Below are 57,671 nucleotides of genomic sequence, written 5' to 3' on the forward strand. Positions count from 1 at the left end.
GTAACCATCTTACTTGGCGTGGTTATGGCTTCATCCTTTGTCTACGGTATCTATACCGGAATTAACGCCTCCTAACGGGGGCTTTTTTATATCTGGGTTCAGTATGAAATCGATAATTAATACCTTTGTTGCCCTGCTCTTTTTGATGGTTTCATGCCTGGTTTTTATGGCTCAATCCTACGCGGTTGATTGCCCTACAGGTCAAGTTGACCAAGGCGGCGTCTGCGTTTCTTCGTGTATGGTTCTTAAAGATTTGAATCGAACGGTCAGGTGGGACGCGTACGTTTATGGGGATAACCCCAATCGGTATTGTCGCGGTTCTACTGAGGGTCAAGTGGCGTGTGAATTGATTCTAACGGGCGCCGTTCAAGTCGATGCACCGAATAACGACCAATACTGGACGGGCGTATTTAAACATACAGGTGCTACATGTGCTTGGTCAGAACGGGGACGCTTCTTTGGTGATGAGCCCTTACCTTTTCCTTACGAAAATGACATCAACCACAACGGCATTGATGACGCTGAGGAAGATTTTGATGGTGACGGTATCCCTAACGGCATCGACCCAAATCCAAGTGAGGCCGATGGAGGCGTAACCGACAGAAACGGCGATAACATCCCTGATGAACTTGAACAATATGTCGATGAGTTAACCCCTAACACTTCTGTTATTTCAAAGGTTTATTGTGGCACTGGTAACTGTGAAGACATTAACACCATAGCCCGTACTACTTCTGATTTGTCTTCCGCTAACCATGAACTGGCTAAGTCGGTAAAGCTTCTCGCTATGTCCAGTCTTGACCGGGCTGATTTACATATCCTCAATCAAGGGGTAACGAGTACGGTTAGAAGCATTAAAGGTTCAGTGAGTGATATGTCCAATAACTTACAGAATATTTTCGGGCGTTCTAATCAAGCGGTGATTGATGCCGTGAACGGAATTGAAGTCAGTGGAGGCGGCTTGACGACGGCTCAAAACAGTTGGCTATTAGATAGTGTTCGCAACTCGGTGACCAACAAACAAAAGAACGACCAAATCATTGCAACTCAAAATACGCAATCCTCTCGCTTGAACCAAATCGAAATGAACCTGGCGAACAAAATTGAAGATATCTCTATCACTGGCGGCGTTGGCCTGACTCCTACCCAAGCAACCCAACTCAAGAACGCGGCCAACCGCTCTAATGGGGCAAAGAAAAATACCGACACCATCAAAAACCAAATGAGTGAAGCTCTGGATGTACTCAACCGAAATTATCGTAACTCTGACAAGCTAGACGCACTGGCCGAAGACGTTCGCATCGCTAAAAACAATTCTTCCCTTGCTTACGCGGTTTCCGATGACACGTTCTACGAGGTACAGGATCTTAATGAAAGTCTGTCTGCTCAAATCGACGGGTTAGCCACTAAGCTCGACGGCCTTGCTTCTGGTGGTGCTCCAACGGATGGTAATGGTTCCCAAGCCATCGCGGATTCTCTCAGCGGCATTTCTGACTCTATCGATAAGCTCGGCCAAGGGACTTTCACCAAACCGACACCAAGCGACACCTTTCAATCAGACTTTCTCTTTAGTGAAAGCGCATTCACTGAAATCAACACCGATATTGAAACACTCAAAACCGAATACGCCGCCCAGCTCGATGAGTTCAAGTCCCTACTCTCTATTGATGTTAGCGAGTTTGAACAAGGTTCCTACGTGGAACACCGTTTGGATTTAACGCTAAACGGTGGCAGCCACTCTTTCAAATCTGGAGTGCTTGATGCGCTCTTGGACAATAGCGAACTTATCTATGCGGTCATTATCTTTATTTGCGTGATTGCGGGTCTTCGTATGTTGGGGAATAACTAATGGAAGCTCTCACCACCTTTCTCAATTGGAGCGCTGAACAGTTCCAGTTCTTCTCGGATTTCCTTGTCGGTATTCCACAAATGATGATGGATCTCTTTTCGTATGTTCAGTTGTTCTTTTTGAAGCTCACCATCATGGCTCAAATCGAGTTCATGAAGCTGTCTTACAACTCCGCTCGAATCCTGCTCCAAGAAATTGGCTTTAACGATGCGCTTAAAACCGCGTTCAATATGCTGCCGGATGAAATCCGTTTCTACGCGTTCAAGTTTGGTATCCCTCAAGGACTGTCCATTCTTGCCAACTTCTTTACCACTGGCTTTGTTATGAGGATGACACGCTAATGGCCATCACTATTCGTACTGGGGCAAACGGCTCCTATAAATCCGCCTACACTGCCTACTTTGTTATCTATGAAGCGCTCAAGGCTGGCCGTGTTGTCGTGACCAACATTGAGGGCATGGAAACCGTTGCTTCCATCGAGAAACGCTTTGATTGTAAATTCCCCTCCACCACTAAATTGCTACGTATCTCATCAAGGGATGAAGCTGGCGTGTTTCTGTGGACGCATTTCTTTTGTTGGTGCCCGATTGGGGCGCTGATTGTGATAGATGAATGCCAAGATATCTACTCCAAGAACATCGGCTTTGATATGAAGAAAGTGAAGTATCAGCCTCTCGATACGTTCATCACTAAAGACCAGGGCAAAGACGGCCTACTGCCTGAATCTTATGTCGATTTCTTTAACTCTCGCTATATCCCTGCCGACATGAACGAACTCGAAGAATCGGAAACGGATGATAGAGGCGTTGCTCAATACGATGAGAACGGCCGCATTATCTATCCTCACACGTTCAACGAGGGGTTCATGCGTCACCGAAAATATAACTGGGATATCGAGCTGCTTTCACCGGACTGGAAACAAATCGATTCAGGCATCAAGGCTTGTGGTGAGCAGAACTTCTTTCATAAAGGCCGTGACCAGTTTTTTTGGTGCAAACGAAAGCCCCTGATTTGGAAACATGACAAGTCGGTCACTACACCCGTCATCCCCAAAAAGCTCGATGTAAACACGTTTAAAAAGAAAATCCCTCTTGATGCGTTCCTACTGTATAAATCAACAGGTACAGGGTTAGCGAAACAAGCCGGAGCTATGAACACTCTATTTCGTAGCCCCAAAGCCATTGCAGCTTTGTTGCTGTCCATCTTTTGCTTAGGTTACTTAATGTATGAAATATCCAATCGCCTTATTGATTCTTCTGAGGAAGATACGCAACCGCAAACGTCGCAATCTTCGTCTTCCGTTCTTGGCCAAAGCGACTCATCGAGTAAAACAACTGGTCAAAGTGATTCTGATGTATCTACTGGTGGGGATAGCAATCAAGCTAATCATGGGGATGTTGTTAAGAGTGTTTATATAGGAAAGATTCTACCTTTCGAGGGTATTCAGAAAGCGTTCGTGACGTCAGTGACGTTCGCCATTAAGGATAACAAGATTAACCGATACGTGAATTTAGAGGCCATCACTGCTGATGGTGTCTATAGCTTGAGCGAGGCTTTTCTTGATAACTACGACATTAGTTATCGAGTGATTGACCAATGTCTTTTAGAGCTAACACGAAACGGCCAAAGAAAGATGATCACATGCAAGCCGTTAGAGCAACGCGCTCAACGGCCTGAAACGATGAATGCAAAAGTCAGTTTGTTTTGAGGTGTCTATGGGTAACGTAATTCAGATAAGTGAAAGTGATTTTGTAGCCTTTTTAGAGGCGTTCTTTATGGCGGAGTTCTTGGCGGTTATCGCTGCGCTGATAACCTATGATGCAGCCTGTTATATGCTCGGTAAGCTTTTCGCCCCGCAGGGAAAAGAGAGTGCGGAGCGCGAACGAAGCACCAAGCCGCCCACTGAAGTTGAATAATTAGTTGCACTGAATCGGCGCGGTCAGTTACTCAGCACCTTGAGGCTGTGGCACTGCCCGTTCCTGCCAGAATCGCTCTTTAAGAAGCCTTGCCAGTTCGCAAGGCTTTTTTATGTTCGCCTGCTTTTAAGATCATTTGAGTGTCGAAAAGGATCTCTAGCGGTGCTGACCTGACAACGAGTGATGACGACGAAGACTGAGGAGGAAGAATGAGGCGGAGGGTCAAACCCCCGTGGTGTATCACGGGGGTAAATTCGACGTATTTTAAAGGTTCAGGCTCAAGTCTTTAATTGGGAAAGAGATACAACTCATTTAGTTAGCGGTATAATCTTCAAACTTTTGAATGATATCGACAACAACTAAACTTTCTTATATTTGACGGGATATAGTTAATCAAGAAAGTCCCATTTCAATAAGGGTATTCGACTTTATATGCCAACAGCAATTATCCATCCCGAGTCAACAGATAGCTTCGATTGGTCTATTGTAAATAATGACGTAATCGCTACTGGAAAAAGCCACCTCCTAGAAAAGCACTTGAGAAACAATCTAAAAGAGCAGCATAAGCTGATTTTAGAAACCATTATTGAGATATCATCAGCCAGAGGGGATTACAATGAAAGAAACTACCCACTAAGCTTACCGTATAACAGAAAAAAACTGTTAGACAGTGTGGACGAGATATACCTTTCCAATCTTCGCCTATTTTTGGACCATATAACAGAACCAATCTTGTTAGGTCGTATTTACGAAATTCTTTGGTTAAAGAGTAAGAAGAAATCAAAACTTGATGCTGAAAATGCTATCGATCAATACATTCAGGTAAAAATAAATCCTCAAAATTTTTTCTTAGCTACCAAGTATTGTCTGGCTAGAGCTTTCATATACATAAAAATGTTTAAGAGAGAACAGTCCTTAACTCTCCTTGAAGACAAACTGAAAGCATTGATGTCACTTCATAAATCCGATTTGGAGTTCTACCTTCACTTACTCAAATTTTGTCACGAGTTCTCTATTTTTCGTTCTGACGACCAGTCAACAGCAAAGTTATGCCGAAATATCTTTGAAGATTGTATGAAGGAAAAACGGTTTGATTTAGCGAAAAGGTATATTGGCTTAGCTGAAGATAAGTTTCGTCTCCTTAACGACAGTAAGTCAAAATCCAAAATGTTAGAGCTAAGTGGGGATGCTTGGTTAGAAGAAGCTAAAAGCAGGTCTTCTGACACAAAGTTCGTACTGAGTAGCCTTTTCAGTAACGCAATACAAACTTATTTAAAAATCCCAAAATCTCATAGAACCAGCCTAATCAACGACAAAATAGAAGAATGTAAAAAGCTTAGACAAGATACGAGCGAAACTACATTTGACGAGATGCCTGTTTTCTCCCATGAACAAGATGTGAGTGACCTTGCACTAGACGCACGCGATCGGGTATCAGGAAAGGACACACCACAAGTGGCGATTGGTTCACTATGTAGTTTTCCGATAGCATTAAATGTTCATCAACTTATAGAGTTAGTTGAACAATCAAGAGCCAATTTTCCTTTATCAAGCCTGATGAGTAATGTTTACCTTTCTTCAGATGGCAGAGTTGTTGGCCATAGCTCAGCTATAGCATTAGACGAATCAGTTACATCAGAAAATATAACTAACTTCGCCAACTTCAATTTAATAGCCAGTAGTAATATTGGAGTTATGGTTCAAGGGATGATACTCCCAGCCGTAAGACAAATCACCGAAGAATTCCTAATTGATCAGTCTCTGATGCTTGAACTATGTGAGCAGGCACCGCTAGTCGAGTCAGGTCGATACCAAATCATTTCAAAAGCATTACTAGCTGGGTTTAACCTAGAGTTTGATGTGGCAGTTCACCTTTTGATACCACAGATCGAACACTTTGTAAGAAGCTCACTTCGAGAAAACGATAAGCTGGTACATACAAGTGAACCTGACCACACAGCTGAAGTTTCAAGCCTAAATTTTCTACTTCATGAGCCAATGGCTAAGGAAGTGTTTGATGAGTCTTTGTTATTCGAGCTAAAAGTATTGTTTGCAAACGAAACTAGCTTTAATTTTAGGAACAGACTTGCCCATGGGTTATGTGACGATAGTGATAGCTACTCTTCGGAATCTATCTATATTTGGTGGAGATATTTACGTTTGGTATTAGGCTCACTTGCCTTAAGTACCCCCCCTAGCGACTAGCTAGCTTTTATTGAGGGTGGCAAGCACCCTCATAACTAAGTTCATTTTGATTTTATACGTTCAATCGCTCTAGCTAACTTAATAAGGCGCGTAGAAGTTCTTAGTTCAAGTTCTGATTGGATCTCTAATAGGGCGATGCCGGCTAACAACTCTTGAGGAGTTACTAACTGGCCAGTCGGTAACTTCATACGATTATTCTGCATCTTGAAAAGTTGCCATTCCTTCTCGTCACTTAATTCCCTACCCTTAACCATTCTCATAAGCCTTTTACACTCAGGGGGAATGGGTTTACCTTTATCCCATTCAGTGACAGTTATCACAGATTTAAAACATAGCGCGGCAACTTGCTGTTTGGTCATCATGCATTCCAATTCGCGAAATATATAGTTTTTAGTCATATCGCGGTACTTCATTGGTAAAACCTCTAAATAAAAGAGGCTTTATATATTTATGAAATGAATTGATATTCAACATAATTCTAGATAATACGCACTGAGAGGTTTGATTTACATATAGGGCCAATGCACCACAAGCCATTGAAATACTTGATAAACCATGCCCATTAAACTTTTTTGCGATGCTGCTCCACAGTGTCTGTGCTTCGTGCGTTTTGGACTTATCTAAAGCAAGCCCAACTAAGGCTTTTTCTTTATCTTCACCAACGGCATCCGCCATCATAAGTATCTGATTCTCTTTTAGATATGAGTGTCCTTTACTAACGTCGGTAAGCATTTATGGGCTTACACCTAAATCTACTGCGAGCCGTTTATATTCCACATGCTAATTCTAAGAGTATTTATTCGAGTTAGCCGATTAATCTAGACAATGCTAAAGATGCTGGCTTTCTTAACTACGTTATGTCTTTAATGCTTTTCATAAGCACCTTGTTTCGACTGTTTTTCGTAATGCTTGTCTAAGCCTTTGGCTTTGAGCTTTTTTAAGCCTCGATTAAATGCTGAAAGTAACTCGTCTGAGCGCTTAGACTTTTTAGTAATTATAAGTGAGTATGACTTTTCGACTAGTGGTGTTGGATGCATCGATATTTGGTCTTGTACTCCAAGGCGCTCGATAAAACTTTCACCAACTTCTGGAAACTCAAATAAAATATCCAACCGGCCAGCCAGTAACTTTCGATAGTTACCCATTTGATTCTCAATTCTATCTATCACTATCGTCTTATCATGTTCAAACTTAGATACCCCGTAATCGTAACCAAGCACACCACCAATTTTTAAACCTTGAAGATCGTTGACATCGTTCCAGTTGAAATTCAAATTTGAACGATAAAATATAGCAATTGGTACAGATAGTATTTCATCAGAAAAAAGTACTACCTTCTGTCGACTTGGAGTTTTTGAATACACAAACGTACCATCAATATCACCACTAGACACCTTTTGGAAACCCCTCGCCCAAGGTAAATAGATAAGCTCTACTTCATAACCTTCTAACTCGTAAGCTTCCACGACGATTTGAGCGACATAACCGCCGTTACGAAGGCTCTGGGATAAATAAGGATACCATTCCCCTGACGCCAGACGAACTTTTCCCGCAGACCAGCAGTCCACAGACCAGAGCAATAACAATATGAATAAGTATGGCTTCTTCATTTATGTTCGATCGTTTGCAACTAACACTCTAATTCTAGCTCAATACAACTCATACAGAGTGACCACGTAACTAGTTTCGATATTCAAAATATTTCAATTTCCTTTTACCAGCCATCAAAGCTTATTTATTACAAACCAGCCCTGGCGTCACTATTTTTGACACCAATTGGCGAACTTGTAACACTTTCCTTTCTAGCTGTAAGTAAATTACAGATATTATTACAAAACTATACTGAGTTAATACACTAAGACTGTAACTCCTTGATTATATTTAATTTTATCGGTTCGATTAGATCAATTGATTAGGGTTGTGAGATTTGAGATTTATAATGTGTCGAGGTATACCATTTAGTTATAGTGCTCTATAAAGTAAAAGGCAGTGTTACCTGCCCTATTTTTCACTCACTTCTTTTCTGATTTGTTCTGCAACAATTTTGATGGCTTCAGCAGTGCTGATCCCCTGAGTCATTAATTCTTGAATTCGTTCAACGGCTTTTTGCTGTTCTTCATGGGATAGTGTTGGTAGGTCATTTAGCATGGTCGACTCCTTATATTTTAGGAGCCGACTATATAAGGAGTCTTAGTAGCTAGCAAGGAAATTTATTGAAGCGCCCATTGAGTTTTCATTTGTATAGTTTGCGCTTAGATCCAACTCAAACAGATTTAGTGGAGACAGACCGATACCTGCGGTGATCGTCCCTTCAGAGTCTGAGTATGCTAAGTTTTGATAATAGCCTGCTCTAACTTGGAGTTGTCGAAGAAGGTCGACCTCCCCCCCTACTCGTATCATTTGAACATTGTCATTGAACGTAGAAAATTTAGTTGCTTCATTTAAATCGTAGTCAACACTCAATGTAAAGTAATCAGCAACAATACCTGCACCCACCGTATATACAGCTTCAACTTCGTATTTATACTTTGCGTTTACTGTCCTGGACTCATCTCTAGCAGTGTTGTAAATTTCCTGCGTTAAATCTACTGTATTGATTGAGCGTGGTACCATATTTTTCGCGGAAATGCCTGCACGGAACGGGCCGTAAAACCATACAGCACCAGCGTCAACATTTAGTATTGTCTTACCAGTGTCATTTTCTCGTAAATCTGCGGTGTCATAATTACTCGCAGAGGCAATGTAGTTATACGTATAAATACGTTGTAATTTAGGTGAGACGCCGAACGCAATATGTTGACCCATAAAGGTTTGATATTTTGCTAATGCGATACCGAGTTCAGTCACCGCTACAGTTACACCTTTAATAGCTGTTAATTCCGCATTATCAACAGCATCAACCTCGCTAGTCCACACATCTGGCGTAATATAACTTTCGGTGTAAGCTTTAGCAAAAACATTTGCTGCCAAAAACTGATTCGGTATACCAAAAGCAACAGCCCCACCAAGTTCAAACTGCAACTCATCCCCCTGCATTGCTGCTAGTGTCGTATTAATTGTTGCGATGTCACCATCTGTCGCGGCTGCAGCTAAGGTGTCGATTTCATCAACGAGATCGTCCTCATTATTATATGTAAGACCAAAACTCGGTAGTAGCATCCCAGCGTCATCGTTGCGTCGATAGATTGCAGTTAATGCTGGATTATAGAAAGGCGCGGTAAGATAACTTGCGGAAACTACACCAACTCCACCCATCGCGTCCCCTCGGGCTTCAATAGAATAGTTTCCCCCAGCAAACGCCGGTAACGCTGCCAGTGACAATGATGTTGCGATTATTTTAGTATAATTCTTCATGCTGATTATTCTTTGTTATATCCCTAACTAAGTTAACGGCATAAGTGTAATTTACTTTAATTCCTCTTCGCTAGAAATATCATACGTTTTACTTATCGTTTGCGTTTGTTCGATTACTATATCGCCTTGCCAACGCGCATGATTCATCGAAACGGCTAAAACATACCTATCATTCGAGAACTTGTTGTTTTCTAGCGTCTTTGGATAGTCCGATTCAAAGGTCTTTCCCCACACTTGTTCATACTGTCCTTCTACATAATCGTACAACCCAACATCCAATGTTGGTAATGGGCAATATGGGTTGAGCAGCTCTTTTTTGTCAATAATCCAGGAGTCTTTAGAAGACCACCTTACTTGTTGTCGAATAGAAAATTCACCAAGAACGATCCACGTACTCCAAGAGCGGTTAGAATCACCCGAGACTGTTAGCCTATATAAGCCTGATTCCAAAGAATTGCCAAGGTTATAACGCTTCTTATATACGTCATTCGCCCCATCTATAGATTTACTTTGGTTAAAGTCACTATCGGTAGAGATAGTCTTATCCACCCATTTGGTTAGATCAATCTCAGAGACTCTATTTTTTGACTCTACTTCAACGACTAACCTATAAGTATCTCTGCCAGGGCTTTGAATGGCATGTCGCCTAACAGTAACTGCATTTAACCATTCAGGAATCGAAGGTTTAGTCAGGCTTTTTCCACAGTCTTTATTTAATGATTGCGCAAACAATTCATTTAGATGCTGTCTGTGCTGTTTAGACTCACTGCTTTGCCAGACTTCAACTAACGAGCTGAACATAGTCGGTAAGTCGTTGTCCAAAATATGTTTATGGACTTGTGTTAGAGAATTACTTTCTTTAAACCAGTCGTTAGCCTGTGCAGGGTTGCACAAGCTAAACAGTAAACCTAACGTGATCGTTCTTTTAAGCATTACGCCTTCATCTTGTAACCAACACCACGCAGAGTTTCAATCTCTAGCCCCGGCAGTTTTTGTCTTAGCTGGAGAACGTGTGTATCAACAGTACGGGTTGTTGGGAAATGGTTATATCCCCACACATGGTCTAGTAGTTCATCACGGGTGAATACACGCCCTAGATTACTGGCTAAAAACAGCAGTAAGTCAAATTCGGTGCGTGTCAACGTAATTGCTTCTCCATTAAACAGCACCTCACGAGTCGCCTTATCGATCACTAAGTTTTCGGTTGTAACCTTTGAAGTGTCTTGTTCTTCTGAATCTGGTAGTCGCAACTGTGCACGAATACGTGCAAATAGCTCGGCTTCAGCGAATGGTTTCGTTAAATAATCATTCGCACCGGAATCTAACCCTGCCACTTTATCCTTAACGGTAACTAAAGCAGTAAGTAGAATGACAGGCACATCTTTCTTTTTCTTCCAAGATGCTAAGTGTTCAACTGAATCTCCGTCCGGAAGCTGACGATCTAGAACAACTAGATCGGCTTGTTCCCAGTAAGCTTCAACTTCAGAGATTCTTTCAGCATGTAAACAGTCATAACCAGCTTGCTCCAAGCTCACTAATAGACCGTCTGCTAGGTTTTTATCGTCTTCAACTAGAAGCAATGTCTGTTTCACAAGGTATCTCCAAAATAAATGTAGTCGGTGGACCAATCAGGGTCATTTTTCCCCCCATTTTTCCAACCATTGATTCAACAATTGTTAGGCCTAATCCTAATCCACTTTTACTCACAAATGGCTTTCGTAATTCAGCCCAATTTTTGCGAGACAAGTCTCCATTATCTATTACTTTAAATGTCAGGCCTTTGTCAGATGTATCAAGCTGTAAAGTAACAGGCGCAACACCATATTTCACAGCGTTTCGTATTAAGTTATCTATGCATGTCCCTAACCAATAGACGTTTACTTTTGCAGCAATATCTTGGTTAATAACGAGCTGGATTCCAGGTTCAAATTCTTCTTCAATTTTGTACTCTAGCCAATCTCTTACGCTTGGGATCCATTCTGTTGCAAGGGGTTGATTATCTGATTGAAGATAATCTTTACTGGCTTCAGCCAACTGTCGTAAACGGCGCGTATCTTCACATAACCGTCTGAATTCATCGTATACCGATTCAGGTAAATGCTCAAACTCCCTTCTAAAGCCTTCAACGGTTAAAGACAGGCTAGCTATCGGAGTTCTTAATTCATGCGTTAGGATTTGTAAGACTAACATCCGGCTTTTTAGTTCTTGTTTTTTGCTGTTCCAGCGATAAAGGGCCCAACCAATCACAAGCAAAATATTGGCAATCACCAACACGATCATACTGATGCGTAATACTTGTGAGTGATCTTCAACATCCCAACAAATATTGCCACGCTGTACAAAACAACTACTGTCTTCAGACGACAACTTAAAAGTCAGCCCTACTTCTTCAGCATTAGTTTTCCAAACGCTGTCATCATACAAATAGTATTGATCGCCTCTTCGAATCCACATTTTGTCTTGTTCGACAAACATGCTTGCACCGGAGATCAATGCAGTGATCGCTTCGCTATCCATATGCTTCAAGCGATCGAGTAACCCATCACCTTCAAGGTTATTACGCTCTTGAATATGCATGAACTTCTTCAGGGTTTCGAATTTGTCTGGATACTTTTCAACGTAACGTGCAGCGTATGTTCCACCACCAGGGTGGATTAACCCGCTACGGCTAAACCAACGAGTTCCGAGTTTGGTACCTTTGCACAGTGCTCGTGTAAAAACTAAAGGCTCTGTGATCAAAGGACTAAGTGGAAGTTTTCCGCTACAAGTTTTAGAAAGTTGATATAAACGTTGGATATCTTTCAATGGATACTTGGCGGTCTGAGGAAGCATTGAAGATGGAGTCAGCAACTTGGTTGGGTAATCAGCTTGTAAGATCCTGATATCGTAAGACTCTACCGCATTATGAAGTTCAAACTTTTTACTGAAGTTATCGATACGTTCAGGTAACGAATCTGCAAACGCCTTCGCAGAGAGCAAAAGTAATAAAGGTGTCAGTATTTTGATTCGTTTTATCGTCACTATTATTATAGAACCAATTCATTCAATTAAATCAAATATATACTATATGCGTTCAAAGATAAAATGGTTGTACTGACTGCTACGGTTACAAAACACGACTTAATCTATTTATTTGTTTCCAGGAACTTAAACAAAGAAAAGCCAGCACGAAGGCTGGCTTTGTATTCAACTACAAAATTAAAGTGCGCGAGAAATCGCATCCACACTCTCTTTTGCATCACCAAAGAGCATTTGAGTGTTGTCTTTAAAGAATAGCGGGTTTTGAACACCGGCATAACCCGTATTCATTGAGCGCTTAAACACAACGACGTTTTGTGCATCCCAAACTTCTAGTACAGGCATTCCGGCAATAGGACTATTTGGATCTTCCAGTGCAGCTGGGTTCACCGTGTCGTTTGCGCCAATTACCAATACTGTGTCTGTGTCGCTAAAGTCTTCATTGATTTCATCCATTTCTAGAACGACATCATATGGCACTTTCGCTTCTGCAAGCAGAACATTCATATGACCTGGTAGTCGGCCAGCGACAGGGTGAATACCAAATCGAACGTTAATACCTTGGGCGCGAAGCTTTTCAGTAATTTCATGCACTGGGTACTGAGCCTGTGCTACCGCCATGCCATATCCCGGTGTGATGATGACGTTTTTCGAGTTTTTAAGCATTTCCGCTACTTCTTCAGCAGAAGCCTCACGATGCTCACCTTGATCTTCTACTTCAGAAGAAGTCGACACTTCTTGGCCAAATCCACCAGCAATGACACTGATAAAAGAACGGTTCATTGCTTTACACATTATGTATGAAAGAATTGCACCTGATGAACCGACTAACGCACCAGTTACAATTAACAGGTCGTTCGCTAGCATGAAACCAGCTGCTGCTGCAGCCCAGCCAGAGTATGAGTTCAACATAGAAACAACAACTGGCATATCAGCACCGCCGATAGACGCCACCAAGTGATAACCGAATGCAAACGCAATCAATGTCATGACGATAAGCGCGAACATACTTCCATCTGCTTCGACGAAACGAGTTAGTAAGAACGCCGATACAACAATCGCTGCTAAGTTCCATTTATGCTTGTGCGGAATGTTAAGCGCAGAAGAAGAAATAATGCCTCGAAGCTTACCAAATGCCACAATTGAACCAGTGAAAGTCACAGCACCGATAAATACACCTAAGAATACTTCAACAAGGTGAATCACATGCTCAGCGTGGCTCGCCGCTTCTGGTGCATCAATATAACTATTGAAACCTACCAATACCGCTGCCATACCAACAAAGCTGTGCAAAATAGCAACGAGCTCTGGCATTTCAGTCATTTCAACTTTCTTTGCGTAATGAATACCAATACCGCCACCGATCACCATCGCAATAATGATCCAAACTACACCTTCGGAATGTGGTCCGAAGATCGTCGCTAACAACGCAATAGCCATACCTGTGATGCCATAGTAGTTACCTGCGCGAGCAGATTCCTGTTTTGACAACCCAGCTAGGCTCATAATAAAGAATACAGCAGCAACAATATAAGCTGCTTGTACTAATCCTGCAGACATGTGTTACTCCTTTTAGTCTTTACGGAACATTTCAAGCATACGTTTGGTAACGGTAAAGCCGCCAAATATGTTTATGCTTGCAATGAGAACTGCGATGAACGCTAAGAAAGTTACAACGCCACTTCCTTGGCCTATTTGTAGCAATGCACCAACCACAATGATGCCCGAAATAGCATTGGTTACCGACATAAGTGGCGTATGCAATGCATGTGTCACATTCCAAACTACGTAGTAACCCACCACACATGCCAAAACAAATACAGTAAAGTGAGCTAAGAAAGCAGGAGGAGCTACAGATGCGATCCAAGCAAAAGCCCCTACGCCGATAGCGATCGCCGCGATCTTCTTAACTGGAGAGACAGGCTCTTCTACTTTAGGCTCTGGCTTTTTCGGTGCTTCAACTTTTGCTTGAGGCTGAGCGGAAACTTGAATTGGTGGGGCTGGCCACGTGATTTCCCCCTCCTTAATGACGGTAACACCACGTAATACAACATCTTCAAAATCTATGTTGATATTGCCATCTTTTTCTTTACATAACAGCTTAACAAGGTTGACGAGGTTTGTAGCATAAAGCTGAGAGGACTGCGTAGGCAAACGGCCGACCATGTCTGTGTAACCAACCACTTTAACGCCGTTATCCGTCATGATCACTTGGTCAGCGACTGTATACTCACAGTTACCACCATTTGCAGCAGCTAGGTCAACGATCACGCTACCCGCTTTCATGCTATCTACCATTTCTTTTGTGATCAGTTTTGGAGCTGGTCGACCAGGAATTAACGCAGTCGTAATAATGATATCTACGTCTTTAGCTTGTTCTGCATAAAGCTCTTCCGCTTTTTTATTGAAAGCATCAGACATTTCTTTTGCGTAGCCATCACCAGCGCCAGTATCTTCTTGGAAATCAACCTCCAGGAATTCCGCGCCCATTGATTCAACTTGCTCTTTCACTTCAGGGCGAACATCAAATGAACGTACGATCGCCCCTAAGCTGCCTGCCGCTCCAATTGCCGCCAAGCCTGCAACACCAGCCCCAGCCACTAAAACTTTTGCCGGTGGAACTTTACCTGCAGCCGTAATTTGACCAGTAAAGAATCGACCAAACTCATGAGCCGCTTCAACAACTGCTCGGTAACCTGCAATATTCGCCATCGAGCTCAAAGCGTCTAACGCCTGCGCTCTGGAAATACGTGGCACAGAATCCATGGCAAGCACGTTGATATTCTTGCTTGAAAGCTTCTTCATTAATTCAGGATTTTGAGCAGGCCAAATAAAGCTAACTAAGCTTGCGCCTTCGTTAAGCTGCTCAATTTCATTGATACCGTTAGCTTCATCTACTAATGGTGCATTTACTTTAAAGATAATATCTGAATCCCAAGCTTCTTCTTTAGACACAATTGTCGCGCCTGAAGCTTCATAAGCAGCATCTTCAAAGCTCGCTAAGGCTCCTGCCTGAGATTCAACACAGACTTCAAAACCTAACTTTAATAGCTGTTCGACCGATTTAGGTGAAGCAGCAACTCGCGTTTCGCCCGCGAGGGCTTCTCTTGGTACACCAATTTGCACTTTGTACTCCTTGTGAATTATATCTGTGTATACGTGAGGTAGCGTTCACGATTGAATCGATTTACTAGCAGGATTTAATCGTTTGTACCCTTGCATGCAATTTAGGCATCTAATGACATTACTCGAAGATAGACTAAAGTGGTACTGTTCAGATCAAGTTTTCATTAAATGAAATCGATACTTCATATAACTAAAATTCACTGATTAGTTAATAAGTTACGATTAAAGCCAATTTGTTGTGGTATGACCTTTGAGCTAAATTAAACTCGTATAGCAATCGTCACTTTAATGTTTAAAACGTGACAACGTATCGCTCGATTAGCTCAAATACAGGGTGGCTATCATGATTTGAAACAAGGTAGAGGTTGACGAGTATGTTTGGTAACACCCATAAAAAAGAGCTATTCGCATGAAGCGGGTAGCCCTAGATTAGTTCGGTGAATTGATTGATTTCGTTTAGCTAAAAATGCCATCACCCATTTGATCGATAAACATCTGTGATTTTTTAAGCATCAGCTCATTAGCATCGTCTTTATTTGACACAACATCAGAGCGGATGAATCTGTGACTTTTGGTTTCCCCATCAATTTCTTTTTCAATTCGACCAGCGACTCGATATTGCCCCGAGTCTGGCATCGCTTCTTGGTAGATAAAGAAGCCTTTATATTCGACTGGCTCGACTGACTCTTTCTGTTCAGCTTCATTTGTTTTGCCGCCAAACAGCATTGAAAATAGTCCCACTCAATTCTCCTTTGGATTAACTACTACTGACGATGACTTAACAGTGGCTTCTCGAACCACTCTAGTTCGACATCATCATCAAAACTTGGGTGTGTGAAGATAATAGGAATATCATCAGAACGGTTTTTCCGTCTATCGTCAAGGATCATTGACTCTGCATTCTTGATCGCTATCTCACTATTCTTTTTATAGAGGACCAATTTCTCTTCAGGTAGCGCCGATAAGAAGTCTATATCAAATCGTATGTAGATTGGTCGAAGCTGACACAACGCCAAACAGGCCAAATCAGCCAATTGTTCGTTGTCGTATTTGTTAACGTATTCATCCTTGGCCAATACATGACCGACTAGCGTTTCCATATAGTTATGTACATCGACACTAATTTGCATTTTTTGACCTCTCGTCCGTAACTACCTAACACATTTATACTATTTAGCCTCATTAAAGTGTAATAGCAAATAGAAACTTATATGAATAAAGTTGATGCTTTTTTAAACGTGAGCCATATTTTTATTTAGAATTACGGCAAAAAGCTTGGAAATTTTGAATTTGACCGTATGCTACGTAAGCTTTTTGCAAAATTATAAGATTATCAGTTGAGTTAGGCGCTGCATTTAAATGACATCTTCTTTTGTTACATCGAGCTTATTTCGATTTTTCTTCCCGATTCTATTGTTAGGAATGATTCTGGGAGGGATGAACAATGTCATCTTAGTAACAGATGCAAACATCGGTATTGCAAGTAATCTTCCTTATATTCTGCTCATTGTGGGAGTTATTCTGTGCCACAGTTTTAAGCAAGGCAGAATGGCAATGGTTTCTATGGCGATGTTAGTTGCCTATAGCGTTATTCAGGCCCGCTTGCAAAGCCCATTAAGTAGCGGAACAACGCTGTTGGAGCTATCGTTACTAGCAGTATTATTACCTGTTGCCTGCCTCCTTGTGTATGCATTTACTGATACAGGGGTCAATTCAAAAGGCGTGGCAATTTACACCACCATTTTGATCCTATTTTTATTTTGGTCACACCTAACACTCACTCACTTTAATGACGGCGGCTTTAAAGAATGGAGTAGCAATGTTCTATTTACCATTCCCGCGGTCTCTAAAATTCCCTTTATACTTGTTCTTTATGGATTAGGCTTAACCGGACTGACTTCGATTTTGGTGTTAATGCAAAATCGTCCGATAGACGTCGTGGTTTACAGCTCTATCCTACTGGCTTCTACAACATTCATTTTCTTTGATATCCAATATATCTCTAGCACTATGTTCTCTCTTGCTGGCGTATTGATCATCGTTTACGTAATGTCAGCAAGCCACGCTATGGCCTTTAACGACCAACTAACAAATATTCCTGGCCGCCACGCTTTAGAGGTGGATATAAAGCACCTAGGCGGCAAATACGCTATTGCTATGCTAGATATCGACCACTTTAAGAAATTTAATGATACTTATGGCCATGACACTGGTGATGATGTATTGAAGTTAGTTGCTAGCCGTCTCAAACTCACGTCCGGTGGTGCGAAGGTTTATCGTTACGGTGGTGAAGAGTTCACTATCATTTTTAAACGTAAGTATTCTCATCAAGTTCAGAAGCATTTAGAAGCCCTAATTCGCGATATTGAAGGCTATGATATGGTTATTCGCAATTCACGCTCACGCCCTGAAAACGATGAAGCCGGTATTAAAAAGCGCGGTAAACTTGAGGCAAACACTGAGACAGTAAGAGTGACAGTGAGTATCGGTCTTTCAGACAGCCGTAGTACAAAAGTACCGGAAGAAGTCATCAAGCTAGCAGACAACGCTTTGTATGGTGCGAAAGACGCAGGACGAAACCAGCTTGTGACGCATCAATCTTGATTGAAGAACATCACTAAGCTCCCACCTTTCAATGAACTACCGTAGTTAATTGTTAAACCTATCCCGATATTGTCCACCCATTCACTTTTAAACCAGGGCGTTATCAACCAGCCTAAGCTTGTTTCATAATAGTGTTGGGTGCCAAATGGTTCTGATGTATCTCCACCTAAATCGACTCTACGAATACTGGTGTACATAGAAGATATTGATTTCCCCCACCGCGTAACGTTGTAGAAAAGTTTTGCTTCATTAGCTAAATACCATCCTTCAGGACGACCAACATCGCCATGGTTAGCCTCTCCCCAACCTACTCCATTGAAATAATGCCAGCTTGTAGAGATTTTCCATCTGCCCCAATCTCTTGGTTGCTCGAACCCTAGTTCAATACTCGGTTCAACAATGTAGGCCCAAGCATAAGTATTAACATAAACTCCATCTAATTGGTCTCGAATAGGCGTTAAGACATTACTTCGATAATCAAATTGACTGTTGTAGTACGATAAATGGTTTCCAAGTGTACTTTTAACACTCCAGTTCTCATCTAATCTGTGGATATGACTGATATCGAAATAACCACTGACGACCACTTCTTTGTGATTGTCGGAAACCGTTGCATTACCAATGCGTACTTCTTGATCAGTTTGCAGCGCTGAGAATCGAAAAGTCATTTCTTGTCGATTCTCATCCGTGACTTCACCAAATTCAAACGTATAAGGAAGGGTTGTCGCTGCGATCTGTTTACGTCGACTCAAGGATTCATTCGATCCTATGTTTTCCTGATCTAAGTTGAACCATGCATTAGGATCAAAGTCATGAAAACCAAAAGTAAACACATCGCTGTCACTTAAAATCACCGACGTCGCGAAAGAGCGCTCCAACTCTTTTTGAAATGGAGTCGCAGCCACTGCACCAAACGATGCAGTGGCAATAAGACTAGAACTTAAAAAAGAGGCAACATAAATGCGCCTCTTTCGTTTGTTATTACCAACCACGTTTTATCTCGAACAATAACTTTAAATGGCTACGTAAGTGTTACGCCCATTCTGCTTAGCCTGATACAAAGCTGAATCTACAATCTCATAAACACTGTTCGTAAGCTCATTTCCTGTAGGTACAAAGCAATACACTCCTTGAGATACGGTTATAACATCAGATACCTTCGAGTATTCATGTTTACAATCAATACTATGCACGATTTTCTTGATCCTTTGGGCTTGCTTGTGAGCCGACTCAGTATCCATATCACTCAGGATTATCGCAAACTCTTCACCGCCATATCGACCCACATACTCTCCAGCACGGCTAAAGCTTTCGGTTAAAGCACCAGCAAGCAATTGTAGGCACTTGTCGCCCTCAATATGACCGTAGTTGTCGTTGTATGGCTTAAAGAAATCAACGTCGAGCAAAATCAGCGTCAAAGGTGCTTTTCGACGACCATGCCAGCCAATCATTTCTTCTAGTTTCTGATCCATATAGCGACGATTATAAACTTTGGTCAGGCCATCTTCATTAGCCTGATGTTGGAGTAAAGCGTTTAGCTCTTCCAATTTAGATGATGTTTGTTTTAGCTCACGACGCATGTAAGCAATACGTTGCATCGCGATTAACTTGGAATTAAGAACTAACTTATTTACCGGTTTTATCAGATAGTCATCGCCACCAGCATCTATCGCTTTGGCGATCATTTCGGGCTCTTCGTGGCTACTTAAGAAAATAATAGGGATCCAGTCAGGGAAAAGTCGGCGAATTTCATTGGACACCTCAAATCCATCCATTTCAGGCATACTAATATCCAGCAGCACCAATTCAGGATCAAAAGAGGAATACAGTTCGAGCGCTTCCTTACCACTCGAAACAGCTTCAACATTGTGTCCAAGTTGCTTTAAACGAATGGCTAGCTGCATTCTGTCTAGCTGAACATCATCAACCAGCAAAATACGCATTGAAGATCCCTTTACTGTCATATTCGCCTCACTTAAAAAATCACCTAGTAACAACAAGATATATTAATTCTTAGAATTATTCCCGCGCTATTTCTCATATTTTATTGACTTTTCTCCAGAACTTTTTAGCATTGTTTCTTTTTGAAGAGAAATACTATGTCAGACGCGACAAATAACGAACAACAAGTAGTCGATTTAACCACTATCTCACCAGAACTTCGTCAAGTAATCGAATTCGATGAAGTACCTGAAGCGATGCACCATATGGTTACATCTATCCATGAAGTGTCTGAAGAAGCTGTACGTGAAGCATGGGACAGCCTTCCTGCAAGTGCACAGAATGTACTTGATAACTTTGAGCAATTTCACGCTTTAATTACTGTAAGCCAAGGTTTTGCAGGTGTAAACGTGATGGAAGAGTTCCCTACTCTTAATCTTCCTGAAGGCATGACTGACGAAGAGAAAGAAGAGTACCGTGCTCAACTTCTAGATCAAGTACTACACAACTGTGTAAAAGACATGGTTAAGCAAATTAAGAAAGCACGCCGCGACGCTATTCTTAAGCGTGACTTTAAAGAAGTATTTACTAAGTAATTTCAATCTTGATTTTACAAAAATGCCGCTAATTAATTAGCGGCATTTTTTTATGCCTATTAGCTATTTAATGGCTAACTGCGATATCTCTTTGAGTCACACTCACGCCTTTGACTTGAGCGTACACTTGGCTCCCTACCTGTAAACCGAGTTCTTCTAGCGCCCAAACAGTGATGGTCGCGGCGAGCACACAATCATCAGCCAATTGAAGCTCAATCGTTGCACTTTGCTTATCATCAGTTTGATGCTGCGTTTCAATGTGCCGTATACGGGCAGCTAGAATATTACGAATAGATGTATGTTGTGGTTTATCCAACGTAATCGATACATCATTTGCGCGCACTTGTAAACGCATTGGCGTGCCAATATCACTATCAACCTTCTGCACCCATAGTGATACTCCCTCAGTGAGCTTGAGCTTTGAGAGAGCGTAATTATCGTTATGCTCCTCAACACTGGCTTCAAAAAGTGAACTTCTTTCAGAAAACGATTGCCAAGGTCTCATAGCTTGAGAAGACCACACCTCTTCAATAGGGCCAGAATTAATCACGCTTCCGCGGTCGATAATAACTAAATGATTCGCCAGCCTTAAAATTTCGTTCAGGCTATGGGTCACGTACAAAATAGGAATTTCAACCTTTTCCGCGAGCTCCTCTAGGAAAGGCATGACTTCACGCTTACGAGGAAGATCAAGTGACGCTAAAGGCTCATCCATTAACAAAAGTTGAGGCTTAGATAGTAACGCGCGCCCTATTGCAACTCGCTGCTTTTCTCCCCCCGACAATGCAGAAGGATATCGATCGAGAAGATGCTCTAACGCAAGCAGTTGAGTTACTCGTTCAAAATGCTCGTTATCAGTTTTTTTTACGCCATAGTTTAAATTGGTGCGTACACTAAAGTGAGGAAACAGGCGAGATTCTTGGAACACATAGCCAACATCTCTCTTATGGGTAGGCAAATTGATATTACTTCGGCTATCAAACAGTACATTACCGTCTATATCCACAGTGCCCGATTTTGGAGTGGTTAACCCGGCAATCACGTTAATTAAAGATGTTTTCCCAGCTCCGGATCTTCCAAAGATCGCAGTGATCCCTTTATTAGGTAATACCACATCAATATTAAATTGAGTCTCTCCGAGTCGCTGCTCGTATTGAATGACTAGTTTATCTCTCAACTTGACGCCCCCAACCTAGCCGATGATTTTTTCGTAAGCCACTCAGAAAATATTAATGATGCTAATGCAATAACAATCGAAATCGCACATAAACGAGCAGCTTCTAATTCAGAGCCGGGGGTTTCAATAAAGGTATACATAGCAAGCGGTATCGTTTGAGTTTCACCGGGAATATTTGATACAAAGCTTATTGTCGCGCCAAACTCACCTAAGCTGCGAGCGAATGACAACATAGTGCCTGTGATAATCCCTGGCAACATAAGCGGTAAAGTGATGGTGAAAAATACACGTATTGGAGATGCGCCCAATGTCGCAGCAGCTTGTTCTAATTTACTGTCAATACTGTCTAAGCTAAGTTTAATTGAACGAACCATTAACGGCAGTGCCACCACTACACAAGCAAGGGCTGCACCTTTCCAACTAAAACTAAAAACAATACCGAAAGTATCGTCCAGCCATCGTCCAATTAAGCCTTGTTTGCCCATCGTTACGAGTAGCAAATAACCGATCACCACTGGTGGCAGTACCAAGGGTAAATGAATAATGCTTTCTAGAATGCTCTTCCCAACAAATTGTTTTTTAGCCAGCAGCCACGCAAGAAAAATACCTAGCGGTATCAACCAAATCATCGCATAAGCCGCAACCTTAAGGCTAAGCAATAGGGCTTGAATTTCGTAGTCAGATAAATACAACATTATGCTCGTTTAGATCCAAATCGTAATAACTCCATTTACGCGTTTCATTTCTACTTGGAGAGTTCTGGCCAAAGTAGTTCAAGCTTCAAATACTTCTCAACTGCGTCAGCGATGCGATTGATCCCTTCTTCTTTGAGCGCTTCATGATCAAGCTCAGCGATATCACTAGCCCCTGCCCATTCACATATGAGCTTCATACTTTCAGAACTATCAAAGATACCATGGAGGTAGCTTCCCATGACTTGATTACAATCACTTACCGCTCCATCAAACTTACCATTTTCAAGTTGAACAGGAGAGTTTTCACTTAGCTCTGTTTCACCAACATGGATCTCATAACCTTTCACTGGCACCGTACGCCCGTTTAACGTCAGCTGCCCTTTGCTATTTGTAAGCGTTTTTTCTTTTGTAAGTACAGTGCGAGCACTTAGTAATCCTAACCCATGGCTTTGACCTGCAGGACCTTCCACCCCATTAGGATCATCAATGATTTCACCTAACATTTGGTAACCCCCACAAATACCCATGACTTTGCCACCAAGTCTAATATGGCGAAGGATGTCTTTATCCCAGCCTTGTGAACGTAGGTAATCTAAGTCTGCCCGTACTGATTTACTTCCTGGAAGGATGATTAAATCGGCATTGGTCAGCGACTCGCCCTTACCGACGTATCGCAAATTAATATCCGGGTTTAAACGTAACGCATCAAAATCGGTATGATTGCTAATTCGCGTCAATACAGGAACGACAACATTCAGCTTAACGTCGTCGCCAGACACCTGAGCGCAAGTAATGGCATCTTCAGCTTCTAGATTAAAGCCATGTAGATATGGCAATACGCCAATAACAGGCTTACCGGTTTTTTCTTCTAGCCAGTCTAAGCCAGATTCGAGTAAAGAAATGTCACCACGGAATCGGTTAATAACAAACCCCTTCACTCTGGCTTGCTCTGATTCAGACAGCAAAGCGAGCGTGCCATACAAATGTGCAAATACGCCACCACGGTCAATATCGGCAATGATTATTACCGGCACATCAGCCTCTTCAGCAAACCCCATGTTAGCGATGTCATTTGCTCGCAGGTTAATCTCTGCAGGGCTGCCTGCACCTTCAATCATGACACTTTGGTACACAGCGGTGAGCTTGTCGAAAGAATCCAAAACCGTATCCATCGCGACTTTCTTATAGTCGTGGTAGCCCGTCGCATCCATATTCGTTATTGCTTTACCTTGCAGAATAACCTGGGCGCCGGTATCAGAATTTGGCTTTAATAAAACAGGGTTCATGTGAACACTAGGCTCTAGATTACACGCTTGGGCCTGAACAGCCTGTGCTCGTCCAATCTCTCCACCATCTTTCGTCACAGCGCTGTTAAGCGCCATATTCTGTGGCTTAAAAGGGGCAACGGAAATCCCTTTTCTTGCCAGCACGCGGCATAAGCCTGCCACCAATACACTTTTGCCTGCGTCTGAAGTTGTGCCTTGTACCATCAAAGCTTGGAGTGGAGTTTTCATTTTGGTCTTTTTGAATCCGAGCGAACATTAGCTCTATATTAACCAGTTTAACAGTTAGATGCCTATAAAAATGAATGGAAAATGAATGCGTTACTCACTCTGCATTCAATCGCTATGTTGTTTAATAGCCTTGTCGATTACGAATAGGATTACAAAAGAGGAAAACATTATGAAAAACACAATTATCGCTGCAGCCGCTACCCTTATTCTTGCGCCAACTCTTGCGTTAGCTGGCAACAACGATCACAAAGGCAAAGATCAATACGTGCAGTACACCGGGCCTGTAGAATCGGTATCGGTGGCTTCACTTCTTGCTGAAAGCAGCATGTTTACTGAGAAAGATGCCGTTGTTGATGGAAAAATCGTAAAGCAGATTAATAAAGACACGTTTGTCTTTTCTGATGGCGAAAGCGAAATTCAAATCGAACTCGATGACGACATCAAGCTTAACCAGCCTCTAACTGCCGATACATCAATCCGTATATTCGGTGAATTTGAAGGTGGAAACACGCCGGAAATAGAAGTTGAACATATCCAATTACTATAATTTATAGATTCAGTGACTTGGAAACCAATAATCCAGAAAATGGCCTGCATATTGCAGGCTTTATTGTATTATACTGCAAATAGTACATATCTTTTCTGGAGTTCTCATGTTTGGTATTGCAAACAATAGGTTACTTATTGGCTTAGCCGCATTATTTTCAGTTTCAGCGCAAGCGAATAACTTTAATTACAATGCCTTGGAAATTCGCATGGGCTCTAGCCCGAGTACTTTTGGTGGCGAGTTCACTACTTATTTTACCGAAAACACTCACTTTATCGGTCGATTCGATAGCGGATTTTCTGGTGATTGGGATGCTGCAGGTGGTATCGGCTTTAATGGCCCTGCTGGTCAGTTTGCTGATATTTATGGCCAAATGCTGCTGCATAACATCAAATACGAATCTGGCGATGACGATTTCCGTACAGAAATTAACTTAGGTGCTCGTGCTTGGTTAATGGAAGGTATCGAAGTTAACATCCGCGTTGGTCAAATTATGGATAACGATAAAACGAACTCAATTTTTGGTGTCGGTGGCCGCTTCCACTCTACAGAACAACTTTCTCTAGGCGTCGACATTCGTAACAACGGAACATACGGTCATCAAGTGTTGATGTCCGCTCGCTTCGGTTTCTAATTTATCCATATAGCAGACAAGAAAAAGGCCTTCAGTGAAGGCCTTTTTAATATCTAAAACTTGATTACTTAGTAATTTTGTCTTGTACGTACTTCTGACCTACATCGACTACCGCAACATCTCTAAAGAAACTACGACCAAGTAACAATGGGTAAGTTAAGTGCGTTCTGTCCGCTAAAGTAAACTCAGTTTTCTCTTTCAAATCACCAATTTGGATCCAAGCAACGATCACTGCTCGTCTCTGCGCTTCTTCAGCACTTGATTGTTTGATCCTAACCCACCGTTCAACAGGAAGACTCAATTCTTTGCTGTTTACGCCATCGTGCTCTATTTTGAACTTAACCCAATCTTTACCGTCTCGTTCAAAAGAAACAATATCTACCGCACTGATTGAAGACGTGGTAGCCCCCGTATCTACACGCGCTTTAAACGTCTCTTTCAAACCCGGAACAAATACCCACTCTTCTTCACCAAGGATTAACTTGCCATCAGCGGTCTTTTTCACATCTTCAACCGCTGGCGGCTTTGGATCAACTTCAGGTTCAACAGGCTTTTCCGCTTCTGGCTCTGTTGGCTTTTCAACAGCCACTTCTGTTGAACCATCTGGATTTGTATTTTGTTCCGTGTCTGTTACCGGAGCTGTGGTGGAACATGCCATTAGTCCACCACTCATCAATAATGCAATCAGCGCTTTTCTTTTATTCATACATTCACCATCTATTTGGATACATTGGCAATAGCGTTAGCAACATAAGGAATATGAGTTTCCGAAAGACCCGCAATGTTGATTCGGCCATCACCCACACCATAAATTCCGTACTCTTCACGAAGTTGTGTCATTTGAGACTCCGAGAAGCCAAGTACTGTAAACATACCTTTATGACTTTCAATAAAGTCGAATTGTGCAGTACTGTGATTATTTCTCAACTCGCTACATAAGCTTTGTCGTAGATTTAACAAACGCTGCTGCATTTCACTTAATTCTTGCTTCCAAATCGTTGTTAACTCTTGATTTTGCAAAATAGTTTTAACTAGAGCTGCACCATGATCTGGTGGCATAGTGTACGTTGAACGCGCTAAGGTCAGTAGTTTACCTTTCGCATTTGCGACACTTTCACTATTTTTACCTATAACAATCGCGGCACCCGTACGTTCACGGTACAAGCCAAAGTTCTTAGAACAAGAAGTCGTGATCAGCATCTCCTCAACATTGTTAGCCATATGCTGAAGACCTTTTGCGTCTTCTTCTAGCCCATCACCGAAGCCTTGATAAGCAATATCAACAAAAGGGATGAACCCATTCTTTTGCGAAAGTTTCGTAATTTCCTGCCATGCAGCAAAATCGATATCAGCACCTGTTGGGTTATGACAGCAACCATGCAACAGAACCACATCTTTTGGACCAGCTTGAGCAAGGTCGTCCATCATACGAGCAATATCCACTTGCTTCGTCTCAGGGCTAAAGTAAGAGTAGTACTTAACTTTTAGGCCTGCCGCTTCCATAACGGGTTTGTGGTTTACATAGCTAGGATTTGAGATCCAAATCGTTGTGTCCGGCTGAGCAACTTTCATTAAGTCGCCTAGCATACGCAATGCTCCGCTCGCACCTGGTGTTTGGATCGCTGCCACACGATCCATTGCAGAGGTGCCTTTAAGCAAAAGATCAACCATGCTTTGGTTGAATTCTTCACAGCCTGCCAGCCCTACATACGCTTTAGTTTTTTGAGACTCGACGACTTTATCTTGTGCCATCGATACGGCTTTCATGATCGGTGTTTCACCTTGATTATTTCGGTAAACACCAATACCCAAATCGACTTTGTCGGCACGAGTATCGCCACGATAAGCAACAGAGAGAGAAAGAATAGGATCTAATGTTGGTTTTGGTAGATGTGAAAACATGAAAGTCACAACCCTTTGAAATTCAAGTAATGAGTTTCACGTTAACATTATCGTAGCAAAATCAGAAACATTTTTTATTAGAAGAGCTTAGTTACCATAAGTAATCAGAGATCTGTCATTTAACGCGAGAAAATAGCGTAAATATCGACCTAAACTGCACTGTACAATCAGCTGCAACAAATTTTCACGGAGCACTCTGTTTAAATTTCCTCGGCGTCATCCCAGACCAAGCCTTAAAGCGAGTGCTAAAGTTAGCGGCATTAGGATAACCCACAATCTCGCCAATATGCTGAATAGACCAATCGCTGGATCTGAGCAAGCGTGCGGCATATTCCATTCGCATCCGCATAATATGAGTCATAGGACTATGAGAATAATAACGCTGACATAAGCGATGAAAATGCGGCTCCGAACATGGAAACAGGCTCGCTAATTCGTGAACATTCCACTCTTTATGTAGCTGTTTTTGTACATTATCAAACACCCGCCTTAGCCGAATTAAATTACGCGATTGCTCCTGAGGAACTGGCGCGTTAATCATTGCCTCTATTTGAGCCACACTATGGATAGCGATTTTTCCACCTAAATCTATAGGCAAAGCAATGCTTCTTAATAGTGTATGGATACATGATGATATGACTTCTGCGGCTGGAGAAAGCGTATAGCTTATCCGTTCACTCACGATATTCGCCCAGTACTTTTCCGGCGAAAGAAATATCCAAGCTATTTGCCAAGTTTCTTCCTCAATACCAAAACCGTTTTCTATTCCTGCAGGCACCGTAATACAAGATCCAGGTTCTAGAATGTAGCGACATCCTTCACTCTCCAGCCAACCTTTTCCTCGTACAGTAAATAGCAGCATATGCTTTTGCTGATGCTTTCGGTACACCGAGAAAAAATCGCGGCACGACGCAGTGCCACATTGAACAATCCCTAATTCTTCAAATGCCAGTACGTGGCTTTGATCGACAAACTCTTGGTGTGTCTTCTCAGATATCTCGTAGCTTTCTTGTTTTTCATTTAATTGGCTAACTTTGGTCATAAAGATAGTTTGGCAAAAGTTTGTGATTACTCGAAACAATACAGACAAATCAAATGCCGATAAACTTCTCGCATATTAACGACTAGGGAAATGCGATGCTCTCGACATATCGTCATTTAGACAAAGATTTTTGGCAAAAACTGATTCACATAGGTTTACCTGTATCACTGCAAACAATGCTGTTTTCGTTACTGGGCGTAGTTGATATCTTCATGGTCAATCAGCTTGGGGATGCCGCAACAGCCGCCGTAGGCGTGGGAAATCGTATTTTTTTCTTTAATTTAATCATGGTTTCAGGTGTAAGTGGTGCGGTTAGCGTGCTAGCTTCACAATATTTTGGTGCTGGCGACTTCAACGGGATTCGACGCACCCTAGCTCAATCTTGGGCATTATCCGTTCTTGCCATTACCCCGTTCGTGTTCATTTATATATTGGTTCCTGAATCAGTCGTGTCTGCAGTGGCCTCAGACCCTGATTACATCCGATTGGCAACGGATTACCTTTGGATAACAGGGGCCAGCCTTATTGGTACCGCTGTGGTTGTCCCGCTAGAAAGCGCGCTGAGATCTGTGGGCGAAGCCAAGCTGCCAACAAAGATCAGTATTTGGGCAATCATTGTTAACGCCATTCTCAATGCACTACTGATCTTTGGATTGTTTGGCTTCCCTGAGCTTGGCGTGATTGGCGCTGCAATCGGTACTACCATTTCTCGCTTTGTACAGACTATTGCCCTATTGGTTATGGCTAAAAGACATTACGCGCATTTGTTCCCAACACTAAGTAATTGGCGCGACGCTATCTTGCCCAAGCACAGAAAAAAATATCTGACTGTTGCGATACCCATGTTAGTTCATGATACAGCTTGGGCTGGTGGCCTTCTTGTTTACAACGTTATCGTCGGTCAAATGGGGGTTGGAGAGCTCGCCATTATCTCGCTACTCTCTCCAGTAGAAAGTATTCTGATCTCTGCATTTATGGGGTTTGCTGTAGCGGCTTCGATCATTTTAGGTAACGAAATTGGAGCTAAGAATTACCAACGTGTAGAAAACACGGCTTGGGGTTATGTCATCGTTAGTTGCTTACTTGCGGCTCTGTTAGCATTGCTGTGTTTCGTCGCCAAGCCAGCCATAGTCTACTTGATCGACTTTACTCAACTAGAACTCAAAGATACTGCGGTAAATGTCGCCCTAGTGATGGCCTTAGGCATGATACTTAGAGTATTCAATATGGTGGGGATTGGTGGTGTTTTAAAAAGTGGTGGAGATATCAACTACAGCATTTTTATCGACTTGTTTGGCCAATGGGTAATCGGTATTCCGCTCGCCTACTTCACCGCTATTGTATTAGGTTGGCCGCTAGAATTGGTTCTAATGATCGTACTGCTCGAAGAACTCGCCAAAATTGCACTGACCAGCCAACGCATCCAATCAAAAAAATGGATTAACAATCTCATTGAAGAAAAAGGAGCTGTCACCGCTTAGTGCTCAGTGTATGTGAAAACTAACCAGAACTCACACCAAAGGGCTTTATCCAAAGCATAACGCTAACGATAAAGCCCTTTTTTCATAGAGCAATTAATCTACATTAATGAACATGTATCACCGATGTTCAGATCAGTATGATGAAGCACGATCGTTTAGGCGTTATAGATCGGTAAATCGATGGATGATCTGGTTAGCGCTGCCCCGCCACTTCAAACTTGGATCAGCTTGATCTTGTACAAACTTTCCATCAATAAGCGTATCCACCAGCTCGACTACTTCACGCTGTTCTGCAGTAAGTTCACTCAGTGTATAGCCAGTCCACACCCAAATGTCTTTATTCGGGCATTCATTCCGAACACGTTTTACTAGAGCCAAGACTTCGCTCACATTCGCAGGATGAAGCGGATCGCCCCCTGAAAGTGACAAGCCTCTACGCTTAATACGCGTATCATTTAAATCTGCAACGATGTGGTCTTGAAGTTCCTTAGTGAATAAATGGCCTGAGTCCAACCGCTGAGTCGACTGATTGTAACAACCACGACACTGGTGAACGCAGCCAGAAACAAACAGCGTACACCTCGTTCCTGGCCCGTTAACTACGTCAATCGGATGATATTGGTGATAATTCATAAAGATCCGAATCCGAGTTACAAATGCTTAACGCGGCGCTTAACTTCTTCTTGCTTACCAAAGTTAAACGGTCTTGCATCAGGGCTTCCTAGGTAACCGCAGACACGTCGCGTCACAGATACTTTGGTAGAGTCATGGTTGCCACATTTAGGGCAAGTAAAACCTTTGCTTGTACAATCAAACTCACCGTTGTAACCACATTCATAGCATTCATCAATCGGTGTGTTCGTGCCGTAATAAGGTACACGCGTGTAGCTGTAGTCCCACACATTTTCCAACGCTTCAATATTGTTCTGCATATTCGGAAATTCGCCATAACAAATGAAACCACCACTCGAAATTTCTGGGTATGGCATTTCGAAATCGATCTTATCGTATGGGTTTACTTTCTTTTGTACATCTAGGTGGAAACTGTTGGTGTAGTACCCGCGATCAGTCACACCTTCGATCACGCCAAACTCTTTCGTATCAATACGACAGAAACGACTACATAGGTTTTCACTCGGTGTCCCATATAAGCTAAACGCATAGCCCGTTTCTTCTCTCCATTCTTGAACCGTCTTTTTCATATGTTCGACGAGCTCCAACGCTTTGGTGCGCATTTCGCTATCGTCGTACAAGTGCGGATCACAGCCAAACAGTGCTGTCATTGCTTCATGGATACCGATATAGCCAAGTGAAATAGACGCGCGACCATTTTTGAAAATATCGGCAATAGAATCGTCAGCTTTTAAACGAACACCGCATGCCCCTTCCATATATAAGATTGGTGCCACGCGTGCTTTTACATTTTCTAAACGTGAAATACGTGTTTCTAACGCTCGACGAGCCAACTTCAGTTTATCGTCTAATAGTTCATAGAATTCCGCCATATCGCCATTCGCTTTAATAGCAATACGGGGTAAGTTTAAGCTCACAACACCTAAGTTGTTACGACCTTCATGGATTAACTCACCATTTTCTTCATATGTATTCAAGAAGCTACGGCAGCCCATTGGAGTTTTGAATGACCCTGTCACTTCTACAACTTTGTCGTAGTTAAGAATATCTGGATACATACGCTTAGATGCACACTCAAGAGCTAATTGTTTAATATCGTAGTTTGGATCGTCTTGTTTGTGATTAAGGCCGTCTTGAATCGCGAATACTAGTTTAGGGAATACCGCAGTCTTGCGATTCTTACCTAGCCCAGCAATACGATTTTTAAGAATTGATTGCTGGATCAGCTTGCTTCCCCAACTCGTACCTAGCCCAAAACCAAAGGTTACAAATGGCGTTTGACCGTTAGCAGTGTGTAACGTATTAACTTCGTACTCTAGTGATTGAAACGCGTCATAACACTCTTTCTCGGTTCGAGATTTCGCGAATGCTTCTGGGTTGTGAATATCCCAATCTTTAGCTAATTGAAGGTGCTTTTCATAACTCGCCAAAACGTAGGGTTCTAGAACTTCATCTATACGATTGATGGTAGTGCCGCCATAAATGTGGCTTGCAACCTGAGCAATAATTTGTGCAGTAACTGCTGTTGCGGTCGAGATCGACTTCGGAGTGTCGATTTCAGCGTTACCCATTTTAAAGCCGTGCGTTAACATACCTTTAAGGTCGATAAGCATGCAGTTAAACATTGGAAAAAATGGTGCGTAGTCCAAGTCGTGGTAGTGAATATCACCGTCTTCATGCGCTTTGACAATATCACGTGGCAAAATGTGAGTTTTTGCATAATGTTTAGCCACAATACCAGCAAGCAAATCGCGCTGTGTTGGAATTACCTTACCGTCCTTGTTCGCGTTTTCATTGATCAGGTCTACATTACTTTCTTCAATTAGCCCTTCAATTTCACGCGTAAGTGCACTCTGCTTCTCGCGAGCGATGTCGCGGTCATGACGGTATTCGATGTAAGAACGAGCAAGCGACTTGTATGGCCCTTGCATCAATTCATTCTCAACCATGGTCTGAATTTCAGAGATATGAACTTCTTCGTATTCTTTCAGTTTTAACTCAACAGCTAATGCCACATTTAGTGCATAAATTGCGATTTCTTTACCTGCTTGTTCCGATGCTGCTTCCACTGCGGCTTGAATGCGATCTCTGCTAAACGGAGCTCTTGAGCCATCACGTTTGATTACGATTGGTTTCACCACTTCTCCTTACCCTAAGCGTATTCACAGACTTATCCACAAACACACTATATAGAGCGATTTATAATTCAAATAACACAAGATGTTGTGGCGTATTTAACGAAAAGCACTAAAGAGACGTATTGATATAGATCAATAAAAATTGGCTGTAGAACAAGATCAAATCGATCTGTTTGCACAAGCTCCCATTCAAAAAAGAAACAATGAAAATTGTATTTATGACGTATTTTTTGCTTGAAATTCTATGACTGCTGATACGATAACGGCTAGAGATAACCTTATGAGTTTATGTTAATGAAAACCAAACCTATTACACGAATATTCAGTGCAATATTCTCTATATTGATCGCGCATTCTAGTTTCGCTCAACCGCTTAATATTTCTACATGGAACATTGAATGGCTCACAAGCACCCCAGACCATAACATCAAACAGAGTCAGCGTAATGAACAAGACTTTGAAAAACTTAGCCACTATTTTCAATCGTTAGATAGCGACGTACTGGCGTTTCAAGAAATCGACAGTGCTGAGGCGATCCAAACGATCATAGGTAACGACTACACCGTTGTTATGTCTGAACGCGCCGATAAAGACAACGCTAAGCACCAGTTCAAAGATATTAATCAATTTACAGGGTTCGCTATTCGCGACCACGTGACGTTTACGAACATGGATGATTTGCAGCTCTCAGGAGGGGCTACCAGCAAGTTAAGGTTCGCCAGTTATATTAAGGTGAACCGCGGACAGGAAAGCGAACTACATATTCTTAATGTCCACCTAAAAGCTGGCTGTTCTGGGGCGTATCGGAATAACCGTAATTGCAACATTCTCAAATCACAAGGCAAAAGCCTTCAATCTTGGATTCAGGATAGAGAGCGACAGTCTCAAAGCTACGTCATTTTAGGGGATTTTAACCATAATATGGGCTATCCCAATGATTGGTTTTGGACGCAATTATCAAACAACGCGGATGCTAGATTAATCACTCAACATACAAAAGCGCAATGTAAAGTTCGCTCACGCAAGAATCCAACCAAGACACACCAATTTCGTAACCTCATCGACCATATTATCGTCAGTGATGACCTAACGACACAAAGCACAGAGCAGCAGGTATTCGAATCGAATGATGTCCTTAATTACCAATTAAGTGACCATTGCCCTGTTTCAACGCAAATAAATAAGTAAATTTTCTTTAGTAGACAATTGGCTCAGTAAATACGATTAAACCTAGAGAATATGAATAACAAGGGCGGCATGATTTGCGGCCCTTTATATAGATTGTACTAATTAGGACGACTTTTGCTCTTGGTACAATACCGAAGGTTCGGAATCTAACTTGGTTATTACCCCTCTCGCTACCAGCATTCCAACTAACATCGCTAACGTAAACATCACGATCACATGAGAGCCAGAACCAAGGCTTGATATTGCAGGACCAGGGCAAATACCAGCAATCCCCCACCCGATGCCAAATACCACGGAACCTACGATCAACCGTTTATCTACCGTCTGTGTTTTAGGCTGCGCGATCGTTTCTCCATTAACGGCATTGGCGCGAGGCTTTATTAGAAAGTGATAGAAAGGTATAAAAACCACAAGCGCTCCCCCCATCACAAACGCTAAGCTCGGATTCCAATCACCTGTAATGTCCAAAAATCCAATCACATTCTGTGGATCAGCCATACCAGAGATAATCATACCCGCACCAAATAATATCCCTGACAATAAGCTGCTTACGATACCTATCAAGTTCATGGTTTTCATTACATAATCCCTAGCTGGCGTTTTAACCAGACGACAGCAATTGCTGTGAACATAAAGGTCACCGTTGCGTAAATTGAACGTTTTGATAATCGCCCCATACCTACGATGCCATGACCACTCGTGCAGCCGTTCCCTAGCCTAGTACCAAATCCAACTAGTAAACCCGCCAGAATAACAATCAAAATATTTGGGCTTTCAATTTGTGGAAGAGAAAAACCAAATGGCCTGACAAAAATAAATGCAGATACCATCCCAGTAATAAAAGTAAGACGCCACATCATGTCACCTTTAAGCGGAGATAACATACCACTCACCACTCCGCTAATACCGGCAACTTTTCCTGAATAGAGCATCAACACTCCTGCTGATAACCCCAATAACGCCCCGCCGAATAGCGCATGCCAAGGAACTGAAAACTCCATCATCACCTCTCTTTACGATCTGAGCAAAAAATTGAATGCAAACAAGTAATCAGGCTTTCAGCTTTTTTATCTGCGAGAGAGTAGAAAACCTGTTGCGACTCTTTCCTCGCCCGAATAATTCCGTGTTTACGGAGTACCGTTAAATGCTGAGAAAACGCTGATTGAGTTAATGACGATACTTTTTGGAGTTCACCAACGCCGACTTCACCTTGAGTTAATTGGCATAACACCAGTAGTCGCTCTTGATGAGACATTATTTTTAAAAGTTCAGCCGCCTCACTAACTGCCCCTTGCATTTCATCAATGCTAATTTCTTGCTGCGTCATGAGCCTTACCTTATCACTTCAATCTTTAATTTAGAGCTTACTAATAAATATAAATAAGTCAATGCTAATTTAGCAACTATGAAATTAGATAGGTTAACATTAGACTTTTCTAATTAAAGATTCTAGTATGGCTCAACTCTTATAAAAGACTACTGATTAATAGCTGGAGAAATACATGACTAAAATATTGATTGTTGGCGGCGTTGCTGGTGGCGCATCGGCTGCAGCACGTGCACGTCGACTGAGCGAAGAAGCCGAAATTATCATGTTTGAGCGTGGTCCATTTGTGTCATTCGCTAACTGCGGTCTCCCGTATCACATCAGCGGCAACATCAAAGAAAGAAGTAAACTTCTTCTCCAAACTCCCGATAGTTTTCTAGCGCGCTTTAATGTTGACGTTCGTGTAATGAATGAAGTCATCCAAATTGACCGCACTAACAAGAAAGTGGTCGTAAAGAACCTATCTGACGGAAACTCTTACACTGAAAATTACGATTTTCTGTTACTCAGCCCAGGCGCAGGCCCAGTAGTCCCACCCATTAGCGGTATAGACAATCCATTAACACACTCATTAAGAAATATCCCAGATATGGATAAAATCTTAGCGACCCTACAAAACAATAAGCCAAAGCACGCAACCGTTGTGGGTGGCGGGTTTATCGGATTAGAAATGGTCGAAGCATTCCATCAGTTAGGGATAGACACTTCTCTTATTGAAATGGGTAATCAAGTCATGACGTCCGTTGATAGAGAGATGGCTGGATTTGTACACAGTGAAATCCGCAGCAAAGGGATTGATCTACAACTAGGCGCGGCACTTGAAGCTATTCAATATAATCCTGATGAACGTAACCTGTGCCTAACTCTGAACAATGGCAATACCCTTGAGACTGAAATATTGATCATGGCCATTGGTGTTAAACCCGAAACAAGATTAGCGGTAGATGTAGGCTTAGAGATCGGCGATCTTGGCGGGATCAAGGCTACCCCTTCAATGCAGACTAGTGATCCATTTATTTACGCGGTCGGTGATGCAATTGAAGACCAAGATTTCGTTACCGGTGAAAATTCATTAGTACCGTTGGCCGGGCCTGCCAATCGTCAAGGTCGTATGGCCGCAGACAACATGCTAGGACGTCAAGAAACCTATCAAGGTACACAAGCAACGGCTATTTGTAAGGTATTTGACCTCGCCGTTGCGTCGACAGGTCAAAACGAAAAGCAGCTTAAGCGTAATGCCACCAATTATGAAAAAGTTTACGTCCATACCGCGAGCCACGCGAGCTACTATCCTGGCGCAGAAATCGTTTCACTCAAAATGTTATTCGATCCTGAAAACGGTAAGATTCTCGGCGCTCAAGCGGTTGGCAAAGATGGCGTAGACAAACGTATTGATGTCATGGCCGTTGCCCAGCGCGCTGGTATGACAGTAGAACAACTGCAGCACTTGGAACTGACTTATGCACCACCTTACGGCAGCGCTAAAGATGTGATCAACCAAGCCGCCTTTGTTGCCACGAACATTATGAAAGGTGACGCAACGCCTATCCACTATGACGAAATTGATAATCTAAACGACAATCAACTGCTGTTGGATGTACGCAACCCTAGTGAATTAACGAATGTCGGTTATTTACCGGGAGCTATCAACATTCCCGTAGATCAGTTGCGAAATAGAATGGATGAGCTACCAAAAGACAAAGAAATCGTGATTTACTGTCAAGTTGGGTTACGCGGTAACGTGGCATATCGACAGCTAGTCAATTCCGGTTTTAAAGCTCGTAATTTGATTGGTGGTTATCGTACCTATAAGTTCGCGCAAGCCTAACTGTGCCTGGTCCTAAACTACGTTGATCGCAAAAAGGCCTACCATTAATGGTAGGCCTTTCAATCATGCAGCATCTTAACAAGTCATGATTTAACTATGCTTGTTTTTCTCGGCAATCCACTGTGACATGTACTTGGTGCTCGTCATCGTATGGTGTTTCAACATTGAACCAGTAAAGTTAAGCAGCCTGTGCTCCGCTAAGTTCGATTCCATTACCGAAATTCTTTCTATTAGCACCCGACCTAACTCTTCAGCGTTATAACGTTGCTTTAACAGGCCATGGCAGCCGCTCTGTGCTTGGCTCCATTTCTCTTGGTCTTGATACAAATCTACTGCGGCTTGAACAAAAGTATCTAACTCGTCTTCTACTGCGCCCGGCCAAACGTCTTCGTCACTAGGAAGCATACCCTCAGCGCCAATTGAGCTCGTAATACTTGGGGTTTGTACTTTCATTGCATCGAGCAGCTTGCCCTTGATACCAGCGCCAAAACGAAGTGGCGCGATACAAATACGTGCTTGCTCGACGACTTCCTGCGCATCCTTTGCCCAACCTTTAACATGGAAGCCTGTTTTAGGATTATGCAGTGCTGTCGCTTTTGGTGGCGGATAAGAACCATAGATATGAAGCTCGGCATCTGGAAGTTGCTTACGAATCTTTGGCCATATTTGTTGAAGTTGTAATACAGCGTCCCAGTTAGGTGCATGACGGAAGTTACCGATCGTCATGAAGTGCTGACGCTCTTCAAACCCTAACGTTGAATCAGTTAACGTATCCAAATCCACCATAAACGGAAGGTGATGAATCAAAGACGCGTCGACTTTAAACTCATTCACCAACAAGTCCATTTCAAAACTGGAAATGATCAACGAAAGATCGCAACGTAAGATAGCTGCGATCTCTCGCTTTGCTAAATCACCGAATAGATCTTGTTTGGTCATTTCACGATCCGCTTTAACAGCTTGATGCCTCGCATTACGCAGACACTGTAAATCTTCGGTATCGAGTATTTTTAGCGCATTAGGACAACATTTTTCAACTCGCCAACCAAATTGTTCTTCCATCATAAAACGATCGAACATGACAATATCTGGCTGTAATTCTGAAATGTACTCATCAAAACTATCGCAATTTAACTGAATGTTTTTACTAGAAATACCTTCACTACCGAGATCGGTCATATGTTCCGTTTCTTGAGCTGGCGTTGCAAACTCAACAGCCCACCCTTGATTCTTAAACAATCTAAGAATAGACATCATATGGCTACCCGCCGCTGATGAATTTGGTTCTGGCCACACGTAACCGATCGCTAATACTTTTTTCACTAATTTTTTCCGTTATTCCAAAAAGAAAGGGACTGAATCATTCCAGTCCCCTTTTCATTCTTTCGATTGCTCTGAGATTAGAACAATCAATATATCACTTACAAACGTTGTTTCAGTTGAGCTGCTGGAACATAACCGCCAACTTGATGGCCGTCCATTGTAAAGATTGCCGGAGTGCCCGTCACGCCTAACGTTTTGCCAAGCTCGTAGTATTTGGCAACCGTTGCTTCACACGCTTGTAACTCATCAGCGCTTAATCCTGCTTTTCTTTCAGGCGTCGAGTTCGATACTTTTGTCTGATGCAGTGCGGCCTTTCTGTCTTCGGCACAATACGTGTTAACCAGCATCTCATAGCCAGGACCTTGAGTACCTGAACGTGGGAACGGCAAATAATGGATATTTATCATTTGCTCTTGGTATTGATCCATTTCCCCATGTAACTTTCGGCAGTAGCCACAAGTTGGGTCAGAGAAAACAATCACGGTATCTGCGTTCTTTGCATCTTTTACGTCGTATGAAATTACGTCTTTTTCATCAATCGATGCTAGCAACGGAGCTGCGAACAAAGCATCAAAATCTTGAGTAATATAAGAACCTGATTTTAAGTCTAGAATGCTGCCGTTTTGGTGAATTAGTAATGACTCAATATCTTTCATGTAAGTCATGGTGTAACTACCATTACCATCACTCAATTTGAACATGTAGTTATCAGAGTCGCTAAGCTGAACCAAACCGTTAATAGAGATCCCGTCAGAAGGCAAGTTGAACGCCTCTGTCATTTGTTTCTTAAGCGATGCAGTGATTTCTTTCAATTCAGACTGCTCTGGTGCTTTTAACTCGACAGCAGCATTGGCCGTTAGGCTTAAACCAGCCAGCATTGATATTACAAATTTCTTCATTAGACACTCCGAAAAGTAGCGAAGTTAACCGCTACTTTTTAATCCTTTTACACGTTATTAGGGTTATTCTTGCAGTGCTCTATCGCGTTAGCTAAAAGCTCCAATGCTGTCTTATCAGTTTCAGGGAGAACGGCATCAGACGCACCCAACGGCGTTACGCGGTCACCCCACTTGATGTGACCTGCACCCCATGTGAGGCCAGCGCCAAAAGCAGCAGTTAGAATGTTGCTATTTGGTTTGATAAAGCCTTGCTCTACCGCTTCACATAAAGCAATTGGAACGGTCGCAGCAGATGTATTACCGTATTGTTGAATATTTACAAAGGCTTTCTCACGCTCAATGCCTGCCATATCACATAAAGTCTGGATAATGCGGATATTTGCCTGGTGTGGAATTACAACGTCGATATCATCTGTCGACAGGCCCGTGCGGCTTAGTACAGAGTGCGCAGCGGCGCCCATACCTTTCACAGCACGCTTGAATATTTCTTTACCAACAAAGTTAAAATCCCAATGCCCATTATCAGCAGCAAATCGGTCCATCGACGTACCAAACTTTGGAATCGCTAGGATATCGCGGCCTTCTGCATCACAGCCGATCTGAGCTTTTTGTAAACCTAACTGTTTTTCAGTACGGCTTACCACTACGGCACCCGCGCCATCGCCGAACAAAACAGCAGTGTCGCGCTTAGTCCAATCAATATAAAAAGACAGACGCTCAGCACCAACAATGATCGCATTACGGTAATTGCCAGCTTGAATTAAACGAGTCGCAGTTTCCAGGCCGTAAACAAAACCTGTACATGCCGCGTTTAAATCAAATGCTGCCGCTCCTTGAATACCAAGTTCACGTTGCACTTTCGATGCAATATTCGGCAGTAATGAATCTGCTGAGCAGCTAGCAATAATAATTAAGTCGATATCTTCTGCAGTCACGCCTGCACAAGCCATCGCTTGCTTCGCCGCTACAGTAGCTAAATCAGAGGTGTTTACGTGGCTAATTCTGCGATTTTCGATACCGGTGCGAGTCTTAATCCACTCGTCTGAAGTTTCAATGAAAGTACTTAAATCATCATTAGAGAGCGTTGCTGGTGGTAGGCACTTTCCCCAGCCAGTAATTTCGGCGTAAAAATTTGTCATCATTAACCTATTTATTGTTTGTTTTTATTTGCGTATCTTAAGGTACATTTCAAACAGTATAAGCGCTCAGGGCCACTCACGTAAATCGTGACAGCCTAAGAGTGACAATAAAAAGAGAAAGTTATGTCAACATTCAACACTCGTTGCCCATCTTGTAATGGCGTTAATCGTGTTCCTTCTGATCGTATTTCTGAAAGCCCAACATGTGGCAAGTGCAAAAGCGCGCTTCTCGATGGTGCTCCTATCGAAGGTACTTCCCTAAACTTCCAAGAATTGATGAACAGTGATCAGCCTGTTGTTGTCGATTTTTGGGCAACATGGTGTAACCCATGCGTCGGTTTTGCACCGGTTTTCAGTGACGTAGCAAAAGAACGCGCTGGTGATGTTCGCTTTGTGAAAATTGATACCGAGGCTCAACAGCAACTCGCCGCGCAATTCCAAATTCGCAGTATTCCAACCATCATGGTGTTCAAAAATGGTCAGCGTGTCGATACCATCAACGGTGCGCTACCTAAATCTCAATTTGATCAATGGCTTAACCAAGCAATCACCAAGTAACCCATCTCCAACTTTTGAATTTGTTCCGCTTTAAAAGCCGCTCTAAATTCGATTCGTGACGACAACTTTCTTTTGTCGTCACGAGCAATATTTCTCGTTTTACCCTTTCGCATATTTAATCCATAGTCGCGCCAATTACTTCATTCCACTCTGTATTTGGAGCTTACGACATTGGAAAACACTCTACCGAACACCCGCATAGCAGTTCCTGTTATTGCCCTATCATTGTATGCCATCGCATCAGGCTACTTAATGAGCTCAATCCCGCTCATGCTGCCTGGCTACGGCTTAGATAGTGCGCTTGCGAGTTGGTTAGCGAGTGCGTTCTATGCAGGCCTACTGATGGGAACAATAGTGATTGAGCGATTTGTTTCTTATTACGGTCACAAGCAGGCTTTCTGTATTTGTTTAAGCGTGTTCATTGCATCGATTTTGATCCTGCCAGTACTGCCGCTCAAAGAAGTGTGGTTACTCGCACGTTTTATTGCAGGCGTTTCTGTAGCCGGAATTTTTGTCATCGTTGAGTCATGGTTGCTTTGCGGTGATGAATCACAACGTGCAAAGCGTTTAGGCATTTACATGTGTTCACTTTATGGTGGTACTGCGTTTGGGCAACTAGGGATTGGTTACCTCGGTATTGTTGGAGGTGTCCCATTTATCGCAATGTTCACTTTGTTGTTCGGCGCTTTGCTCGTATTGATCTTTGGCAATGCTCAGTCACCTCAGTTGCAACATTCTGAATCATTGTCGTTTAAACAGATTTCAAAGCTAAACCACAGTGCTTTAATTGGCTGCATTGTTTCTGGGCTAACGCTAGGTGCTATGTATGGGTTAATGCCTGTCGAGCTTGTGAACCGCCAAGTAAAAGCAGAAGACGTAGGTGGTCTTATGGCGTTAGTGGTACTGGGAGGAATGTTAGTGCAACCCGTTGTCACTTGGTTATCAAAGTATATTGGTCACACACTATTAATGGCATTTTTTTGCATATTAGGTGTCGCGGCAATTGGCGTTGTGACCTTAGTTAATAGCTTACAAGTTCTAGCGGTATGTCTGTTTTTGTTAGGCATGGCGACATTCGCACTGTACCCAATTGCGATCAATTTAGGCTGCAATAAAGTCGATACGCTCTACCTAGTATCGGTGACACAAGTCATGCTGTTTTGTTACAGCGTCGGCTCTGTTGTTGGCCCTGTGATTGCAAATAGTTTTATGGGCACTCGCTCTGGGCTGCTGACTTACTTATTTGCGTCACTGTTAGCAACAACGATCTACATGTTAATTGCCAGCCTGAAGCGTTCACACCTACAAGTTGCAGGCGAATAATTTACAAAAAATAAAGGAGAGCAAAGCTCTCCTTTTGATGTTATTCAGCTTAGTGATTCATGTTCTGAGATCGGTATTCGCCCTTTAATCCTTATCACCACCACACTTGAAGAGATATCTCGATTACTTTTCATCACCTCTATTGGCTGTACGATTACATCGGCAGGATAAATATACTGCTTACAAATCAAACTCACTAGGTGACAATTCGTACTCACCCTCTCTTTCGTTACATTACTTCGGTACAACCATGTCGCGACATCCGGTGTGTCTGACAAAATATTTGAAGTAAATAACTCCAAAGGTTGGCCGATGAGCAAAGTTTCGCATACTCCGAACCACTGTCGCGCTGCTGGGTTTGCGTAACAAATAACGCCGTCGAGGTTAACCGTTATGATGATATCGCCGATAGCATCCACCAGCACTTGGCTAAACTGGTTTTGTTGCGACATATTTACATAAACTTTCTGGAACTTGGAATAGATTTGCTCCAACTCTTGCGGCAAATGAGCATCATCGATTTTCTGCACAGCGTTTGTCTTATCATTTGTCATTAACTCTGTAAGTGCTTTGACAGGCTTTACGACTCGAACTCCGAAGCGAACCCAAATCACTGCAGAAATGAGAACAATCAGAAACGCAGCGCTTAATGCTAATCGGTAAGGGTCAAACCAAGTGTATTTAGAGTCATAAAATCGGATCAGGAAATTAGCCGGTTGTACTCTGCCATCAGCCATCGTCACTTGGTATTCAGCTTCATAGCCATTATTTTTGTCCGTCACTCTATACAAATCTACATTGTAATCTTGGTTGTAGCTTATTTGCGTAAGACGCATGCCCGCCGAGGTATAGTGAAAGTTAAACTCTTTACCTAGTTGCTTGCTGATTCGCGACAATATCGGTGTATCGACTTCACGAAATAAAGTGAGCAACCCAATTGGCCTGTTCTCATTTGCACCAATCACCACGCTCGAGAACATAAATATACGACCATCGACAAAGTCGATGCCCGTCCTCTCAATAAGAGGAAAAGCTTTCTGATCGAAAGGTTCGTGCAACTTTCTCAAGTCCCCCAAGTATCGTTGATCTGAATGACTCTCTGAATAAATGATACGGCCACTTAAATCTTGAGTAATACAAATATCTACGCCGTTACTCTGAAGAAGACTTTTCTCGACCAGTACTTTGATCTTCTGTTGGTTGTTTTCATTTGTCGCGATATAGAGGTCTGGGTTCTCGGCTAAATTTCGACTCGCGCGAGTGAGATCAGAAAATTCATTTCCTATTTGAATCACAGCTAACTGTTTGTATTCTTCGATTTGCTCGCCACGCCATTGATTGCGCTCTATAGAGACCGCCAGCCAAACAGTCGAAACCGTAAGCAACACAGAAATTGCACAGGTAAGTACAACAGATGTTTTCAGTGACTGCCGTATTGATGTTAATGGTTTCACGAGACTTTCAGCCTCTCGCAATAAACCTGAATTTCATCACCGAGGATCGCCAGAGCTTTGACGATGAATTCAATACGTGGCGTACTGTTATCTAAGTTAGAAACTGCAGCTTCTTTTTCAAGCTGCTTAGCTACCGACGCAATCGGGTCGTTCCCCAAATAAAGGGCACTACCTTTAATTCGGTGCGCAGTGTCTTTAATCAAAGCTGCGTCTTGAATCGCTCCAACTGACTCCAACTCTTCTATATCTATCAGATAGTTATTAATAAACGTATCCAGTATATCAAGCGCGATATCTTGATCATCGCCACTCATTGCGAGTACATGAGACGGATCAAACGCGACAATTTCTGGTAAGGCAAGTGCTCCGTTTGTGTCCAGTAGTTCAGGCTCAAATTCGAAACCTTCTATATTTGGCAATGGATCAAGTTCTATGTTGACGTCATGCTTAGGGTTCAAGTTCGAGCTTTCGTCTAAGAAGAGAGCGTCTAGTTCATTCTCTACTTCCTTTAGCGATGAACTAGCCTCGTCTTGAACGATAGCTAATTCAAATTGTGCCATTTCACGTTCAAAGAGCTCTGCCTCGGACAAATCAGAACCTTTAGGTTGCTCAATGCTTAACTCAGGCTCTTTGAGGGTGCTAATTTCCAATCCACCAAAGGATGATTCTTGCTGAATATCGCCAGTTTCGTGTGTAACAAGCCAGTCCAACGATGCGTCTGGGACCTGCTCCGTTTTTAACTGTAATTCTGTTTTGTCTAGCCAATCTGATATATCGGCATCCGTAGAATGAACATCCTCGTCAGTAGCGCTATTAGCATTCAACCAATCCATCAGGGAGTTATCATCACCGTTAAAGTCTGATTCGGCTATAACCTGCTTATTAGCAATAGGCATGAGTTTGTTTTCTAGTACATCTAACGGACATGGTTTAGAAATATAGTCGTCAAAACCTGCGTCCATACAACGCTTAGCGGCACCACTTAATGCGTCAGCAGTAATAGCGATCAATACGGGCTTCGAATCTTTAAACTCGGAACAGATCTTTTTCGCTAACGTAAAACCATCCATTTCTGGCATATGGCAATCCGATAGAATCACATCGTAATCAGGGTTCTTAACGTACTTATCGTACGCTACACGACCATTCTCAGCAGTATCGAAATCAACGCCCAAGCGTTTAAGCTGACCACCGATTACTTTGCGGTTTACTTCGTTATCTTCCGCAAATAGAACTTTTAACTGACTGAGTTGGTTGCCGGTAGGTAAAGCGCTCATCGTTGGATCTTGTGTGACAATACGATCAGATTGATCAACAGGTAGCGGTAAAGTAATACTGAATAAACTGCCATGACCAATCACAGAAGACACACGAATTTCACCGCCCATCTCAGTGACAATTTCATTACAGATACTTAAGCCCAAACCTGTACCGCCAAAGCGACGAGTAATGTCACCATCCGCCTGAACAAATGGGTCAAATAAGGTTTCTAACTTGTCTTTAGCAATACCAATACCGCTATCACGTACTTGAAAGCCTATCAGGTCAAACGACGTACCATCAGCGTCTTTCCTATAGCCTTCAGCGATCAACTGAGCACTCAGTTCCACGAAGCCACTTTGCGTAAATTTGACCGAGTTAGATATCAAGTTATTCAATACTTGCATTAAGCGAGTCGAGTCACACAAGTACCCCTTCTTCAACTGAACATCCATGCGGCTATCGAAGCCGAGAGATTTAGCATTGGCCTTGTGTTTGAAGTTCCCAACAACACTGCTCATCAAAGAATCTAACTCACAGCCCACCTGCTCTAACGTCAGTTTACCTGCGTCCATTTTAGAGAAATCGAGTACATCATTAAGCAGCGCCATTAAATTTCGCGCAGATCCATTCAGTGTATTGAGCAAATCTTCTTGCTCGGCGTTTAACGAAGTAAACGACAAGGCCTCTGCCATGCCCAAGACGCCATTCATAGGCGTTCGAATTTCATGACTCATACGCGCAAGGAAGTCAGATTTGGCAAGCGTCATTTCTTCCGCTTCTTTTTTAGCTCGCTCTGCGTCTTTTAGCGCTTTCTCTAAGGTCGCTTGAATTTCCTGACGTTTCGCTAGTTGATGACGGTAAAATAAAAAGCAGACCATCAAGAATAGAAGTAGCAAGATACTCGCGATGACGATCTTTTGGTAAAGCGCCTGAACACGTTCCGCTTCTTGGCTGAATACAATGTGCTCCTTCCACTTTACTTGAAGGTCTTGCTGAAAACTCTCGCCTAAATTGTGGATACCAAGGTTCAATAAATTGACCCAACGATCTTCGGTATTTGGTAAAGCTAGGCGTGGCCAAAACTCTATATCTAAGTCTTCTGCTTTATGCAGGTTTAAAGTGAACAACTTGTATTTATTTACTAGATAAGCGCTATTCAATAACTTACCAACATACGCATCTGCTCGCCCTTCAGCTACCGCACGCATCGCCTCTTCTGCAGTATCCAAATAGATGGTCGGATTGACGGGCAATAATTCTGCTAACAGTTCGTTTTCATACAGGCCGCGTACAAGGGCGAGGCGCTTGCCTTTAAGTTGAGAAATCGCGTAGTAATTTTCTTCACTCGCGATAGCCAATAACGTTCTATCAATATCTAAGGTGAAATCGAGGCTATTGAGCCGCTGCTCGGTTTTGTAAACGCCGGGAAAGATGTCTACTTCGCGATTCTTCACCGCATCCATTGCTTCTTGAAATGAATAGTAAGGCTTAGCAACAAACGTGATGCCAAGCTTCTGACTTAGCTTTCGCATGACATCGATAATGTAGCCTTCAATGAAGAAGTCTTCAGTGATGAAGTATGGCTCCTCCCCATCGACGATATAGGCGTACGTCATAATGGGTTTATCCACCAGCATGCGTTGTTGCTGATCCGTGAAGTTCGTTAAGTAAGTACCAATGAGAGGGGTAAAGCTCGATATCGCGGCTTTGTTTACTTGTGTCCACAGATTTGAAATATGTTCTTTAGGCGTTGAAATAATGCCTTGATTGACTTTAAGCATTAGAGAGTGATCTTCGATTCTGGTCATCGCTCGTATCGACATTCCAGAAACAACCGACTCTTCTACCGCGAAGTCACTGTCTAAACCATAAGCTTCTAAACCAGATTTGAGCTTCTTTTCAGACCATGAATAGATGTAGTTAAGAGAGCTAGCCTTATCGAGGACTTTAATAGTGTCGTTTGTGTGAATCTTAACGCCATTTTTAGGGTTATATTCAACGGGAATGATTGACGAAGGTAGGTCAAAACCAACACCGCCTCCTTCTACCTTTTCACCAATACGTTTAACTAGTACGCCTTTGGCTTCCATGTAAGGCAAGCTGTAACGAACCCAGTTAGTCAAGCTTTCGTTATAGGTAGTAACGGCAAGTATATCGATTTGATCATTAGTCAGAGCCGAATAAAGTTTTTGATACGGCTCTAATTTGAATTCAACTTGATAGCCATGTTGATCCCCCCATTCCGTCCAATAATCAATCAAGAATTTCCGCAACTTAATCACGTCTGATTGCTCAGTGTGATAGGCAATACTCGTCTCTGATTTAGGGATACCGACAACAAGAGTTAATGACTCAACTGCGTCTTTACTAGCGATCTCATCATTAATTTCTGCTAAATCAACGGAATTTGCACTTGTAGAAACAAAAGCAGTCACCATTGAAGACACTAGGATCAGTACACAAAACGCCCTATAAAAGATGTTGTTCGCCATTTTTCGTTTATAAACTCAGCCATTCAGAATTACATCCAGTATAATTGCTAAATTCGCTCAGTTCTGTTCTTTAGAGAACAGACTTCTGTATATAAATTGTAAATAATAACCAAGTTCCAATTTATAGCGATTTGATACCATGTCTTTTAAACATATTGACCGTACACGCCCAGTTCTCATCGTTGACGATAGCTCAATGTACAGAACCGCAGCGAAAGGAATGCTCCAAAAGCTTGGTTACCAACCAGAAATGCTTCACTTTGCACAAGATGCGTCAGAGGCAATTTCACGCTGCCGCACCAATCAATATGGCTTAGTTCTTTTCGACTATAACCTTGGTGAAAAAGCCAATGGTTTCCAGTTAATTGATGAGTTACAAACTCGTGGATTATTGGCGGCTGACTGCGCCAATATCATAGTGACAGGTGATGCAACCGCAGAAGTGGTTCGTGGTTTCATGGAACTCAACCCAGACGGATACCTATTAAAGCCCCTCAACTACACAACGTTGAAAGATCGCCTTCCTGGCTTTATCCGTAAGAAGCATATATTAGGGGATCTTCTAGTGACCTTCTCCAAAGGTAAATATGAGGAAGCCATTAACCTAATTGATGAAACCTTTTACAAAGAAGAAGACATCATCGCACTAAGCCAACGTATCAAGGCAGAGTCTATGATGGCTCTAGGGCAATTGGACGAGGCGCGTAACGTTCTGATTAACCTTCAAGGCAGCAGTGAGAACGGAAAAGTTACACTAAACTTAGCTCAAATTGCTCTTAACCAACGTCAATATAAACAAGGTTTGTTCCTACTAAAGCCTTTGCAAAAAGACCCATTTCACGCCGCCGCTGCCGCCGCGTTAAGTGCAGAATTGCACGTCGCCCAAATTAGCTTCGAGCAAGCCCGAGACGAAATTGAACGTTCCATTTCAATCTCTCCAAAAGTGATTCAGCGCCACCGATTAAAAGTCTTTCTAAACATGGCACTGTTCGATCTTCCAAACGCTATTGCCAGTACCAAGAGCATGATTTTAGAATCGCGCCACTCATTTCGTGAATCGCTAGAAATGTACCAGCTCGGCGCTCAACTAGTATTAGATCAAGCACAGTTTTCACCACGAGAAAAACGACTCACTTACCTTTCAACGCTAAGTAAATGGGCGGAAAACTGGCGCGCTAAATTCCCAAGACAACAGTACAAACATCTTGAACTGCTGATTTTTGCTCGTGGTAATATTTTGAAAAGCGATGTGATGAAAGGCCGCGCGTTATTGGCAGATTACTACGAATCCATCAAGCGTATTGAAGACTACCAGCCTACATTATTAGAAAACGTCGAACTATCACGGGTATATTTGCTACTCGGCAAGCATGATGAATACCAAAAGCTTACCGAACTCATCAATATTGAACTAAAAAAGGAACCGTTCACCACTGAAGATAAAGCGTTACTCGCCTACCTTTCTCAGTGGCGTAACAAAGTTCAACGTATGCGTGAAAGCTCAGCGAAACTCAAGCAAGATGCTCTTCAACTGATTGAACAGAAGAACTTTGAAAAAGCTTCATCTCTGCTCGCGCGCGCAATGGATACCCAATATACAGATATGGACATTCCAAAATTGCTGCTCGGGGTACTGACCAGAGCCTGGCCACACAATTGGAGTAAACGGGACGTGCTTCATTTAGCGATTCGTTGCAAAGATCAATTGCACGATAGTCCATTCATTCAGAGCAAAGAGTTTATAGCGCAAAGCCGATTGTTAGCGCAGCAACTTGATTACGCGGAGCTGGCTGCTCCTGTGGAGGCGTATCCGTAATATGGACATTTGTAACATCTTGATCATCGAGGACGATGTATTTCAATGTAAAGTTCTCAATTCAATGCTCTCCTCTGTATGTAATGCCAAGATCATTACCGCTACGAATGGTAAACATGGCCTTGAAGCCGTCGCAAAACAGCGCCCGGATGTGATTTTTTGCGACTTATACATGCCGGAAATGGATGGCGTTGAGTTTGCACGAATACTGGCATCCAAAGAGATCCAACCAACATTAGTCTTTACCAGTAGCGCACCTATCGATGTGCAAAACGCAGTCGTCGAAATGTCTAAGTCTTATGGTTTAGAAAAAGTCACCAACCTCATCAAGCCCCTAAGGCGTGAACATGTATCTGAGCTTTTAGAAACACTCGTTCAAGATAGGCTTGCTTCGAAAAAGCGCTGCAAGCCAAACTCACAAATCCAAGAAAAAGAGATTCGACACGCTTTATCGCACGATGAATTCGAGCCATATTTTCAGGCTCACTTTGACGCGAAGAATGGACATTTGGTGGGTGCGGAAGCTCTCATTCGTTGGAACCACCCAACTCTTGGTACGCTTGCTCCTAACCACTTTTTAGAGAAACTGCTTTCTATGGGGCTGAGTTACCAATTAACTTTCCAAATGCTGAGAAAATCCGTAGAAACCGCAGCGATGTGGCACAATCAAGGCTGGCCGTTGACTGTGTCTGTGAATGTAACGCCATCCGATATCGTTAAACCCGACTTTGCCGACCGAGTCCTACAAATTATTGACGAGGTACGTTTTCCTCCAACCAAACTCATCTTGGAAGTGACCGAAACAGAACTGGCAACGGATCTTGCTCGCTCACTAGAAAATACCAGCCGTTTACGCATGCGCGGTGTCTCTATTTCTATTGATGACTTCGGGACTGGGCACTCATCATTGAGCCAACTGATCTCTAGCCCATTTTCTGAGCTAAAAATAGATCAGTTTTTCGTTAGCCAAATGATGCAAAACAATAAACACCTTGCTGCGATTCGCTGCGTTATTGCGCTAGGAAAGAGCCTTGATTTAAATGTGGTGGCGGAAGGTGTAGAAACGCGTGCGCAAGCCTGTCAACTTGCCAAAATGGGGTGTGACGTTTTACAGGGATATTATTTAGCGAAACCCAAATGTAGTAATGACTTCACCGTACTTTGCATTAAGCATTTCACTAAAATGCCAAACTGTGAATTAAGTGAACCATTAACTGCATAATAGAGCATCAGTTAAATATTATCGTATTGTATGTAAATGAATTCTCGCGCTACACTTACTCGTCTTCTGTGTAGCCGAGAGCACTTGTGAAAACCCATTCCTTTAATATCCAATGGCCGTGTGAGCTTTCTGATTTTCTTAAGCAGAAACTTTTAGAGTGCGCCATTGAATTTCACGGTATCCCCGATAGAGCTTTGTCCGCGCGTGTCACCCAAGGTGGGGTGTTTTATATAACCAAAGGGATCATGTCGGTCAGTTTTTCAGCTGAAAACACCAACTCGATGAACGCCAGTTTGCTTGGATCTGGCACTTGGTTTGGCGGCAGTATCATGTCTGCTAGCATGTCTTTTAATGCCACTGTCGACGAGCTTTTACCAGTCAGCTTTATTTATTTCCCAAAAGACAAAATTGATAAGCTAGCGCTTTCGAACAACGAAGTTTATAAGTGGCTCTATTTTAGCGTGTTAGAAGTTCAGCAAGATTGGCTTAAGAGCCAGCTTTGCTCTCTGTATGATCGTGAGTCTCGTATTGTATTTTCGTTGCTTCAAATCGCTAAGCGCCTCCCTTCAGTTCAAGGCAGCTTGGTAAAAATAGACATTTCACAAAAACAGCTCAGTCAAATCACAGGGATATCTCGTCCAAGACTAAATGAGGTACTCAAAGAGCTAGAAGCCCAGAAAGAGCTCAGCCTTGAACGTGGCAGTATCCACATACTTGATATACCAGCGTTAAGTCAGAGAATAAGCCATTTAGACAACGACCTACCAAGCCAATAACCAACGTTATATCCTTGGCTAACTTTGAGTATCTTGATTCAACGAGCGAAGCACAGACTTTCTGTATTGGCTTGGGGATTGGCCAAAGTGCTTTTTAAAGCGATGTGAAAAGTTGTACGGATCTTTATAGCCTAATCGCTGCGAAATCATTGAAACAGACCACTCTTGTTGATTGAGCAAGCTCAGCGCTTTTTCCATTCTCAGTTGAATCAGCTTGCTACGGGGCGACAAGCCAAACAAACTTTTTGAGATTCGGTTTAGCTGCTCTTCACTCATGAATACTTTTTCTGCCATGCCTTGTACGGTCCATGGCAAGTGAAGCTGGCTTTCAATATCGTTAAATAGCGCCTGAACACGCGCTGGCGAACTGGTCGATTTAGGCTCAAAGCCACTAATAAGACGAATCATTTCACTGACCAATAGGTTTCGAAAGCTCGCTCTGCCGCCTATCTCAATGTGCATAAGATGCATTAAAGACCAAAGCCGTTCATTCTCACCGAACGGCACTATGCATTGCCCTAACTCATCAATAAAGGCCCATTTCTCAGTGGCGACAGGCAAGACCCACGCCATTTTCCAAAACGTATTTTCTGGGTTCAGTTCAAATCGGAATGGTGTCTCCGCAGGTAATACAACCAAGCTGTACGGTTCAATGAATTGAACATTGTCTGAGGTTATAAGTATTCCACCACCTTCTAGCGTAAAAAGTAACGTATGAACTGATACACCAAGACGTTCTACGTAATACTCATCTCGCAGCTCCGCCATTCCAGCCATAAAGATCCCCTGGTTTTCTAGCTCTGGAATATCATTCGTCGTCAAAAATCGTTCTTTGCACGTCTCAGCTAGGTAAACTTCATCTACCCACTGACTTTTGGGAGAAAACTCTTCAATGACGGATTTGCACAGGTTTTGTTGTTTTTCTAACATGTTCAACCTCTCATTGAGACACTATATTTTACGGCCAACCAAGGAGCAGATATGGCCGTCAAACCAAGATCGAATTTATCTAAAAAAGTAAGCTCAGAGCATATTCTATCTAAGATCATTAAGCTTGGTTTACCTGTCGCTTTACAAAGTGCGTTGGTGGCTATCCTCGCACTCGCGGATGTTCTGATGGTAAGCGATTTTGGGATGGAAGCAACCGCTGCTGTGGGAATTGCGTCAAAATGGCATTTTGTTGCCATCATGATAATGGCTGGATTGGCGGCGGCTAACGGCACCCTTGTCGCTCAATATTGGGGAAAGCGGGATCCCAAAAGCGCCAAAACGGTAACTACCCTAGCGCTTAAGTTCGGCTTAAAAGTGTTACTACCCGTCACTTTAGTGATCACATTAGGTTCGGGCCTTTTGATGACGCTACAAACCTCAGATCACACCGTTATTGAGCTCGGTACCACTTACCTTTGGTATGGGTTTCCAGTATTACTTCTGACCCACTTAGTCATTGTGGTTGAAGCAAGCATGCGCTCTTCGGGTGACACTGTCACACCGTTATTACTTGGTGCCATAACCATCGCCCTGAATATCGCGCTTAACTTCCTGCTAATTAAAGGTGGACTTGGTATCCCAGCAATGGGTGTGGCGGGTGCAGCTTTGGCGACGACGTTGTCTCGTTTCATCCAAGTATTGCTGATGTATGGCTACATGAGAGTGCGCAATCACTGGCTATTAACAAGTGAAAGCTCTTTAGACAGACCTTCCCTTTGGCTCGCATACCGTCGTCTTGCGCTACCACTCACGATGAACGCAGTACTTTGGGCAGTAGGAACAATGGCCTACCAAATAATCTTTGGTCATATGGGCACTACTGAACTTGCCGTTTTCTCGATGCTAGCTCCCTTTGAATCGCTCTGTTATTCAGTATTTTTTGGAATTTCAGTGGCGTGTTCGGTACTGATTGGGCAATCACTTGGACGCGATGAATTTGATGAAGCGATGCAGATGGCAAAAATTTTCATCAAGGCGGTTCTTGGTTTCGGCCTAACCGTTGGATTGTTGCTTTACTTCAACCGAGAACATGTTCTGCATTGGCTAAACCTTACCGAGCCAAACCTCTATGCGCTTGCAGCACCAGCAATCATTATTATGTGCTGCGCGATCTCAATACGGATGCTTAACATGGTGATCATCAACGGTGTATTACGTTCTGGTGGCGATAACCCATACTGCCTGCGTATGGACTTCATCGCGATGTGGATGATTGGAATACCCTTGTGTGCTTACGGAGCATTTATCGCAGGTTGGGACTTCAAATATATTTACGCATTGATGCTCGTAGAAGAAGTCGTAAAACTACTTATGTGCTCACATCGCTATTTGACTCGGCTTTGGATAAACAACTTAACCATCACTACACAAACGCCGAGTGAAGCGTAACAGCCAAAAGAAATCGCCTAAGGCCTTCCAGCTATTTGGAAGCTTTCATGCGTATGTGACGATTAGAAGCGTGTGACTCCGGTTTAACAGGAACGGCACGTTTCTCATGAATTAGATGGCGAATTGCCAGTATAGGGTGTTTAAGCAACATTCTTGGGCCTGCATAACGCATTACAAGCCTCATCTGCTCTTTAGGCTCTGGCTTGTAACAATGGATTGGACACTTATTACATGTCGGCTTCGCTTGACCATAAGGACACCGGTCTAAACGTGTCTCTGCATATTCCAACAGCTCACTACACTCATCACATAGCTGTTTACAACCGTGATGATCTCGACAGTAAATGTGCACCATCGCAATGACCGTTTTGTACTCAGTTGCCAACTCACCTTGCAGAATGTTGTTATGCTCAAACATCAATTGCTTCCTAAATGCAGGCCATAGAGATTTAAGTTAACCTCTTCAGACAATATTTCTTCTACCCGCTGAAATGTAAAACCTAGGTTTTCGAGTAGCTTGATACTGCGAATATTATCAGAAGTCGTAATTGCCACTACATGATCGATATCAGGCTTATGTTTAGCTTGCTGAATAATTGCTTGAGAAGCTTCAAACGCGTAGCCTTTGCCATAGAACTCTGGCAAAAATCCATATCCAATGTCATGAGCCTCTAACGTATCGCGTTTGATCAAACCACATACACCGATTGGTTGGCCTGTTTCTTTTTCTTCAACGAGAAGTAAACACACGCCCTTCTCTAAGTACATGTTGAGGATATTGTTCTGAATATATTCAGCAGCGTTATCAAGCGAGTTAATCTGCTTATCCCCAATGAAACGTAGAAAGTCTTCGCAATTGTATAGCTTCTGTATAAATGCAGCGTCAAACTCATTCATCATTCTCAGCCTCAAACGTGCCGTGCTCACCGCTTTCATAATGACCTTTTCCTTGGTTAAACCATCGTAAATATTGAGTTCTGTCACTAAAATGATTATCCTCCATCGCCTAAATCATTTACAAGGCTACGCAGCAATGAACCGTAAGAAAAAAATCAACGAAATTCTAAAGAAGAAGCAAAAGAAAGCGAACTCAAAGCTGCACAAAAGCAACAAGCCTCGTTACATTTCCAAAGCCGAACGCGCAAAGATGGAAGCAGAAGAAACTCAGAAAGCAGAACAAGCTCCTGAACAAACAGTTGAATCTGTTGAGACTCAAGAAGAAGATAAGTAACAGAAACACTTGTTAATTTAGTTACAATAAAAAAGACATTATGCTCCCATAATGTCTTTTTTTGTTTGGCTATCGTTTTTAGTACTAGTTCACTTCTACCATCCAGCGCGCTAGTGGATTATTGCGAGTTATTCCTTTTGAGCCCCAGCGGTCGACTGAGTCCACAACTAAAATTCGCGCTTCAGGCACAAGCGCTAGCAATGTCTTTGAAGGTTTTCTTGAGGTGACTAACCACAAGCTATCATCGTCTTCAAACTGCGTTTTCAGCTCCTGTTTAAACACGTCTGTCCATTCCAATTCCGCTTGGAATACACGTTCGACAACAAACAACTGGTTTCCAGACGCGAAATCTTCTAACGACTCTGACAATAAAACCACTGAATCGATTTCATTTTCAAAGATCGTCGATTGCTGTTGGTTGATCAACGAGCGTACGTCGAGCATCAGCGCTTGTAAATTACGGTCAATTTCCACAGCATGTGATGGCCAAACCTTTTTGAAATCATCAGCGACAATCGCCGCCATACGGATCAAATTGGTAGGATTCAGCCACGCATATTTTGAAGTGCTGCCGTTATCAAGCGTCAAACTCGCAACCCCTTGAGCCCTTGGTGTAATGGCCTGAGCTGCATCCACCTCTATCAAACGAATATTGCCTTGCCTCGAATAAACATAAGTCGGATCTTGCTGCCATATCGACGCCAAAGTTAACGCAACCGACGCATCTTTCCCAAGCTGCTGCGCTTTTTCGTTTCCTTTAGATGCGTACCAATTTGGTAAACGCTCAACGCCATAACGCTTTGGCGGCAAGTATTCAGTGGTAACTTCTGTCCCTTTCATTAGCTCTGAAGCCAGCATATAAGTAACAGGAGTGCTGGTTAAGATGTCTTTAGCTTGAATGCTTCCCGCAAAAGTACTGGCTGCTATTAACGCCAAAGTAACGCTCAATTTCGCCACGTTAAATTTCAATTTCATGTCCTACGCCTTTCTAATAATTCGATACATGGTCGCAACTAAGAAGAAAGTCGCTGAAACAATGATGATGGAAGCGCCAGATGGTACCGGTAGTTCGAGCTCCATTGGCAAAACGGTCCCCACTAAACATGCAATGGTGGCAAGCAATGCAGACAATAGTACAAAACTGCCCATTCTTTTGGTTAACAGGCGAGCCGTTGCGCCAGGGATAAGCAGCAATGCACCAACTAAAACGGCGCCGACAATTTTTACTGCCGCTATTGTTACTAGGGTAATCATCATCACGAACAAGTAATCATAGAAACTCGTGTTGTAACCACGAACTTTGGCGATATCAGGACTGATACAAGTCAGAAGAATCCGATTAAATGTCGGAATAAGGAGCACCAAAATAACAAGGCAGCTTATCGCAAGAATGGCTAAATCTTGATCTGTCACCGTTAAGATTGAACCAAATAACACGTTTTCTAACATGTGGATGTTTATCTTACGAGCCACGTACATTAGCAGCGCTGCACCTACCGCAAGCGCAAGCGCTAGGAACACACCAACCAGCGTATCGTAAGGTACATTGGTTCGATTACGTACAAAATGCAGTAGCAAAGCAAAGATCATACAAAAACTAAATAACCCAATAATCGGGTTTTCTGGTGGCTCACCAAGCAGCACACCAATCGCAATACCAGTCAAAGCCGCGTGGCCGACAGCTTCAGAGAAAAATGCCAGTCGCTTCGCGATGACTAGTGTACCCAGTCCACCAAGCAAAGGGCCTAGTAATAGCGCCGCCACCAAGGCATTGACCATAAATGCATACGCAAAACTGTCGCTCAATAGCCCCGCTTCAACACCGGAAACCGCAAGTTGTCTTAGCCAATCCATTACGCTACCTCCTTCGTCAATGAAGAAGAGGACGACGTATAATGTTGGAAAAGGCGTTCAATTTTAGACGGGTGCAGCACTTGTTCATGATGACCACTTTCAACCAAATATCGATTAACGACGTGCACTTGCGCATCTAAACGTCTTACCGCTGAAACGTCATGGTGTACTGCAAGAATGGTTTTCCCTTCAGCAGCACACTCTCGAATTAAGGCTTCCAAATAACGAACGCCCTGCTCGTCCATTCCTGTGGTTGGTTCGTCTAACACCAACAAACTAGGGTTATCGAGAAGCGCTTGCGCGAATAACACTCGTTGCTGTTCACCACCGGAAAGTTGTCCCATACGACGGTCACTACGTGTCGCCATTCCCACCCTTTCCAATTGCGACAACGCGTGTTGCGTTTGTTTGGTTTGCTTTCGCCAGAACAACGGCATGCGTGTTTGGTTTAGCAATACAAAATCCATAACCGTTAGCGGTAAGCTTGGTTCAAATGTCGCTTTTTGCGGTACGTATCCAATGCTTTGAGCCTTCGGCCATTGAATGCTGATATCACCACTAAACGGAGTAAGCCCCAGTACTGATCGCAATAACGATGTTTTCCCACCACCATTTGGGCCCATGATCACATGACACTGACCAGCACCAAACGATGTTGTAATACCATCCAATATAACGTTGTCGTCATATTGTAAGCCTAAGTTGGAAATAGAAATCGAAGGCCCTTGCATCATGCTTCACCACTTACAAGTTGGTTTTTCGCAGCAAACTTCATTGCTTCAATTAGCGTTTCTAAGTTCTTTTTCATTTCAACTTCAACTTTGTCATTCTCGTATTCGCCATGAGTCATGTGAGAAAAACGGTATAGCTGAACACCAGTTTCAGACTCAATGGTGTCGACAAATCGATTCGGCATGTTTAACTCATAAAACAGAACATCAATACCAGAACCTTTAATTTTCTCTATCGTACCTTGTAGCTGGCTCGCGCTTGGTTCAACACCGTGAGCGGGTTCAATTACCGCAGCAACATCAACACCAAATTCCTGCAGAATGTATCCATACGCGTTGTGCGTAGTCGCGACTTTCATGCCTGATGTATTCAATTCACCAAGGGATAGCATCGCGTCACGCTTCATCAAGCGAAATTGTTTGGCATAGGTGCGCGCATTTTTACGATAAAACTTGGCATTACCAGGGTCTAGTTTCGACAGTTCAGTCGCAATTG

Annotated in this window: 55 protein-coding genes and 1 pseudogene (1 of these 56 running past the window's edge); 19 read left to right on the forward strand and 37 right to left on the reverse strand. The window is 42.7% G+C overall.

Annotation, left to right across the window (positions count from 1 at the left end):
- The first annotated feature begins 166 nt into the window (after positions 1 to 166).
- The 5 genes from ELZ11_RS20435 (at position 167) to ELZ11_RS20455 (ending at position 5,970) form a co-directional block, all read left to right on the forward strand.
- The gene (locus tag ELZ11_RS20435) at positions 167 to 1,849 is read left to right on the forward strand and encodes a hypothetical protein (RefSeq protein WP_137359235.1); all 1,683 of its coding nucleotides are present in this window, start codon (positions 167 to 169) and stop codon (positions 1,847 to 1,849) included.
- A complete protein-coding gene (locus tag ELZ11_RS20440) occupies positions 1,849 to 2,190 on the forward strand; it encodes a DUF2523 family protein (protein ID WP_137359236.1) in 342 nt (113 codons plus the stop codon). The genes ELZ11_RS20435 and ELZ11_RS20440 overlap by 1 nt, the downstream gene beginning before the upstream one ends.
- Positions 2,190 to 3,557, forward strand: a complete 1,368-nt coding sequence (locus tag ELZ11_RS20445; RefSeq protein ID WP_137359237.1) for a zonular occludens toxin domain-containing protein — start codon at positions 2,190 to 2,192, stop codon at positions 3,555 to 3,557. The genes ELZ11_RS20440 and ELZ11_RS20445 overlap by 1 nt, the downstream gene beginning before the upstream one ends.
- Positions 3,558 to 3,564: 7 nt before the next feature.
- Positions 3,565 to 3,765: a hypothetical protein gene (locus tag ELZ11_RS20450; protein ID WP_137359238.1), complete on the forward strand. Its 201-nt coding sequence runs from the start codon at positions 3,565 to 3,567 to the stop codon at positions 3,763 to 3,765.
- Positions 3,766 to 4,197: 432 nt separating this feature from the next.
- The gene (locus ELZ11_RS20455) at positions 4,198 to 5,970 is read left to right on the forward strand and encodes a DUF4209 domain-containing protein (RefSeq protein ID WP_137359239.1); all 1,773 of its coding nucleotides are present in this window, start codon (positions 4,198 to 4,200) and stop codon (positions 5,968 to 5,970) included.
- Between the two features lie 41 nt (positions 5,971 to 6,011).
- Here the strand turns inward: ELZ11_RS20455 and ELZ11_RS20460 are convergent, their stop codons facing one another.
- The 12 genes and pseudogenes from ELZ11_RS20460 to ELZ11_RS20515 all read right to left on the reverse strand — a co-directional run bounded on the left by ELZ11_RS20460 (position 6,012) and on the right by ELZ11_RS20515 (position 16,598).
- On the reverse strand, positions 6,012 to 6,383 hold the full coding sequence (locus ELZ11_RS20460) for a regulator (protein WP_137359240.1): 372 nt from the start codon (positions 6,381 to 6,383) through the stop codon (positions 6,012 to 6,014).
- Positions 6,384 to 6,453: 70 nt separating this feature from the next.
- A pseudogene (locus ELZ11_RS20465) lies at positions 6,454 to 6,747 on the reverse strand (DUF3693 domain-containing protein); the annotation flags it as partial.
- A gap of 86 nt (positions 6,748 to 6,833) precedes the next feature.
- Positions 6,834 to 7,580: a substrate-binding periplasmic protein gene (locus ELZ11_RS20470; RefSeq protein WP_137359242.1), complete on the reverse strand. Its 747-nt coding sequence runs from the start codon at positions 7,578 to 7,580 to the stop codon at positions 6,834 to 6,836.
- Positions 7,581 to 7,971: 391 nt separating this feature from the next.
- Complete coding sequence (locus tag ELZ11_RS20475; RefSeq protein WP_137359243.1) at positions 7,972 to 8,118, reverse strand: YoaH family protein; 147 nt, start codon at positions 8,116 to 8,118, stop codon at positions 7,972 to 7,974.
- A gap of 42 nt (positions 8,119 to 8,160) precedes the next feature.
- On the reverse strand, positions 8,161 to 9,324 hold the full coding sequence (locus ELZ11_RS20480) for a conjugal transfer protein TraF (protein ID WP_137359244.1): 1,164 nt from the start codon (positions 9,322 to 9,324) through the stop codon (positions 8,161 to 8,163).
- 51 nt (positions 9,325 to 9,375) lie between these two features.
- A complete protein-coding gene (locus ELZ11_RS20485; protein ID WP_137359245.1) occupies positions 9,376 to 10,257 on the reverse strand; it encodes a DUF2861 family protein in 882 nt (293 codons plus the stop codon).
- On the reverse strand, positions 10,257 to 10,916 hold the full coding sequence (gene vxrB / locus ELZ11_RS20490; RefSeq protein ID WP_137359246.1) for a response regulator transcription factor VxrB: 660 nt from the start codon (positions 10,914 to 10,916) through the stop codon (positions 10,257 to 10,259). The genes ELZ11_RS20485 and vxrB overlap by 1 nt, the downstream gene beginning before the upstream one ends.
- Positions 10,891 to 12,345: a sensor histidine kinase VxrA gene (gene vxrA, locus ELZ11_RS20495; protein ID WP_244291690.1), complete on the reverse strand. Its 1,455-nt coding sequence runs from the start codon at positions 12,343 to 12,345 to the stop codon at positions 10,891 to 10,893. The genes vxrB and vxrA overlap by 26 nt, the downstream gene beginning before the upstream one ends.
- A 177-nt stretch (positions 12,346 to 12,522) precedes the next feature.
- The gene (gene pntB, locus ELZ11_RS20500; protein ID WP_137359248.1) at positions 12,523 to 13,902 is read right to left on the reverse strand and encodes a Re/Si-specific NAD(P)(+) transhydrogenase subunit beta; all 1,380 of its coding nucleotides are present in this window, start codon (positions 13,900 to 13,902) and stop codon (positions 12,523 to 12,525) included.
- 12 nt (positions 13,903 to 13,914) lie between these two features.
- Entirely contained in the window at positions 13,915 to 15,468 is a 1,554-nt protein-coding gene (locus ELZ11_RS20505) for a Re/Si-specific NAD(P)(+) transhydrogenase subunit alpha (RefSeq protein ID WP_137359249.1), read from the reverse strand.
- A gap of 456 nt (positions 15,469 to 15,924) precedes the next feature.
- A complete protein-coding gene (locus tag ELZ11_RS20510) occupies positions 15,925 to 16,209 on the reverse strand; it encodes an HlyU family transcriptional regulator (protein ID WP_137359250.1) in 285 nt (94 codons plus the stop codon).
- A 23-nt stretch (positions 16,210 to 16,232) separates the two neighbouring features.
- Positions 16,233 to 16,598 (reverse strand): late competence development ComFB family protein, encoded by a 366-nt coding sequence (locus ELZ11_RS20515; protein ID WP_137359251.1) that lies wholly within the window; start codon positions 16,596 to 16,598, stop codon positions 16,233 to 16,235.
- A gap of 229 nt (positions 16,599 to 16,827) precedes the next feature.
- Between ELZ11_RS20515 and ELZ11_RS20520 the strand changes: the two genes are divergently transcribed.
- Positions 16,828 to 18,072: a GGDEF domain-containing protein gene (locus tag ELZ11_RS20520; RefSeq protein ID WP_137359252.1), complete on the forward strand. Its 1,245-nt coding sequence runs from the start codon at positions 16,828 to 16,830 to the stop codon at positions 18,070 to 18,072.
- Here ELZ11_RS20520 and ELZ11_RS20525 read toward each other — a convergent pair.
- Complete coding sequence (locus ELZ11_RS20525) at positions 18,063 to 18,977, reverse strand: Solitary outer membrane autotransporter beta-barrel domain (RefSeq protein WP_244291691.1); 915 nt, start codon at positions 18,975 to 18,977, stop codon at positions 18,063 to 18,065. The two genes, ELZ11_RS20520 and ELZ11_RS20525, sit on opposite strands and share 10 nt — an antisense overlap.
- A 108-nt stretch (positions 18,978 to 19,085) precedes the next feature.
- Positions 19,086 to 20,036 (reverse strand): GGDEF domain-containing response regulator, encoded by a 951-nt coding sequence (locus ELZ11_RS20530; protein WP_244291692.1) that lies wholly within the window; start codon positions 20,034 to 20,036, stop codon positions 19,086 to 19,088.
- 135 nt (positions 20,037 to 20,171) lie between these two features.
- Between ELZ11_RS20530 and ELZ11_RS20535 the strand changes: the two genes are divergently transcribed.
- On the forward strand, positions 20,172 to 20,609 hold the full coding sequence (locus ELZ11_RS20535; protein ID WP_137359253.1) for a DUF3069 domain-containing protein: 438 nt from the start codon (positions 20,172 to 20,174) through the stop codon (positions 20,607 to 20,609).
- Between the two features lie 67 nt (positions 20,610 to 20,676).
- Here the strand turns inward: ELZ11_RS20535 and modC are convergent, their stop codons facing one another.
- The 3 genes from modC to ELZ11_RS20550 are packed head-to-tail and all read right to left on the reverse strand — an operon-like array spanning position 20,677 to position 23,995.
- Positions 20,677 to 21,786: a molybdenum ABC transporter ATP-binding protein ModC gene (modC, locus tag ELZ11_RS20540; protein WP_137359254.1), complete on the reverse strand. Its 1,110-nt coding sequence runs from the start codon at positions 21,784 to 21,786 to the stop codon at positions 20,677 to 20,679.
- A complete protein-coding gene (modB, locus tag ELZ11_RS20545) occupies positions 21,783 to 22,481 on the reverse strand; it encodes a molybdate ABC transporter permease subunit (protein WP_137359255.1) in 699 nt (232 codons plus the stop codon). Before modB ends, modC begins: the two co-directional genes overlap by 4 nt.
- Before the next feature lie 50 nt (positions 22,482 to 22,531).
- Positions 22,532 to 23,995: a cobyric acid synthase gene (locus tag ELZ11_RS20550; RefSeq protein WP_137359256.1), complete on the reverse strand. Its 1,464-nt coding sequence runs from the start codon at positions 23,993 to 23,995 to the stop codon at positions 22,532 to 22,534.
- A 169-nt stretch (positions 23,996 to 24,164) separates the two neighbouring features.
- Here ELZ11_RS20550 and ELZ11_RS20555 point away from each other — a divergent pair, with 169 nt between their 5' ends.
- Complete coding sequence (locus ELZ11_RS20555) at positions 24,165 to 24,542, forward strand: YgiW/YdeI family stress tolerance OB fold protein (protein WP_137359257.1); 378 nt, start codon at positions 24,165 to 24,167, stop codon at positions 24,540 to 24,542.
- Between the two features lie 106 nt (positions 24,543 to 24,648).
- Positions 24,649 to 25,176, forward strand: coding sequence for a hypothetical protein (locus ELZ11_RS20560; RefSeq protein WP_137359258.1), 528 nt, complete (start codon positions 24,649 to 24,651; stop codon positions 25,174 to 25,176).
- A gap of 64 nt (positions 25,177 to 25,240) precedes the next feature.
- Here ELZ11_RS20560 and ELZ11_RS20565 read toward each other — a convergent pair whose 3' ends face one another.
- The 3 genes from ELZ11_RS20565 to ELZ11_RS20575 form a co-directional block, all read right to left on the reverse strand.
- The gene (locus ELZ11_RS20565; RefSeq protein ID WP_137359259.1) at positions 25,241 to 25,882 is read right to left on the reverse strand and encodes an ATP-dependent zinc protease family protein; all 642 of its coding nucleotides are present in this window, start codon (positions 25,880 to 25,882) and stop codon (positions 25,241 to 25,243) included.
- An 11-nt stretch (positions 25,883 to 25,893) separates the two neighbouring features.
- The gene (locus ELZ11_RS20570; protein WP_167494732.1) at positions 25,894 to 27,078 is read right to left on the reverse strand and encodes an amino acid aminotransferase; all 1,185 of its coding nucleotides are present in this window, start codon (positions 27,076 to 27,078) and stop codon (positions 25,894 to 25,896) included.
- 184 nt (positions 27,079 to 27,262) lie between these two features.
- Positions 27,263 to 28,120 (reverse strand): AraC family transcriptional regulator, encoded by an 858-nt coding sequence (locus tag ELZ11_RS20575; protein ID WP_137359261.1) that lies wholly within the window; start codon positions 28,118 to 28,120, stop codon positions 27,263 to 27,265.
- Positions 28,121 to 28,215: 95 nt separating this feature from the next.
- Here ELZ11_RS20575 and ELZ11_RS20580 point away from each other — a divergent pair, with 95 nt between their 5' ends.
- Positions 28,216 to 29,601 carry an MATE family efflux transporter gene (locus ELZ11_RS20580; protein WP_137359262.1) on the forward strand — a complete coding sequence of 462 codons (1,386 nt, stop codon included), beginning with the start codon at positions 28,216 to 28,218 and terminating at the stop codon, positions 29,599 to 29,601.
- A gap of 162 nt (positions 29,602 to 29,763) precedes the next feature.
- Here the strand turns inward: ELZ11_RS20580 and nrdG are convergent, their stop codons facing one another.
- A complete protein-coding gene (gene nrdG / locus ELZ11_RS20585) occupies positions 29,764 to 30,234 on the reverse strand; it encodes an anaerobic ribonucleoside-triphosphate reductase-activating protein (RefSeq protein WP_137359263.1) in 471 nt (156 codons plus the stop codon).
- Positions 30,235 to 30,251: 17 nt separating this feature from the next.
- Positions 30,252 to 32,372: an anaerobic ribonucleoside-triphosphate reductase gene (nrdD, locus tag ELZ11_RS20590; RefSeq protein WP_137359264.1), complete on the reverse strand. Its 2,121-nt coding sequence runs from the start codon at positions 32,370 to 32,372 to the stop codon at positions 30,252 to 30,254.
- 294 nt (positions 32,373 to 32,666) lie between these two features.
- Here nrdD and ELZ11_RS20595 point away from each other — a divergent pair, with 294 nt between their 5' ends.
- Entirely contained in the window at positions 32,667 to 33,560 is an 894-nt protein-coding gene (locus ELZ11_RS20595) for an endonuclease/exonuclease/phosphatase family protein (RefSeq protein ID WP_137359265.1), read from the forward strand.
- 102 nt (positions 33,561 to 33,662) lie between these two features.
- Here ELZ11_RS20595 and ELZ11_RS20600 read toward each other — a convergent pair whose 3' ends face one another.
- The 3 genes from ELZ11_RS20600 to ELZ11_RS20610 are packed head-to-tail and all read right to left on the reverse strand — an operon-like array spanning position 33,663 to position 34,887.
- Positions 33,663 to 34,130 (reverse strand): YeeE/YedE family protein, encoded by a 468-nt coding sequence (locus ELZ11_RS20600; protein WP_137359353.1) that lies wholly within the window; start codon positions 34,128 to 34,130, stop codon positions 33,663 to 33,665.
- Positions 34,131 to 34,138: 8 nt separating this feature from the next.
- Positions 34,139 to 34,561 (reverse strand): YeeE/YedE family protein, encoded by a 423-nt coding sequence (locus ELZ11_RS20605; protein ID WP_137359352.1) that lies wholly within the window; start codon positions 34,559 to 34,561, stop codon positions 34,139 to 34,141.
- Between the two features lie 2 nt (positions 34,562 to 34,563).
- Positions 34,564 to 34,887, reverse strand: coding sequence for an ArsR/SmtB family transcription factor (locus ELZ11_RS20610; RefSeq protein ID WP_244291693.1), 324 nt, complete (start codon positions 34,885 to 34,887; stop codon positions 34,564 to 34,566).
- 175 nt (positions 34,888 to 35,062) lie between these two features.
- Between ELZ11_RS20610 and ELZ11_RS20615 the strand changes: the two genes are divergently transcribed.
- Positions 35,063 to 36,715 (forward strand): FAD-dependent oxidoreductase, encoded by a 1,653-nt coding sequence (locus ELZ11_RS20615; RefSeq protein ID WP_137359266.1) that lies wholly within the window; start codon positions 35,063 to 35,065, stop codon positions 36,713 to 36,715.
- 90 nt (positions 36,716 to 36,805) lie between these two features.
- Here the strand turns inward: ELZ11_RS20615 and ELZ11_RS20620 are convergent, their stop codons facing one another.
- The 3 genes from ELZ11_RS20620 to ELZ11_RS20630 all read right to left on the reverse strand — a co-directional run bounded on the left by ELZ11_RS20620 (position 36,806) and on the right by ELZ11_RS20630 (position 40,076).
- The gene (locus ELZ11_RS20620) at positions 36,806 to 38,038 is read right to left on the reverse strand and encodes a glycosyltransferase (RefSeq protein ID WP_137359267.1); all 1,233 of its coding nucleotides are present in this window, start codon (positions 38,036 to 38,038) and stop codon (positions 36,806 to 36,808) included.
- Positions 38,039 to 38,136: 98 nt separating this feature from the next.
- Positions 38,137 to 38,937, reverse strand: coding sequence for a DsbC family protein (locus ELZ11_RS20625; RefSeq protein WP_137359268.1), 801 nt, complete (start codon positions 38,935 to 38,937; stop codon positions 38,137 to 38,139).
- Between the two features lie 47 nt (positions 38,938 to 38,984).
- Entirely contained in the window at positions 38,985 to 40,076 is a 1,092-nt protein-coding gene (locus tag ELZ11_RS20630; protein ID WP_137359269.1) for a ketoacyl-ACP synthase III, read from the reverse strand.
- A 123-nt stretch (positions 40,077 to 40,199) separates the two neighbouring features.
- On the opposite strand from ELZ11_RS20630, the gene trxC reads away from it, so the two are divergent.
- Both trxC and ELZ11_RS20640 read left to right on the forward strand, forming a co-directional pair.
- The gene (trxC, locus tag ELZ11_RS20635) at positions 40,200 to 40,634 is read left to right on the forward strand and encodes a thioredoxin TrxC (protein ID WP_137359270.1); all 435 of its coding nucleotides are present in this window, start codon (positions 40,200 to 40,202) and stop codon (positions 40,632 to 40,634) included.
- Between the two features lie 171 nt (positions 40,635 to 40,805).
- Positions 40,806 to 41,957: an MFS transporter gene (locus ELZ11_RS20640; protein ID WP_137359271.1), complete on the forward strand. Its 1,152-nt coding sequence runs from the start codon at positions 40,806 to 40,808 to the stop codon at positions 41,955 to 41,957.
- 44 nt (positions 41,958 to 42,001) lie between these two features.
- Here ELZ11_RS20640 and ELZ11_RS20645 read toward each other — a convergent pair whose 3' ends face one another.
- Both ELZ11_RS20645 and ELZ11_RS20650 read right to left on the reverse strand, forming a co-directional pair.
- A complete protein-coding gene (locus ELZ11_RS20645) occupies positions 42,002 to 43,411 on the reverse strand; it encodes a CHASE4 domain-containing protein (RefSeq protein ID WP_167494733.1) in 1,410 nt (469 codons plus the stop codon).
- Positions 43,408 to 47,166, reverse strand: a complete 3,759-nt coding sequence (locus ELZ11_RS20650; protein ID WP_137359273.1) for an ATP-binding protein — start codon at positions 47,164 to 47,166, stop codon at positions 43,408 to 43,410. Before ELZ11_RS20650 ends, ELZ11_RS20645 begins: the two co-directional genes overlap by 4 nt.
- A gap of 139 nt (positions 47,167 to 47,305) precedes the next feature.
- On the opposite strand from ELZ11_RS20650, the gene ELZ11_RS20655 reads away from it, so the two are divergent.
- From ELZ11_RS20655 to ELZ11_RS20665, 3 genes are all read left to right on the forward strand, one after another.
- Positions 47,306 to 48,982 (forward strand): response regulator, encoded by a 1,677-nt coding sequence (locus tag ELZ11_RS20655; RefSeq protein WP_137359274.1) that lies wholly within the window; start codon positions 47,306 to 47,308, stop codon positions 48,980 to 48,982.
- 1 nt (position 48,983) lies between these two features.
- Positions 48,984 to 50,204, forward strand: a complete 1,221-nt coding sequence (locus ELZ11_RS20660; protein WP_137359275.1) for an EAL domain-containing response regulator — start codon at positions 48,984 to 48,986, stop codon at positions 50,202 to 50,204.
- A gap of 86 nt (positions 50,205 to 50,290) precedes the next feature.
- Entirely contained in the window at positions 50,291 to 50,980 is a 690-nt protein-coding gene (locus ELZ11_RS20665; RefSeq protein ID WP_137359276.1) for a Crp/Fnr family transcriptional regulator, read from the forward strand.
- An 18-nt stretch (positions 50,981 to 50,998) separates the two neighbouring features.
- Here ELZ11_RS20665 and ELZ11_RS20670 read toward each other — a convergent pair whose 3' ends face one another.
- Positions 50,999 to 51,910: an AraC family transcriptional regulator gene (locus ELZ11_RS20670; RefSeq protein ID WP_137359277.1), complete on the reverse strand. Its 912-nt coding sequence runs from the start codon at positions 51,908 to 51,910 to the stop codon at positions 50,999 to 51,001.
- Positions 51,911 to 51,961: 51 nt separating this feature from the next.
- Between ELZ11_RS20670 and ELZ11_RS20675 the strand changes: the two genes are divergently transcribed.
- Positions 51,962 to 53,359, forward strand: a complete 1,398-nt coding sequence (locus ELZ11_RS20675; RefSeq protein WP_137359278.1) for an MATE family efflux transporter — start codon at positions 51,962 to 51,964, stop codon at positions 53,357 to 53,359.
- 31 nt (positions 53,360 to 53,390) lie between these two features.
- Here the strand turns inward: ELZ11_RS20675 and ELZ11_RS20680 are convergent, their stop codons facing one another.
- Together ELZ11_RS20680 and ELZ11_RS20685 are read right to left on the reverse strand one after the other, a co-directional pair.
- Positions 53,391 to 53,777, reverse strand: a complete 387-nt coding sequence (locus ELZ11_RS20680; RefSeq protein WP_137359279.1) for a nitrous oxide-stimulated promoter family protein — start codon at positions 53,775 to 53,777, stop codon at positions 53,391 to 53,393.
- Positions 53,777 to 54,295 (reverse strand): GNAT family N-acetyltransferase, encoded by a 519-nt coding sequence (locus tag ELZ11_RS20685; protein WP_137359280.1) that lies wholly within the window; start codon positions 54,293 to 54,295, stop codon positions 53,777 to 53,779. Before ELZ11_RS20685 ends, ELZ11_RS20680 begins: the two co-directional genes overlap by 1 nt.
- Before the next feature lie 97 nt (positions 54,296 to 54,392).
- Between ELZ11_RS20685 and ELZ11_RS20690 the strand changes: the two genes are divergently transcribed.
- A complete protein-coding gene (locus tag ELZ11_RS20690; RefSeq protein ID WP_137359281.1) occupies positions 54,393 to 54,590 on the forward strand; it encodes a DUF2986 domain-containing protein in 198 nt (65 codons plus the stop codon).
- 84 nt (positions 54,591 to 54,674) lie between these two features.
- Here ELZ11_RS20690 and ELZ11_RS20695 read toward each other — a convergent pair whose 3' ends face one another.
- The 4 genes in view from ELZ11_RS20695 to ELZ11_RS20710 are tightly spaced (at most 3 nt apart) and all read right to left on the reverse strand, a layout consistent with a single transcriptional unit that may run on beyond the window.
- A complete protein-coding gene (locus tag ELZ11_RS20695; protein WP_137359282.1) occupies positions 54,675 to 55,565 on the reverse strand; it encodes a metal ABC transporter substrate-binding protein in 891 nt (296 codons plus the stop codon).
- A gap of 3 nt (positions 55,566 to 55,568) precedes the next feature.
- Positions 55,569 to 56,444: a metal ABC transporter permease gene (locus ELZ11_RS20700; protein WP_137359283.1), complete on the reverse strand. Its 876-nt coding sequence runs from the start codon at positions 56,442 to 56,444 to the stop codon at positions 55,569 to 55,571.
- The gene (locus ELZ11_RS20705) at positions 56,444 to 57,175 is read right to left on the reverse strand and encodes a metal ABC transporter ATP-binding protein (RefSeq protein ID WP_137359355.1); all 732 of its coding nucleotides are present in this window, start codon (positions 57,173 to 57,175) and stop codon (positions 56,444 to 56,446) included. Before ELZ11_RS20705 ends, ELZ11_RS20700 begins: the two co-directional genes overlap by 1 nt.
- Positions 57,175 to 57,671, reverse strand: the 3' portion of a protein-coding gene (locus tag ELZ11_RS20710; protein ID WP_137359284.1) for a metal ABC transporter solute-binding protein, Zn/Mn family. The gene runs 424 nt beyond the window's last position; only the last 497 of its 921 coding nucleotides appear in the window; its start codon lies off the right edge, out of view; the stop codon is at positions 57,175 to 57,177. The genes ELZ11_RS20705 and ELZ11_RS20710 overlap by 1 nt, the downstream gene beginning before the upstream one ends.

Origin of the sequence: Vibrio profundi (genome assembly GCF_005281835.1) — a bacterium.
Classification (GTDB): Bacteria; Pseudomonadota; Gammaproteobacteria; order Enterobacterales; family Vibrionaceae; genus Vibrio; species Vibrio profundi.

What these genes read in the sequence shown, in the direction of transcription:
- ELZ11_RS20660 (WP_137359275.1), top strand. Translation starts at nt 48,984, where the DNA reads ATGGACATTTGTAACATCTTGATCATCGAGGACGATGTATTTCAATGT.
- ELZ11_RS20480 (WP_137359244.1), bottom strand. Translation starts at nt 9,324, where the DNA reads ATGAAGAATTATACTAAAATAATCGCAACATCATTGTCACTGGCAGCG.
- ELZ11_RS20555 (WP_137359257.1), top strand. Translation starts at nt 24,165, where the DNA reads ATGAAAAACACAATTATCGCTGCAGCCGCTACCCTTATTCTTGCGCCA.
- ELZ11_RS20515 (WP_137359251.1), bottom strand. Translation starts at nt 16,598, where the DNA reads ATGCAAATTAGTGTCGATGTACATAACTATATGGAAACGCTAGTCGGT.
- ELZ11_RS20575 (WP_137359261.1), bottom strand. Translation starts at nt 28,120, where the DNA reads ATGACCAAAGTTAGCCAATTAAATGAAAAACAAGAAAGCTACGAGATA.
- ELZ11_RS20485 (WP_137359245.1), bottom strand. Translation starts at nt 10,257, where the DNA reads ATGCTTAAAAGAACGATCACGTTAGGTTTACTGTTTAGCTTGTGCAAC.
- modB (WP_137359255.1), bottom strand. Translation starts at nt 22,481, where the DNA reads ATGTTGTATTTATCTGACTACGAAATTCAAGCCCTATTGCTTAGCCTT.
- ELZ11_RS20455 (WP_137359239.1), top strand. Translation starts at nt 4,198, where the DNA reads ATGCCAACAGCAATTATCCATCCCGAGTCAACAGATAGCTTCGATTGG.
- ELZ11_RS20700 (WP_137359283.1), bottom strand. Translation starts at nt 56,444, where the DNA reads ATGGATTGGCTAAGACAACTTGCGGTTTCCGGTGTTGAAGCGGGGCTA.
- pntB (WP_137359248.1), bottom strand. Translation starts at nt 13,902, where the DNA reads ATGTCTGCAGGATTAGTACAAGCAGCTTATATTGTTGCTGCTGTATTC.
- ELZ11_RS20570 (WP_167494732.1), bottom strand. Translation starts at nt 27,078, where the DNA reads ATGTTTTCACATCTACCAAAACCAACATTAGATCCTATTCTTTCTCTC.
- ELZ11_RS20695 (WP_137359282.1), bottom strand. Translation starts at nt 55,565, where the DNA reads ATGAAATTGAAATTTAACGTGGCGAAATTGAGCGTTACTTTGGCGTTA.
- ELZ11_RS20460 (WP_137359240.1), bottom strand. Translation starts at nt 6,383, where the DNA reads ATGAAGTACCGCGATATGACTAAAAACTATATATTTCGCGAATTGGAA.
- ELZ11_RS20705 (WP_137359355.1), bottom strand. Translation starts at nt 57,175, where the DNA reads ATGCAAGGGCCTTCGATTTCTATTTCCAACTTAGGCTTACAATATGAC.
- ELZ11_RS20615 (WP_137359266.1), top strand. Translation starts at nt 35,063, where the DNA reads ATGACTAAAATATTGATTGTTGGCGGCGTTGCTGGTGGCGCATCGGCT.
- ELZ11_RS20440 (WP_137359236.1), top strand. Translation starts at nt 1,849, where the DNA reads ATGGAAGCTCTCACCACCTTTCTCAATTGGAGCGCTGAACAGTTCCAG.
- ELZ11_RS20630 (WP_137359269.1), bottom strand. Translation starts at nt 40,076, where the DNA reads ATGACAAATTTTTACGCCGAAATTACTGGCTGGGGAAAGTGCCTACCA.
- ELZ11_RS20520 (WP_137359252.1), top strand. Translation starts at nt 16,828, where the DNA reads ATGACATCTTCTTTTGTTACATCGAGCTTATTTCGATTTTTCTTCCCG.
- ELZ11_RS20605 (WP_137359352.1), bottom strand. Translation starts at nt 34,561, where the DNA reads ATGGAGTTTTCAGTTCCTTGGCATGCGCTATTCGGCGGGGCGTTATTG.
- ELZ11_RS20470 (WP_137359242.1), bottom strand. Translation starts at nt 7,580, where the DNA reads ATGAAGAAGCCATACTTATTCATATTGTTATTGCTCTGGTCTGTGGAC.
- ELZ11_RS20535 (WP_137359253.1), top strand. Translation starts at nt 20,172, where the DNA reads ATGTCAGACGCGACAAATAACGAACAACAAGTAGTCGATTTAACCACT.
- ELZ11_RS20610 (WP_244291693.1), bottom strand. Translation starts at nt 34,887, where the DNA reads ATGACGCAGCAAGAAATTAGCATTGATGAAATGCAAGGGGCAGTTAGT.
- nrdG (WP_137359263.1), bottom strand. Translation starts at nt 30,234, where the DNA reads ATGAATTATCACCAATATCATCCGATTGACGTAGTTAACGGGCCAGGA.
- ELZ11_RS20560 (WP_137359258.1), top strand. Translation starts at nt 24,649, where the DNA reads ATGTTTGGTATTGCAAACAATAGGTTACTTATTGGCTTAGCCGCATTA.
- trxC (WP_137359270.1), top strand. Translation starts at nt 40,200, where the DNA reads ATGTCAACATTCAACACTCGTTGCCCATCTTGTAATGGCGTTAATCGT.
- ELZ11_RS20450 (WP_137359238.1), top strand. Translation starts at nt 3,565, where the DNA reads ATGGGTAACGTAATTCAGATAAGTGAAAGTGATTTTGTAGCCTTTTTA.
- ELZ11_RS20680 (WP_137359279.1), bottom strand. Translation starts at nt 53,777, where the DNA reads ATGTTTGAGCATAACAACATTCTGCAAGGTGAGTTGGCAACTGAGTAC.
- ELZ11_RS20690 (WP_137359281.1), top strand. Translation starts at nt 54,393, where the DNA reads ATGAACCGTAAGAAAAAAATCAACGAAATTCTAAAGAAGAAGCAAAAG.
- ELZ11_RS20650 (WP_137359273.1), bottom strand. Translation starts at nt 47,166, where the DNA reads ATGGCGAACAACATCTTTTATAGGGCGTTTTGTGTACTGATCCTAGTG.
- ELZ11_RS20475 (WP_137359243.1), bottom strand. Translation starts at nt 8,118, where the DNA reads ATGCTAAATGACCTACCAACACTATCCCATGAAGAACAGCAAAAAGCC.
- ELZ11_RS20670 (WP_137359277.1), bottom strand. Translation starts at nt 51,910, where the DNA reads ATGTTAGAAAAACAACAAAACCTGTGCAAATCCGTCATTGAAGAGTTT.
- ELZ11_RS20685 (WP_137359280.1), bottom strand. Translation starts at nt 54,295, where the DNA reads ATGAAAGCGGTGAGCACGGCACGTTTGAGGCTGAGAATGATGAATGAG.
- ELZ11_RS20655 (WP_137359274.1), top strand. Translation starts at nt 47,306, where the DNA reads ATGTCTTTTAAACATATTGACCGTACACGCCCAGTTCTCATCGTTGAC.
- ELZ11_RS20600 (WP_137359353.1), bottom strand. Translation starts at nt 34,130, where the DNA reads ATGAACTTGATAGGTATCGTAAGCAGCTTATTGTCAGGGATATTATTT.
- ELZ11_RS20550 (WP_137359256.1), bottom strand. Translation starts at nt 23,995, where the DNA reads ATGAAAACTCCACTCCAAGCTTTGATGGTACAAGGCACAACTTCAGAC.
- ELZ11_RS20435 (WP_137359235.1), top strand. Translation starts at nt 167, where the DNA reads ATGGCTCAATCCTACGCGGTTGATTGCCCTACAGGTCAAGTTGACCAA.
- ELZ11_RS20565 (WP_137359259.1), bottom strand. Translation starts at nt 25,882, where the DNA reads ATGAATAAAAGAAAAGCGCTGATTGCATTATTGATGAGTGGTGGACTA.
- ELZ11_RS20675 (WP_137359278.1), top strand. Translation starts at nt 51,962, where the DNA reads ATGGCCGTCAAACCAAGATCGAATTTATCTAAAAAAGTAAGCTCAGAG.
- ELZ11_RS20445 (WP_137359237.1), top strand. Translation starts at nt 2,190, where the DNA reads ATGGCCATCACTATTCGTACTGGGGCAAACGGCTCCTATAAATCCGCC.
- ELZ11_RS20530 (WP_244291692.1), bottom strand. Translation starts at nt 20,036, where the DNA reads ATGACAGTAAAGGGATCTTCAATGCGTATTTTGCTGGTTGATGATGTT.
- ELZ11_RS20625 (WP_137359268.1), bottom strand. Translation starts at nt 38,937, where the DNA reads ATGAAGAAATTTGTAATATCAATGCTGGCTGGTTTAAGCCTAACGGCC.
- ELZ11_RS20580 (WP_137359262.1), top strand. Translation starts at nt 28,216, where the DNA reads ATGCTCTCGACATATCGTCATTTAGACAAAGATTTTTGGCAAAAACTG.
- ELZ11_RS20595 (WP_137359265.1), top strand. Translation starts at nt 32,667, where the DNA reads ATGAAAACCAAACCTATTACACGAATATTCAGTGCAATATTCTCTATA.